General features: G+C 73.6%; 52 protein-coding genes and 1 riboswitch (2 of these 53 running past the window's edge). Of the genes, 17 read left to right on the forward strand and 35 right to left on the reverse strand.

The window, feature by feature from the left end:
* Positions 1-14, forward strand: partial view of an isoleucine--tRNA ligase gene (gene ileS / locus ACIGG8_RS12805; protein ID WP_396547597.1) — the 3' end only. 3,169 nt of this gene lie to the left of the window's left edge; only the last 14 of its 3,183 coding nucleotides appear in the window; its start codon lies off the left edge, out of view; it ends in the stop codon at positions 12-14.
* Between the two features lie 210 nt (positions 15-224).
* On the opposite strand, the gene ACIGG8_RS12810 is transcribed toward ileS, so the two are convergent.
* From ACIGG8_RS12810 to rsmH, 16 genes are all read right to left on the reverse strand, one after another.
* The gene (locus ACIGG8_RS12810; RefSeq protein ID WP_396547598.1) at positions 225-1,592 is read right to left on the reverse strand and encodes a DivIVA domain-containing protein; all 1,368 of its coding nucleotides are present in this window, start codon (positions 1,590-1,592) and stop codon (positions 225-227) included.
* A gap of 59 nt (positions 1,593-1,651) precedes the next feature.
* A complete protein-coding gene (locus tag ACIGG8_RS12815; protein ID WP_030060143.1) occupies positions 1,652-1,933 on the reverse strand; it encodes a YggT family protein in 282 nt (93 codons plus the stop codon).
* Between the two features lie 98 nt (positions 1,934-2,031).
* On the reverse strand, positions 2,032-2,646 hold the full coding sequence (locus ACIGG8_RS12820) for a cell division protein SepF (RefSeq protein ID WP_030060144.1): 615 nt from the start codon (positions 2,644-2,646) through the stop codon (positions 2,032-2,034).
* Positions 2,647-2,952: 306 nt separating this feature from the next.
* Entirely contained in the window at positions 2,953-3,762 is an 810-nt protein-coding gene (locus ACIGG8_RS12825; protein WP_350522491.1) for a YggS family pyridoxal phosphate-dependent enzyme, read from the reverse strand.
* Complete coding sequence (pgeF, locus tag ACIGG8_RS12830; RefSeq protein ID WP_350522492.1) at positions 3,762-4,493, reverse strand: peptidoglycan editing factor PgeF; 732 nt, start codon at positions 4,491-4,493, stop codon at positions 3,762-3,764. Before pgeF ends, ACIGG8_RS12825 begins: the two co-directional genes overlap by 1 nt.
* Positions 4,490-5,728, reverse strand: a complete 1,239-nt coding sequence (gene ftsZ / locus ACIGG8_RS12835; protein WP_396547600.1) for a cell division protein FtsZ — start codon at positions 5,726-5,728, stop codon at positions 4,490-4,492. The genes pgeF and ftsZ overlap by 4 nt, the downstream gene beginning before the upstream one ends.
* A 365-nt stretch (positions 5,729-6,093) precedes the next feature.
* Complete coding sequence (locus ACIGG8_RS12840) at positions 6,094-6,870, reverse strand: cell division protein FtsQ/DivIB (RefSeq protein ID WP_396547602.1); 777 nt, start codon at positions 6,868-6,870, stop codon at positions 6,094-6,096.
* Positions 6,863-7,969 (reverse strand): undecaprenyldiphospho-muramoylpentapeptide beta-N-acetylglucosaminyltransferase, encoded by a 1,107-nt coding sequence (murG, locus tag ACIGG8_RS12845; protein WP_350522495.1) that lies wholly within the window; start codon positions 7,967-7,969, stop codon positions 6,863-6,865. The genes ACIGG8_RS12840 and murG overlap by 8 nt, the downstream gene beginning before the upstream one ends.
* A 6-nt stretch (positions 7,970-7,975) precedes the next feature.
* Positions 7,976-9,316, reverse strand: coding sequence for a putative lipid II flippase FtsW (gene ftsW, locus ACIGG8_RS12850; RefSeq protein ID WP_396547604.1), 1,341 nt, complete (start codon positions 9,314-9,316; stop codon positions 7,976-7,978).
* Positions 9,317-9,394: 78 nt separating this feature from the next.
* A complete protein-coding gene (gene murD, locus ACIGG8_RS12855; RefSeq protein ID WP_396547606.1) occupies positions 9,395-10,834 on the reverse strand; it encodes a UDP-N-acetylmuramoyl-L-alanine--D-glutamate ligase in 1,440 nt (479 codons plus the stop codon).
* On the reverse strand, positions 10,831-11,892 hold the full coding sequence (gene mraY, locus ACIGG8_RS12860; protein WP_396547755.1) for a phospho-N-acetylmuramoyl-pentapeptide-transferase: 1,062 nt from the start codon (positions 11,890-11,892) through the stop codon (positions 10,831-10,833). The genes murD and mraY overlap by 4 nt, the downstream gene beginning before the upstream one ends.
* Positions 11,892-13,295: a UDP-N-acetylmuramoyl-tripeptide--D-alanyl-D-alanine ligase gene (murF, locus tag ACIGG8_RS12865; RefSeq protein WP_396547608.1), complete on the reverse strand. Its 1,404-nt coding sequence runs from the start codon at positions 13,293-13,295 to the stop codon at positions 11,892-11,894. The genes mraY and murF overlap by 1 nt, the downstream gene beginning before the upstream one ends.
* A complete protein-coding gene (locus ACIGG8_RS12870) occupies positions 13,292-14,857 on the reverse strand; it encodes a UDP-N-acetylmuramoyl-L-alanyl-D-glutamate--2,6-diaminopimelate ligase (RefSeq protein WP_396547609.1) in 1,566 nt (521 codons plus the stop codon). Before ACIGG8_RS12870 ends, murF begins: the two co-directional genes overlap by 4 nt.
* 93 nt (positions 14,858-14,950) lie before the next feature.
* Positions 14,951-17,167 carry a penicillin-binding transpeptidase domain-containing protein gene (locus tag ACIGG8_RS12875; protein WP_396547611.1) on the reverse strand — a complete coding sequence of 739 codons (2,217 nt, stop codon included), beginning with the start codon at positions 17,165-17,167 and terminating at the stop codon, positions 14,951-14,953.
* Positions 17,164-17,673, reverse strand: coding sequence for a hypothetical protein (locus ACIGG8_RS12880; RefSeq protein WP_396547612.1), 510 nt, complete (start codon positions 17,671-17,673; stop codon positions 17,164-17,166). Before ACIGG8_RS12880 ends, ACIGG8_RS12875 begins: the two co-directional genes overlap by 4 nt.
* A gap of 159 nt (positions 17,674-17,832) precedes the next feature.
* Positions 17,833-18,807 carry a 16S rRNA (cytosine(1402)-N(4))-methyltransferase RsmH gene (gene rsmH / locus ACIGG8_RS12885; RefSeq protein ID WP_350522500.1) on the reverse strand — a complete coding sequence of 325 codons (975 nt, stop codon included), beginning with the start codon at positions 18,805-18,807 and terminating at the stop codon, positions 17,833-17,835.
* 539 nt (positions 18,808-19,346) lie between these two features.
* Between rsmH and ACIGG8_RS12890 the strand changes: the two genes are divergently transcribed.
* The 4 genes from ACIGG8_RS12890 (at position 19,347) to ACIGG8_RS12905 (ending at position 24,970) form a co-directional block, all read left to right on the forward strand.
* Positions 19,347-19,889: a carbonic anhydrase gene (locus ACIGG8_RS12890; RefSeq protein ID WP_350522501.1), complete on the forward strand. Its 543-nt coding sequence runs from the start codon at positions 19,347-19,349 to the stop codon at positions 19,887-19,889.
* A gap of 359 nt (positions 19,890-20,248) precedes the next feature.
* The gene (locus tag ACIGG8_RS12895) at positions 20,249-21,193 is read left to right on the forward strand and encodes an AAA family ATPase (RefSeq protein ID WP_396547756.1); all 945 of its coding nucleotides are present in this window, start codon (positions 20,249-20,251) and stop codon (positions 21,191-21,193) included.
* Between the two features lies 1 nt (position 21,194).
* Positions 21,195-22,517, forward strand: coding sequence for a DUF58 domain-containing protein (locus tag ACIGG8_RS12900; protein WP_396547614.1), 1,323 nt, complete (start codon positions 21,195-21,197; stop codon positions 22,515-22,517).
* A complete protein-coding gene (locus tag ACIGG8_RS12905) occupies positions 22,514-24,970 on the forward strand; it encodes a transglutaminaseTgpA domain-containing protein (protein ID WP_396547616.1) in 2,457 nt (818 codons plus the stop codon). Before ACIGG8_RS12900 ends, ACIGG8_RS12905 begins: the two co-directional genes overlap by 4 nt.
* Positions 24,971-25,060: 90 nt before the next feature.
* Here the strand turns inward: ACIGG8_RS12905 and ACIGG8_RS12910 are convergent, their stop codons facing one another.
* The 3 genes from ACIGG8_RS12910 to ACIGG8_RS12920 all read right to left on the reverse strand — a co-directional run bounded on the left by ACIGG8_RS12910 (position 25,061) and on the right by ACIGG8_RS12920 (position 27,275).
* Positions 25,061-25,450 carry a DUF3040 domain-containing protein gene (locus tag ACIGG8_RS12910; protein WP_350522504.1) on the reverse strand — a complete coding sequence of 130 codons (390 nt, stop codon included), beginning with the start codon at positions 25,448-25,450 and terminating at the stop codon, positions 25,061-25,063.
* 458 nt (positions 25,451-25,908) lie between these two features.
* Positions 25,909-26,661 carry a methyltransferase domain-containing protein gene (locus tag ACIGG8_RS12915; RefSeq protein WP_350522505.1) on the reverse strand — a complete coding sequence of 251 codons (753 nt, stop codon included), beginning with the start codon at positions 26,659-26,661 and terminating at the stop codon, positions 25,909-25,911.
* A gap of 29 nt (positions 26,662-26,690) precedes the next feature.
* On the reverse strand, positions 26,691-27,275 hold the full coding sequence (locus tag ACIGG8_RS12920; protein ID WP_396547758.1) for an SAV_6107 family HEPN domain-containing protein: 585 nt from the start codon (positions 27,273-27,275) through the stop codon (positions 26,691-26,693).
* Between the two features lie 558 nt (positions 27,276-27,833).
* Between ACIGG8_RS12920 and ACIGG8_RS12925 the strand changes: the two genes are divergently transcribed.
* Positions 27,834-28,463 (forward strand): DUF4126 domain-containing protein, encoded by a 630-nt coding sequence (locus ACIGG8_RS12925; protein ID WP_396547618.1) that lies wholly within the window; start codon positions 27,834-27,836, stop codon positions 28,461-28,463.
* A gap of 33 nt (positions 28,464-28,496) precedes the next feature.
* Entirely contained in the window at positions 28,497-29,990 is a 1,494-nt protein-coding gene (locus ACIGG8_RS12930; RefSeq protein WP_396547619.1) for a phytoene desaturase family protein, read from the forward strand.
* A gap of 24 nt (positions 29,991-30,014) precedes the next feature.
* On the opposite strand, the gene ACIGG8_RS12935 is transcribed toward ACIGG8_RS12930, so the two are convergent.
* Both ACIGG8_RS12935 and metF read right to left on the reverse strand, forming a co-directional pair.
* The gene (locus tag ACIGG8_RS12935; RefSeq protein WP_396547621.1) at positions 30,015-30,890 is read right to left on the reverse strand and encodes a hypothetical protein; all 876 of its coding nucleotides are present in this window, start codon (positions 30,888-30,890) and stop codon (positions 30,015-30,017) included.
* A gap of 237 nt (positions 30,891-31,127) precedes the next feature.
* Positions 31,128-32,042, reverse strand: a complete 915-nt coding sequence (gene metF, locus ACIGG8_RS12940; RefSeq protein WP_350522510.1) for a methylenetetrahydrofolate reductase [NAD(P)H] — start codon at positions 32,040-32,042, stop codon at positions 31,128-31,130.
* A 219-nt stretch (positions 32,043-32,261) separates the two neighbouring features.
* Here metF and ACIGG8_RS12945 point away from each other — a divergent pair, with 219 nt between their 5' ends.
* Positions 32,262-33,377, forward strand: coding sequence for a polyprenyl synthetase family protein (locus ACIGG8_RS12945; RefSeq protein ID WP_350522511.1), 1,116 nt, complete (start codon positions 32,262-32,264; stop codon positions 33,375-33,377).
* Positions 33,378-33,396: 19 nt separating this feature from the next.
* Here ACIGG8_RS12945 and thiE read toward each other — a convergent pair whose 3' ends face one another.
* Genes thiE through ACIGG8_RS12960 form a run of 3 tightly spaced genes read right to left on the reverse strand, consistent with a single transcriptional unit; the run spans position 33,397 to position 35,663 of the window.
* Entirely contained in the window at positions 33,397-34,047 is a 651-nt protein-coding gene (thiE, locus tag ACIGG8_RS12950; protein WP_396547622.1) for a thiamine phosphate synthase, read from the reverse strand.
* Positions 34,047-34,412 (reverse strand): Rv2175c family DNA-binding protein, encoded by a 366-nt coding sequence (locus ACIGG8_RS12955; protein WP_396547623.1) that lies wholly within the window; start codon positions 34,410-34,412, stop codon positions 34,047-34,049. The genes thiE and ACIGG8_RS12955 overlap by 1 nt, the downstream gene beginning before the upstream one ends.
* A 42-nt stretch (positions 34,413-34,454) precedes the next feature.
* Entirely contained in the window at positions 34,455-35,663 is a 1,209-nt protein-coding gene (locus ACIGG8_RS12960) for an NAD(P)/FAD-dependent oxidoreductase (RefSeq protein WP_396547625.1), read from the reverse strand.
* 85 nt (positions 35,664-35,748) lie between these two features.
* A riboswitch (TPP riboswitch) is annotated at positions 35,749-35,861 on the forward strand.
* A 3-nt stretch (positions 35,862-35,864) separates the two neighbouring features.
* Between ACIGG8_RS12960 and thiO the strand changes: the two genes are divergently transcribed.
* The 4 genes from thiO to pknB all read left to right on the forward strand — a co-directional run bounded on the left by thiO (position 35,865) and on the right by pknB (position 40,049).
* Positions 35,865-37,037: a glycine oxidase ThiO gene (gene thiO, locus ACIGG8_RS12965; RefSeq protein ID WP_396547627.1), complete on the forward strand. Its 1,173-nt coding sequence runs from the start codon at positions 35,865-35,867 to the stop codon at positions 37,035-37,037.
* Positions 37,034-37,360: a sulfur carrier protein ThiS gene (thiS, locus tag ACIGG8_RS12970; RefSeq protein WP_396547629.1), complete on the forward strand. Its 327-nt coding sequence runs from the start codon at positions 37,034-37,036 to the stop codon at positions 37,358-37,360. Before thiO ends, thiS begins: the two co-directional genes overlap by 4 nt.
* Position 37,361: 1 nt before the next feature.
* Positions 37,362-38,159 (forward strand): thiazole synthase, encoded by a 798-nt coding sequence (locus tag ACIGG8_RS12975; protein ID WP_396547631.1) that lies wholly within the window; start codon positions 37,362-37,364, stop codon positions 38,157-38,159.
* 111 nt (positions 38,160-38,270) lie between these two features.
* Positions 38,271-40,049, forward strand: a complete 1,779-nt coding sequence (gene pknB / locus ACIGG8_RS12980) for a Stk1 family PASTA domain-containing Ser/Thr kinase (protein WP_350522606.1) — start codon at positions 38,271-38,273, stop codon at positions 40,047-40,049.
* A gap of 59 nt (positions 40,050-40,108) precedes the next feature.
* Here pknB and ACIGG8_RS12985 read toward each other — a convergent pair whose 3' ends face one another.
* Positions 40,109-40,738, reverse strand: coding sequence for a sulfite oxidase-like oxidoreductase (locus tag ACIGG8_RS12985; protein ID WP_350522518.1), 630 nt, complete (start codon positions 40,736-40,738; stop codon positions 40,109-40,111).
* 242 nt (positions 40,739-40,980) lie between these two features.
* Here ACIGG8_RS12985 and bfr point away from each other — a divergent pair, with 242 nt between their 5' ends.
* Positions 40,981-41,460, forward strand: a complete 480-nt coding sequence (bfr, locus tag ACIGG8_RS12990) for a bacterioferritin (protein ID WP_396547634.1) — start codon at positions 40,981-40,983, stop codon at positions 41,458-41,460.
* A gap of 4 nt (positions 41,461-41,464) precedes the next feature.
* On the opposite strand, the gene ACIGG8_RS12995 is transcribed toward bfr, so the two are convergent.
* Together ACIGG8_RS12995 and ACIGG8_RS13000 are read right to left on the reverse strand one after the other, a co-directional pair.
* Positions 41,465-41,785 (reverse strand): bacterioferritin-associated ferredoxin, encoded by a 321-nt coding sequence (locus tag ACIGG8_RS12995; RefSeq protein ID WP_396547635.1) that lies wholly within the window; start codon positions 41,783-41,785, stop codon positions 41,465-41,467.
* A gap of 174 nt (positions 41,786-41,959) precedes the next feature.
* The gene (locus ACIGG8_RS13000) at positions 41,960-43,309 is read right to left on the reverse strand and encodes a class II 3-deoxy-7-phosphoheptulonate synthase (protein ID WP_396547637.1); all 1,350 of its coding nucleotides are present in this window, start codon (positions 43,307-43,309) and stop codon (positions 41,960-41,962) included.
* 299 nt (positions 43,310-43,608) lie between these two features.
* Here ACIGG8_RS13000 and ACIGG8_RS13005 point away from each other — a divergent pair, with 299 nt between their 5' ends.
* Positions 43,609-45,540, forward strand: coding sequence for an anthranilate synthase family protein (locus ACIGG8_RS13005; protein WP_396547639.1), 1,932 nt, complete (start codon positions 43,609-43,611; stop codon positions 45,538-45,540).
* A gap of 48 nt (positions 45,541-45,588) precedes the next feature.
* On the opposite strand, the gene ACIGG8_RS13010 is transcribed toward ACIGG8_RS13005, so the two are convergent.
* From ACIGG8_RS13010 to ACIGG8_RS13020, 3 genes are read right to left on the reverse strand one after another with little or no spacing between them, the layout of a single operon-like run.
* Positions 45,589-46,284: a response regulator gene (locus tag ACIGG8_RS13010; RefSeq protein ID WP_396547641.1), complete on the reverse strand. Its 696-nt coding sequence runs from the start codon at positions 46,282-46,284 to the stop codon at positions 45,589-45,591.
* A complete protein-coding gene (macS, locus tag ACIGG8_RS13015; RefSeq protein WP_350522523.1) occupies positions 46,281-47,501 on the reverse strand; it encodes a MacS family sensor histidine kinase in 1,221 nt (406 codons plus the stop codon). The genes ACIGG8_RS13010 and macS overlap by 4 nt, the downstream gene beginning before the upstream one ends.
* Before the next feature lie 29 nt (positions 47,502-47,530).
* Positions 47,531-48,361 carry a lysophospholipid acyltransferase family protein gene (locus ACIGG8_RS13020; protein WP_396547644.1) on the reverse strand — a complete coding sequence of 277 codons (831 nt, stop codon included), beginning with the start codon at positions 48,359-48,361 and terminating at the stop codon, positions 47,531-47,533.
* Between the two features lie 198 nt (positions 48,362-48,559).
* On the opposite strand from ACIGG8_RS13020, the gene ACIGG8_RS13025 reads away from it, so the two are divergent.
* Positions 48,560-49,354, forward strand: a complete 795-nt coding sequence (locus ACIGG8_RS13025) for an alpha/beta hydrolase (RefSeq protein WP_396547646.1) — start codon at positions 48,560-48,562, stop codon at positions 49,352-49,354.
* Complete coding sequence (locus tag ACIGG8_RS13030) at positions 49,347-50,186, forward strand: hypothetical protein (RefSeq protein ID WP_396547648.1); 840 nt, start codon at positions 49,347-49,349, stop codon at positions 50,184-50,186. The genes ACIGG8_RS13025 and ACIGG8_RS13030 overlap by 8 nt, the downstream gene beginning before the upstream one ends.
* A gap of 78 nt (positions 50,187-50,264) precedes the next feature.
* On the opposite strand, the gene ACIGG8_RS13035 is transcribed toward ACIGG8_RS13030, so the two are convergent.
* From ACIGG8_RS13035 to ACIGG8_RS13055, 5 genes are all read right to left on the reverse strand, one after another.
* Entirely contained in the window at positions 50,265-51,083 is an 819-nt protein-coding gene (locus ACIGG8_RS13035) for an endonuclease/exonuclease/phosphatase family protein (RefSeq protein ID WP_396547650.1), read from the reverse strand.
* Between the two features lie 178 nt (positions 51,084-51,261).
* Positions 51,262-52,209, reverse strand: a complete 948-nt coding sequence (locus ACIGG8_RS13040) for an ROK family glucokinase (protein ID WP_350522528.1) — start codon at positions 52,207-52,209, stop codon at positions 51,262-51,264.
* Positions 52,210-52,401: 192 nt separating this feature from the next.
* Complete coding sequence (locus tag ACIGG8_RS13045) at positions 52,402-52,920, reverse strand: DUF5304 family protein (protein ID WP_396547652.1); 519 nt, start codon at positions 52,918-52,920, stop codon at positions 52,402-52,404.
* Positions 52,921-53,013: 93 nt separating this feature from the next.
* Positions 53,014-54,186 carry an ArsA family ATPase gene (locus ACIGG8_RS13050; RefSeq protein WP_396547653.1) on the reverse strand — a complete coding sequence of 391 codons (1,173 nt, stop codon included), beginning with the start codon at positions 54,184-54,186 and terminating at the stop codon, positions 53,014-53,016.
* Positions 54,187-54,210: 24 nt separating this feature from the next.
* On the reverse strand, positions 54,211-54,672 hold the full coding sequence (locus tag ACIGG8_RS13055; protein ID WP_396547655.1) for an SRPBCC family protein: 462 nt from the start codon (positions 54,670-54,672) through the stop codon (positions 54,211-54,213).
* A gap of 314 nt (positions 54,673-54,986) precedes the next feature.
* Here ACIGG8_RS13055 and ACIGG8_RS13060 point away from each other — a divergent pair, with 314 nt between their 5' ends.
* Positions 54,987-55,961 carry the 5' portion of an AMP-dependent synthetase/ligase gene (locus tag ACIGG8_RS13060; RefSeq protein ID WP_396547657.1) on the forward strand. The gene runs 819 nt beyond the window's last position, so 975 of the gene's 1,794 nt are visible here — the first part of the coding sequence; the start codon lies at positions 54,987-54,989; its stop codon lies beyond the right edge, outside the window.

The raw sequence follows: 55,961 nt of genomic DNA on the forward strand, positions 1-55,961 counted from the left end.
TCCGCAAGGCCTGACCCCCGGCGAAGCCGCCGTCCCCGCCCGGGGGACGGCGGCTTCGCCGTAGCCGCCCCCGCCGCGACGCCCCCGCTCCCCCTCGCCGCCCCGCCGGGGGCGCGGGGGCGACCCCGGTGCGCCCCCTCCCCCTCCCCCGGGCACACGAAAGGCGCCCCCTCCCCGACCCGGAAGTCGGAGAGGGGGCGCCCTCGGAAGGTCCTGCTACAACCTCAGTTGTCGCCGTCCTCGTCGATCAGGAAGCCCCGCATCGGCGCCGGAGCCTGCTGCATCGGCTGCGGCGGCTGCGGCCGGACGGCCGCCATCGGCTGGGTCATCCCGGCCGGCTGCATCTGCGGAGCACCGCTGTTGCCGCCGTTGGACTGCCCGAAGCTGGGCGCCGGGGCGTTGCCACCGAAGGAGGTGTTCCCGCCGAAGGACGGCGAGCTGCCACCGAAGGACGGCTGGTTGCCACCGAAGCTCGGCGCACCGCTGCCCATCGAGCCCGCACCGGCCGGCGTCATCGACGAGGCCGCCGGCGGCAGCGACGCGGTGGCGGGGATCCGCGGCGGAGCGAGCGAGTCGTCGGCCTGCGACTCCAGCTGGCGCAGCTGGGTCTCCAGGTACGACTTCAGGCGCGTGCGGTACTCACGCTCGAAGGCCCGCAGGTCCTCGACCTTGCGCTCCAGCGTGGCTCGCGCGGACTCCAGGGAGCCCATCGCGACGCGGTGCTTCTCCTGCGCGTCCCGCTCCAGGGCGTCGGCCTTGGCACGGGCGTCGCGCTCCAGGCCCTCGGCCCGGCTGCGCGCCTCGCCGACGATCTTGTTGGCCTCGGAACGGGCCTCGGAGATCGCCTGGTCGGCGGTCTGCTGGGCGAGCGCCAGGACGCGGGCGGCGCTGTCGCCACCGGGACCCTGCTGCTGCATCGGGGCGCCCATGGGGCCGCCCATCTGCTGCGGGCCGCCCATGGGGCCACCCATCTGCTGCATCTGCTGCTGACCCATGCCCTGGCCCATACCCTGGCCCATGCCCTGGCCCATCGGGTTGCCCATCTGCTGCGGGCCACCGGGGCCGCCCATGGGCTGCAGCATCTGACCGCCCATCGGCTGGACCAGCTGCTGCTGGCCGCCCATGGTCTGGTTCATCTGCTGCTGCGGGCCGCCGGCCGGCGGGAGCTGCGGCGCGGAGCCGGCGGGCAGGCCGAGGGGCTGGTTGCCCATCTGCTGCTGCGGGCCACCGGGGCCCATCTGCTGCGGACCACCCGGACCCATCTGCTGCGGACCGCCGGGGCCCATCTGCTGCGGGCCGCCCGGGCCCTGCTGGCCGGGGACCGGCGGGCCGGATATGGCGGCCGGCACCGGGGCGCCACCCTGGCGGGGGGCGTCCTGCGGCGGCTCCTTGCGCAGGTTGGCCTGGTTCTGCGCGGCGGCACGAGTCGCGGCGGCCAGCTTGGCGCGCAGGTCCTCGTTCTCCCGGAGGAGGCGGGTCAGCTCCGCCTCGACCTCGTCGAGGAAGGCATCGACCTCGTCCTCGTCATAGCCTTCACGCAGGCGGACGGTCGTGAACTGCTTGTTCCGAACGTCCTCGGGGGTCAATGGCATCTCTTCACCTCAACGTGATCGTCGGCACACCGGCATCCTGTCGCATCGCTCACCTACGACTAGGGGTGCACAAGCGAGATCAGGACATACACAATGATCATCAGTACGAAGAAGGACAGGTCGAGCGCCACGCCCCCGAAACGCAACGGCGGAATGAGCCGCCGAAGAAGCTTGAGCGGCGGATCCGTGACAGTGTACGTGGCCTCCAGGACCAGGACCATGGCCTTGCCGGGCCGCCACGAACGCGCGAACTGGAAGACCCAGTCCATGACCAGCCGCACGAGCAGGAACACCAGGAAGACGGTCAGGGCGTAGTAGAGCACCGCCCACACGATGTCCATCGCGTTTCCCTCTCCCCGGTCCCGAGCCCTGGGGCCCGCCGCTCGTCACCTGTCGCCAACCACTGTTGATCAGATCCACACGTAAAGTCGTGGCCGGGTCAGCTCTGGTTGAAGAACCCACCCTCGGCGATCCGAGCCTTGTCCTCCGCCGTGACATCGACGTTAGCAGGCGACAGCAGGAACACCTTCTGCGTCACGCGCTCGATACTGCCGTGCAGACCGAAGACGAGTCCAGCGGCGAAGTCTACGAGCCGCTTCGCGTCCGTGTCGTCCATCTCGGTCAGATTCATGATCACAGGAGTGCCGCCACGGAACTGTTCCCCGATGGTACGGGCCTCGTTGTAGGTCCGCGGGTGCAGCGTGGTGATGCGGTAGGGCTCTCGTTCGTTCACTACCTTGGGCATGATCACCGGGGCGCTCTTCTCCAGGTTGTGGCGGCGTTCGGGTGTGATGGACGACACGGGGGCCATCCTCGGGGTCTCCTGCCGGATCGGCACCGCCGCCGGCACCGGCTGCGGGGTGATCGAGGAGACCGGTGCGGGCGTGGCGGCGGCCGCGGCGGCCGGCCGGGGAATGTCCTCGGTCCGCTGTCCCGTCCGGATCGGCTCGGGGTCCGCGTCGTAGTCGTCGTCGGGGTCGTACCCCTGGCCGTCGTACGTCTCGTCCTCCACGAGGCCGAGGTAGACCGCCATCTTGCGCATTGCGCCGGCCATGCTCCTGTCTCCTCCGCTCATGGCCACCTCGCTGGCGCTCGGTGGCTGCTCCGCGAAGCCGCGTCCCTTCCGGTGGTCGCTCGCTTCGCTCGCTCCGTGCGGACCGGCTCCGTCCCGGCGGCCCGGGCCGTACGGCCCTGCCTGCGGACTCCGCGGTCCATCCACGACGGCACGTCAGGCCGACGGCCCGTCAGGATTCGTGGAGTGGGACCCGCGGAGCTGCGATCCACGGTTCGCTAGCGCTCCGGAGAGCTGCTAGATTCTGTCCTATTTTGTCCTGCAGTCTGATCTACTTACTCGGTGACGTTACCTGAGGGGTGACCTCACTCCGAGTACCGCCGTTCCGACGCGCACATGTGTCGCTCCGGCGGCAATCGCCTGCTCAAGGTCACCGCTCATCCCTGCGGAGACCATGGTGGCAGCAGGATGGTCCGTCCGTACGGCGGTTGCGATTTCCGCCAGCCGATCGAAGGCGGCGGCCGGGTCCCCGGCCAGCGGACCGGCCAGCGGAGCGACGGTCATCACACCGTCCAGCCGCAGCCCGGGCGTGTCGGCGATCGCGTCGGCCAGCCGCGCGACGTCCTCCGGCGCGACCCCGGCCCGGTGCACCCCCTCGCCGTGCTCCTTGTCCAGCGCCACCTGCACCAGGCAGCCCAGCTCCGGACGCTCCGACTTCAGCACGGCCGCGGAGAGCGACTCCACCAGTCGCAGCCGGTCCACCGAGTGCACGTGGTTCGCGTACCCGACGACCGAGCGGACCTTGTTGGTCTGCAGCTGACCGACGAAGTGCCAGTCAAGAGGAAGGTTTCTGCACTGTTCCGCCTTGGGTGCGGCGTCCTGGTCGCGGTTCTCCGCGACGTCCGTCACACCCAGTCCGGCCAGCAGCGCGCTGTCCTCGGCGGGGTAGGTCTTGGTGACGACGATCAGCGTGACCTCGTCCCGGGCGCGCCCGGCAGCCGCACAGGCGGCCGCGATCCGGCGCTCGACCACCTCAAGGTTGGTCCCGAGCTCCTCGTACCGGGCCCGCCGGCCCCCGGTCAGTGCGGCCAGCCACCTCTCATCGGGGAAGAAGGGGCCGGGCCCGCCCGGGAACGGTCCGTAGATGTCGTTCGTCATCAGTGATCAGAGCCCAACCAGACGTAGCTCGCGAGCCGGCCCGTGCGCTGCTCACGACGATAGGAGTAGTGATCGGCGGATTCGAGGGTGCAGACCGATGACCGCACCACCTCGTTGACCCCCGTCGCGGCCAGCTGGGCCGCGACTCCCTCCGGCACGTCCAGGGCCGGGGTCCCCCAGGAGGTCTCGGCGAAGGCCTGCGGCACCACGGCCGCGACCTCGTCGCGCAGTCCGGCCGGGACCTCGTAGCAGCGGCCGCAGACCGCGGGGCCGGTGGCGGCGGTGATCCGCCCGGGCTCGGCCCCCAGTTCGACCATCGCCCGGACCACCGCGGGCACCACCCCGGCGGCCAGCCCGGGCCGGCCGGCGTGGGCCGCGCCCACGACGCCCGCCACGGGGTCGGCCAGCAGGACCGGCGTGCAGTCGGCGGTCAGCACCGCCAGCGCGAGCGGCCGGTCGGTGACCACCGCGTCCACCGTCGGGGCCTCCCCGAGCGGCTGGCGCTCCGTCACCACTGCGACCTCGGCGCCGTGCACCTGGTTCATCCACACCACGTCGGCCGGTTCGAGCCCCAGCTCGCGGGCGGCGAGCGCCCGGTTCTCCCGGACGGCCTGCGGGTCGTCCCCCACCGCGCCGCCGAGGTTGAGCTCCCCGTACGGCGAAGTGCTCACCCCGCCCCACCGGTCGGTGAAGGCGAAGTGAGCACCCGCGTGTACTGCGTGATCGATCACTTAAGGAAGTCCGGGACGTCGAGCTCCTCCGCCGGGCTCTCCACGTACGGCTGCCGGACCGGCTGGACCTGCGGCGGCACCGGGGCGGACGCGGTCGTGCCGGCCGGAGTCTCGGCCGACCGGCTCGGCGAGGCGGCCGGGGACTCGCCCTCGGAGCGGGACGTCACCGAGCCGATGCTCCCGTACGACGGGCGGCCGGCCGGGCGCTCCGGGGCGGCCGGCGGCGTGGCCGGGCGCTCCGGCGCGGCGGTGGACTTGACCACCGGCTCGCGGACGATCGCCGGCGGCTGCCCGCCGTCGAAGCCGGCCGCGATGACGGTGACCCGGACCTCGTCGCCGAGCGCGTCGTCGATGACCGCACCGAAGATGATGTTGGCCTCGGGGTGGGCGGCCTCGCTGACCAGCTGGGCCGACTCGTTGATCTCGAACAGGCCGAGGTCGGAGCCGCCCGAGATGGAGAGCAGCACGCCGCGGGCGCCGTCGATGGAGGCCTCCAGCAGCGGCGAGGAGATGGCCATCACGGCGGCGGCCTTGGCGCGGTCCTCACCGCGGGCCGAGCCGATGCCCATGAGTGCCGAACCGGCGTCCGACATGACGGACTTGACGTCCGCGAAGTCGAGGTTGATCAGGCCCGGGGTGGTGATCAGGTCGGTGATGCCCTGGACACCGGAGAGCAGGACCTGGTCGGCCGAGCGGAACGCGTCGAGCACGCTGACCTGGCGGTCCGAGATGGACAGCAGCCGGTCGTTGGGGATCACGATGAGGGTGTCGACCTCTTCGCGCAGGGCGGCGATGCCGTCCTCGGCCTGGTTGGCCCGGCGCCGGCCCTCGAAGGTGAACGGACGGGTGACCACGCCGATGGTCAGGGCGCCCAGGGAGCGCGCGATGTTGGCGACGACGGGCGCGCCGCCCGTGCCCGTGCCACCGCCTTCGCCGGCGGTCACGAAGACCATGTCGGCCCCCTTGAGGACCTCCTCGATCTCCTCGCGGTGGTCCTCGGCCGCCTTGCGGCCGACCTCGGGGTTGGCGCCGGCGCCGAGGCCCCGGGTGAGTTCACGGCCCACATCGAGCTTGACGTCGGCGTCGCTCATGAGGAGGGCCTGCGCATCGGTGTTGATCGCGATGAACTCGACGCCCTTGAGACCGACCTCGATCATCCGGTTGATGGCGTTGACACCACCGCCGCCGATACCGACGACCTTGATGACTGCGAGGTAGTTCTGCGGTGCTGCCACGTCGAAGGCCTCTCGCCTCGAATTTCCGGGTCGGCCCGGCCCGGCGAGGGTCCGTTCCGACGGATGTCGATGGGTAGGGAGGCCTGGTTCCTGACTGAATGTCCGAAATGCCGACCGCCGACCCCAACCCTAAACTTGACCTTTAGGGTTAGTACTGTGCCTCCGTCACATCACCAAGGGACACAGTCTGGTGACACAGGACACTAGGTGGCCCCAGGCACGTGTTTCAACGACACACGCCGAGCTTCCCTTTTTCTTTTGAGCCTATGTGATCATCAGCCGGCTTAGGAAACCGGGGTGACCACCAAGGGTCGGGCCGACACTTCGAGGCGTCAACCCCTCCCTCTGGCACAGAACCTACCGGATCATCCCGACACCGCCGGCGCCTCAGGCGCCGTCACGTCGAAGTTCGTACCCTTCTGACTCATCAGTGCCACCAGCACCCGGGCTTTCCGGTCGATTTGTTCCGGGCTCCCCCAGCGCACCGTCGCACCCCCGCTGAGCTGCAGTTCGATGTCGTCGTACGAGTGCACCAGCACCGCGCCGGCCCGCTTGGCCACCTCCGGCGGCAGCCCGGCGGCCACCGCGACCGCGCCCTGGACCAGCTGCGAACGGGAGATCACCCCGTCCACGTCGTTCGCCTGCTGACTGAGTCGCAGCTCCACCACCGGCACGCCGTCCGGCGGAGCCGCCTCGGTGGCGAAGCTCACGCCCGCGGCATCCACCTGGGTGAACCGGCCGTCCTCCCCCTTGACGGCGGCCACCGCCTTGCGCTCGGCGACCTTCACCTGCAGGGTGTGCGGCCAGCCCCGCCACACCTCGGCCTTCGCCACCCGGGGGATCGCCTCCACCCGGCGCCGGACGTCGTCCAGGTCCACCCGGGCCAGCGGGCCGTCGCCGAGCCCGCCGACCGCGTCGCGGACCTGGGCCGCCGTCAGCTTGTCGTCGGTCGCGCCCTGGACGGCGACACTGCGCACGTCCAGCACCGACGAGTAGAACACCAGCCAGGCCAGCCCGCCCAGCACCGCGGCGCCGAGCGCCCCCAGCACCACGATGCCCCGCCGGGAGAGCCGGAGGCGAGGAGCGGACTCCTCGTCCTCCAGCTCCGCTTCGAGCGGGTCGGCGGGCCGGCCGTCAGCCACGGCGGCGGCCGCCGCGGTGGGCCTGGATCGCCTCGTAGACCATGCCGACCAGCAGGTCGTCGGCGTCCCGGCGGCCGAACTCGGCGGCGGCCCGGCTCATGTCCCACAGCCGCTGCGGGTCGGTGAGCACCGGCAGCACGTTCTGCAGCACCCAGTCCGGGGTCAGCTCGGCGTCGTCCACCAGCAGGCCGCCGCCGGCCTTGACCATCGGCTGGGCGTTGAGCCGCTGCTCGCCGTTGCCGATCGGCAGCGGGACGAAGGCGGCAGGCAGGCCGACGGCCGCCAGCTCGGCCACCGTCATGGCGCCAGCCCGGCAGAGCATCATGTCGGCCGCCGCGTAGGCGAGGTCCATCCGGTCCAGGTACGGCACCGGGCGGTACGGCGGCATCCCGGGGACGTCCGCGACCTGCGGCAGCTCGTTCTTCGGGCCGACCGCGTGCAGGATCTGCACGCCGTACTGCTGCAGCCGCGGGGCGATCGCGGTGACCGTCTCGTTGAGCCGGCGGGCGCCCTGGGAGCCGCCGGAGACCAGCAGGGTGGGCAGCCGCTGGTCGAGGCCGAAGTAGTGCCGGGCCTCCGGACGGGCCGCGTTGCGGTCCAGGGTCGCGATGGTCCGGCGCAGCGGGATGCCGATGTACCGGGAGTCGCGCAGCTTGCTGTCGGGCGTGGAGACGGCCACGAAGTCGCTGTAGCGGGCGCCGATCTTGTTGGCCAGGCCCGGGCGGGCGTTCGCCTCGTGCACCACGATCGGCACGCCGGCCCGCTTGGCCGCCAGGTAGGCGGGCATCGCGACGTAGCCGCCGAAGCCGACCACGGCGTCCGCGTTGACCCGCTCGATGATCTCCTGGGCGGCCCGGACGGTGCCGCGCAGCCGGCCGGGGACGGTGATCAGCTCCGGGGTGGGCTTGCGGGGCAGCGGCACGGCCGGGATGAGCTCCAGCTGGTAGCCGCGCTCGGGTACCAGTCGGGTCTCCAGACCGCGCTCGGTGCCCAGGGCGGTGATCCCGATGGACGGGTCGTGCCTGCGGAGGGCGTCCGCGAGGGCCATGGCCGGCTCGATGTGACCGGCGGTCCCCCCGCCGGCGAGTACGACATGCACCGAAATTCACCGCTCCCTGCGTGCCGGCCCTGGGGCCGGGCGCGCTGTGGTTCGTCGTCGTGGCAGCACCCGGGCCAGTCGCTTCCTGATCCGGGAGTTCTTGCTCCGGGCGGCCAGGGCCGCCTTCGCGCCCGAGGTGCTGCGTGCCAGGCACAGCAGCACACCGATCGCGGACATGGCCGACAGCATGGCGGAACCGCCGTAGGAGAACAGCGGGAGCGGGACGCCCGCAATGGGCAGCAGTCCCAGCGCCGACCCCAGGTTGATCATGGCCTGCGCCATGATCCAGGTGGTGGCGGCTCCCGCGGCGTACCTGACGAACGAGTCCTTCGTGCCGATGGCCACACGGATACCCGCGTAGCCTAGTGCCGCGAAGAGACCGATCACCGACAGCGTCCCCACCAGGCCCAGTTCCTCGCCGGTCGCGGCGAAGATGAAGTCGGTGTGCGCCTCGGGCAGCTGGCCCCATTTCTCGACGCCGGCGCCGAGGCCGGTGCCGAAGCCGCCGCCGTTCGCGAACGCGAAGACCCCGTGCAGGGCCTGGAAGCAGGCGCCCTCGGGGTCGAGCTTGGTCACGCCGATGCAGCCCAGCCGCTCCGCCCGGTGCGGGACGGTGACGACGAGGGCGGTGCAGACCACCACCGCCACGCCGACGGTGGCCACGAACAGCCGCAGCGGCGCTCCGACCATCCAGAGCAGCGCGAACACCATGGCGACCAGGATCATCGAGGTGCCCATGTCGCCGCCGAACATGATCAGCGCGAGCAGCAGCAGGGCCCCGGGCACCAGCGGCACCAGCAGGTGCTTCCAGGAGTTCAGGGTGCCGGCCTTCTGCTTGCGGGCGAGCAGGTCGGCGCCCCAGAGCACCAGCGCGAGCTTGGCGAACTCGGACGGCTGGAACTGGAAGAAGCCGAAATCCAGCCAGTTCTGGTTGCCGTTGATCCGCACCCCGATGCCCGGTACGGCGACCAGCGTGAGCGCGCCGATCACCCCGATCATCACCGGGTAGGTGATCACCCGCAGCACCGCCACCGGGACGGAGGCGAAGCAGATCAGCAGGACCAGGCCGAGGATGGCCGCGATCAGCTGCTTGAGGAAGTAGTACTGGGCCGAGTGGTGCTGGTTCAGGGCGAGGATCTGCGAGGCCGAGAAGACCATCATCAGGCCGAGCACGACCAGCAGCAGGGTGCTTCCGATGACCAGCAGGTACGGCGTGAGCGGCCGGTCCAGCCAGTACCCGAGCCGGGCCCGGAAGGCCTGGACACGGGCCAGCGGACCGGCCGACTTGTACTTGGTCGTGGTGGCGGAGATCACTCGCCACGGCTCGGCGGCGTCCTGCTCGCGCACGCCGGATTCCGCCCTGCCCTGCCCCGCCACCACTCCCCGCTCTCCGTCCGCTGCGGCTCCTCCGCCGGTGCCGCAGCCCTACTCCCCGGCGTCCGCCAGCTCCCGGACGGCCGCCGCGAACATGTCGCCGCGCTCGCCGTAGTTGGTGAACATGTCCATCGAGGCGCAGGCCGGGGCCAGCAGCACCGTGTCACCCGATCGGGCGAGCGACGCGGCCGTGCGGACGACCTCGGCCATCGCCACCGCGCCAGTCTGGCCCTCGGCCGCCTCGATCACGGGCACATCCGGAGCGTGTCGTTCCAGCGCCTCGCGGATCAGCGCCCGGTCCTGCCCGATCAGCACCACCGCGCGCAGCCGCTCGGCCGCGCCCTGCACCAGGTCGTCGAAGGTCGCGCCCTTGGCGAGGCCGCCGGCGATCCAGACGATCGGCCGGTAGGCCGCCAGCGAGGCGGCCGCGGCGTGGGTGTTGGTGGCCTTGGAGTCGTCGATGTACGTGACCTCGCGGACCACGCCGACCTCGGCGATCCGGTGGGCGTCCGGGCGGAAGGCCCGCAGGCCCTCCCGGACGGCCTTCGGCTCGACGCCGTACGCCCGGGCCAGCGCCGCCGCGGCGAGCGCGTTGGCGATGTTGTGCGGCGCCGGCGGGTTCACGTCCTCGACGGCCCCGAGCTCGGCGGCGTTCTTGGCCCGGTCCTCGACGAAGGCCCGGTCTACCAGCAGCCCGTCCACCACGCCGAAGTTCGACGGGCCGGGCGCGCCGAGGCCGAAGCCGATCGCCCGGCAGCCCTCCTCGACGTCGGCCTCCATGACCAGCGCCTCGGTGGCCGGGTCGGCCAGGTTGTACACGCAGGCGACGACGTTGCCCTCGTAGATCCGGCCCTTGTCGGCGGCGTACGCCTCCATCGAGCCGTGCCAGTCGAGGTGGTCGGGCGCCAGGTTGAGCACCGCGGCCGAGTACGGGCGCAGCGAGGGCGCCCAGTGCAGCTGGTAGCTGGAGAGTTCGACGGCGAGCACGTCGTACGGCTCCTCGGCGAGCACCGCGTCCAGCACCGAGACCCCGACGTTGCCGACGGCGGCGGTGCGCTTGCCGGCTGCGGTGAGGATCGAGGCGAGCATCTGGACGGTGGTGGTCTTGCCGTTGGTGCCGGTGACGGCCAGCCAGGGGGCGGGCTCGCCGGTGCCCGGCAGCGGCTTGCGCAGCCGCCAGGCGAGCTCGACGTCGCCCCAGACCGGCACCCCGGCCGCCCCGGCGGCGGCGAACAGCGGGCTGTCCGGCGCCCAGCCGGGCGAGGTGACGATCAGCTCGGTGCCCTCGGGCAGGCTCGCGCCGTCGCCGAGGCGCACGGCGACGCCCTGCGCCTCCAGCTCGGCGGCCCGGGCGACCAGGCCCGGCCCGCTGCCGCCGTCCACGACGGTGACGCGGGCGCCGAGGCCCTGCAGGACGCGCGCGGCGCTGATGCCCGATACGCCGAGTCCGGCGACGACGACGGGCAGCTCAGTGAAGTCAGGATTGATCATCCGGTCCGGTATCCCGCGTAGAAGAGGCCGAGGCCGACGGCCACGCAGAGGCCCTGGATGATCCAGAAGCGGACCACGACCAGGACTTCGCTCCAGCCCTTGAGTTCGAAGTGGTGCTGCAGCGGTGCCATCTTGAAGACGCGCTTGCCGGTCATCCGGAAGGAGCCGACCTGGATGATCACCGACAGGGTGATGATCATGAAGAGGCCGCCGAGCAGGATGAGCAGCAGCTCGGTGCGGGAGCAGATCGCCAGACCGGCCAGGGCGCCGCCGAGGGCGAGCGAGCCGGTGTCACCCATGAAGATCTTGGCGGGCGAGGTGTTCCACCACAGGAAGCCGAAGCAGGAGCCCATCAGGGCGGCCGCGACCACCGCGAGGTCCAGCGGGTCGCGGACGTCGTAGCAGGCGTTCGTCGCGGAGAGGAAGTAGGCGCAGCTCTGGCCGTACTCCCAGACCCCGATGAAGGTGTAGGCGCCGAAGGCCATCACGGAGGCGCCGGTGGCGAGGCCGTCCAGACCGTCCGTCAGGTTCACGCCGTTGGAGGTCGCCGCGATCATGAAGTACGCGAAGATGACGAACAGCACCGGGCCGATCGACCACTTGAAGTCGCGCACGAAGGACAGCGACTGCGAGGCCGGGCTGAGCCCCCGGTCGTCGTGGAACTGCAGTGCCAGGACCGCGAAGACCAGGCCGACGATGGACTGGCCGGCCAGCTTCGCCTTGGCCCGCAGACCGAGCGAGCGGCGCTTGACCACCTTGATGTAGTCGTCCAGGAAGCCGACCAGGCCGAGGCCCGTGGTCAGGAAGAGCACCAGCAGCCCCGAGGCGGTCGGGGACTCGCCCGTTATCGCCTTGGTGGCGAAGTACGCGATCAGGGTCGCCAGGATGAAGGCGATGCCGCCCATGGTGGGCGTGCCCTTCTTGCTGTGGTGCGCCTTGGGGCCGTCGTCGCGGATGTACTGGCCGTAGCCCTGACGGGCCAGCAGCTTGATCAGGGCGGGCGTGCCGACCAGCGAGAGGATCAGGCCGATCATCCCGGAGATGAGGATCTGCTTCATCATCGGGCATCACCGTCCGCAAGGAGGGCCTCGGCCACCTTCTCCAGCCCCACCGAACGGGAAGCCTTCACCAGGACCACATCCCCCGGCCGCAGCTGACTGCGCAGCAACTCGACCGCCGCGTCCGCGTCGGACACCAGCACCGACTCCTCACCCCACGAACCTTCGTTCCTCGCGCCGAGTTCCATGCAGGCCGCCTCGCGTCCGCCGACCGCCACCAGCTTGGTGACGTCGAGCCGGACGGCGAGCCGCCCGATGGCGTCGTGCTCGGCCAGGCTCTCCTCGCCGAGCTCCCGCATCTCGCCGAGCACCGCCCAGGTACGGCGGCGCTCCGGACCGCGTCCCCCCATCGAGACCAGCGCCCGCAGCGCGGCCCGCATCGAGTCGGGGTTCGCGTTGTAGGCGTCGTTGACGACGGTGACACCATCGGCCCGGTCGACGACCTCCATGCGCCAGCGGGACAGCGCACCCGCCTCGCCCAGGGCGGCGGCGGTGTCGTCGACGGACATCCCGAGCTCCACCGCCACCGCGGCGGCGGCGAGGGCGTTCGAGACGTGGTGCTCACCGTACAGGCGCAGCTGCACGGGCGCGGAACCGGCTGGGGTGGTGAGCGTGAACGATGGCCGTCCGGTGGCGTCCAGGCGAACGTCCGTCGCCCGCACGTGGGCGTCCGGGGACTCCCCGAAGAGGACCACCTTCGCCTTGGTGCGGGAGGCCATCGCGCGCACCAGCCGGTCGTCCGCGTTGAGGATCGCCGCCCCGTCGGCCGGCAGTGCCTCGACGAGTTCGCCCTTGGCCTCGGCGATCGCCTCCTTGGAGCCGAACTCGCCGACGTGGGCGGTGCCGACGTTCAGCACCACGCCGACCCGGGGCGGGGTGATCGAGGTGAGGTACTCGATGTCGCCCTTGTGCCGGGCGCCCATCTCCATGACCAGGTGACGGGTGCCGGCCTCGACCCGCAGGGCGGTCATCGGGTGGCCGATCTCGTTGTTGAGCGAGCCCGGCGGGTAGACGGTCTCACCGTGGCGCTGGAGCACCTGCGCGATCAGGTCCTTGGTGCTGGTCTTGCCGGCCGAGCCGGTCAGCGCGACCACGGCGGTGCCCTCGGCGCGGGCGACCACGGTACGGGCCAGCCTGCCGAGCGCCTCCACCACGCTGTCGACCAGGACGGCGGGCACGCCGACGGGGCGGGAGGCCAGCACCGCGACGGCGCCGGCGTCGATCGCCGTGGCCGCGTAGTCGTGGCCGTCCGCGTTCTCGCCGACGAAGGCCGCGAACAGGCCGCCGGGGCTCACCCTGCGCGAGTCGACCTCGACCGGGCCGGTGACCAGGGTGTCCGGATCGGCGCCGTCCAGGGTGCCCCCGACTGCGGCGGCCACCTCGGCGAGGGTCAGTGCGATCACTGCTGCTCTACTCCTCGGTCGCCCCGCACGGCGGTGGTCCGCGCGATGGACTCGCGCAGCACCTCCCGGTCGTCGAAGGGGCGGATCTCGTCTCGTACGTACTGGCCGAGCTCGTGGCCCTTGCCGGCCACCAGCACGGTGTCCCCCGCCTGGGCGCGGGTGACGGCCAGCCGGATCGCCTCGGCCCGGTCGGGGACGACCAGGACGTCCCCGCGCTCGGCCTCGGGCACCCCGGCGGCGCCGGTCAGCATAGTGGCGAGGATCGCCAGCGGGTCCTCGCTACGCGGGTTGTCGCTGGTCAGCAGGGCGGTGTCGGCGAGGCGGGCGGCGATGGCGCCCATCGGGCCGCGCTTGTGCGGGTCGCGGTCGCCGCCGCAGCCGACGACGACGTGCAGCCGGCCCTTGGTGACCTCGCGCAGCGAGGCGAGGACGGCCTGCAGGGCGTCCGGCTTGTGCGCGTAGTCCACGACGGCGACGAACGGCTGGCCGGCGTCGACCCGCTCCAGCCGGCCGGGCACGCCGGGGACGGCGGCGACGCCGGCCACGGCCTGCTCCAGCGGCAGCCCGGCGGCGACCAGCAGGGTGATCGCGGCGAGCGCGTTGGAGACGTTGAACGGGCCGGGCAGCGGGACGGCGGCATCGGCCTCGGCGCCGTCCGGGCCGAGCACCCGGAAGGTGGAGCCGACCGGGCCGAGCACGACGTCCACGGCCCGCCAGTCGGCCTGCGGGTCACCGGCCGCGGAGAAGGTCGTCACCGGGATCTTGGCCTCGGCGGCGAGCCGGCGGCCGTACTCGTCGTCCACGTTGACCACACCGCGGCGGGACTTGCCGGGCTGGAAGAGCCGGGCCTTCGCCTGGAAGTAGTCCTCCATGTCCGGGTGGAAGTCGAGGTGCTCGGGCGTGAGGTTGTTGAACAGCGCGACGTCGTACGCGACGCCGTCGGTGCGGCCGAAGACCAGGGCGTGGCTGGAGACCTCCATGGTCACCGCGTCGGCGCCGCGCTCGGCCATCACGCCGAGGATCGCGTGCAGGTCGGTGGCCTCGGGGGTGGTGCGCTCGCTCTTGATCCGCTCGTCGCCGACCCGCATCTCGACGGTGCCGATCACACCGGGGTGGCGCCCGGCGCCGCGCAGACCGCCCTCGACCAGGTACGAGGTGGTGGTCTTGCCGTTGGTGCCGGTCAGCCCGATCATCAGCAGCCGCTCGGAGGGGCTGCCGTAGACGATCGCGGCGAGCTCGCCCATGACGGCCCGCGGCCGCTCCACGACCAGCAGTGGAAGGCCCGTGCCGGCCGCCAGGTCGGCCCCGGCCCGGTCGGTGAGCACGGCCACCGCACCGGACTCGGCGGCCTTGGCGGCGAAGGCCGCGCCGTGGTGGTTGGCGCCAGGGAAGGCCACGTACACATCGCCGGGGCGGACCGCGCGGGAGTCGTGGGTGACGCCGGTGACGGCGCCGCCCTCGACGGGCGCGAGACCGAGCCGGACGGCCAGCTCGGTGAGCGGCAGAGCGGCGGTCCCGGTCGGGCGGGGCGGACTCACGGTGGTTTGATCGGGTTTCGGCACGGCGCGAAGGCTATCCGCCGAAGGGTGCCCAGGGCCAAACCGGCCCTGCGCCGCGCCGTCGTCCAGCCCGGCCCGCTCGTTGCTCATGCTCGCTCACGGCTTCCACTCGACTGGCAGGTTGGGCGCCTGGCTGCCGCTCGGCGGGACCTGCAGGGTCTTCAGGGTGAACTCCATCACCTGTTTGAACACCGGCCCGCACAGCTGCCCGCCGAAGTGGCCGTTGACCGGGCCCTGGAGGGTGCAGGAGACGGTGACCCGGGGGGCGTCGGCCGGGGCGAAGCCGATGAACGAGGCGGTGTAGCCGTCGTAGCCGACGCCGTTGGCGGCCCCCCGGTCGGCGGTGCCGGTCTTGCCGGCGACGCGGTAGCCGGGGATGGCGGCCTTGCCGCCGGTGCCCTGCTCGTCGTCGACGACGGACTCCAGCATCGAGGTGAGGGTCTTGGCGGTCTGCTCGCTGACCACCCGGGTCTGCTCACCCGCCGGCGTCGGGCTGTACTTGCCGTCCGGGCCGGTGATGCCCTGGACGATGCTGGGCGCGACCCGCACCCCGCCGTTGGCGATGGTCGAGTAGACCGAGGTGGCCTGCAGCGCGTTCATCTGCAGCGGCCCCTGGCCGAAGGAGATGTTGTACTTCTCCGAGGCGACCAGGTCCTCCGGCTTCTTGAGCATCCCGGAGGCCTCCCCGGGGAAGTTCAGGCCGGTCGGCTGGGCGACGCCGAACTTGCGCATGTAGGCGTCCAGCACCTTGTTGGCCTGGAGCTGGTCGCCGCCGCCGAGGGTCTCGATCGCCTCGATGGTGCCGATGTTGGAGGACTTGGCCAGCACCCCGGCCAGGGTCAGGTACCAGGGGTCGTGGTTGACGTCGTCCTTGAACTGCTGGCCGGCCCGGACCAGCCGGTTGGGGACGGTGACCTTGGTGTCCCAGGTGGCCTTGCCGGAGTCCAGGACGGCGGCCAGGCTCATCAGCTTGGCGGTGCTGCCCGGTTCGTACGCGTCGACCAGGGCCGGGTTGCCCAGCTGGGCCGGCTTGGACAGGCTCAGGTCGTTCGGGTTGAAGCCGGGCGCGGTGGCCATCGCGAGGACCTGGCCGGTCTTCACGTCCTGGACCACCACGTAGCCCTTCTCCGCACCGGAGTTGGCCACCTGGTCGGTGATCGCCCGCTGGGCGGCCCACTGGATGTCCCGGTTGACGGTCAGCTTCACGTCGCTGCCGGGCACGGCCGGGTCCATCGAGCCCCCGGCGGTGGGCACCAGCCGTCCGCCCGCCTGGGCGTAGCTGCTGTGGCCGTCCTTGCCGGCCAGCTGCTGCTGGTACTGCAGCTCCAGGCCCCCGGCGCCCGCGCCCTCGCCGTTGACGAAACCGACCAGGTTGGCGGCCAGCCCGTCGGCGGGGTAGACGCGCTTCTGGGTCTCCCGGTTGAACACCCCGGCCAGCGGGTTGGCGCACTCGTTGTCCACCCGGGTGCGCCCGCCCTGGTCGGCGGGCTTGCCGAGCTGCTTCTTCTGGAGCTGGCAGGCCCGTGAGCCGGCCTGCTTCTCCAGGCTCGACTTGAGGTCGCTGATCTGGTTCTTGGCGGCCGGGGTCTGCTGGGCGGCGAGCCGCTTGTAGCGGGTCTTCGGGGTGTGCAGGTCGGCGGCGATCCGATCCTTGGGCACGCCGAGGATCGGCGACAGCAGGGCGGCCGCCTGCTCCGGCGCGTCCGGGATGCCGGTCGCGGCCGGGGTGAACATCGCCGGGTCGGCGGTGATGTCGTACGCGTCGACGGTGGCGGCCAGGGCCACCCCGTCGGCCGACGTTATCGAGCCGCGCTCGGCGGTGATCGGGATGTTCAGGTAGCGGTTGGTGTTGGCGTCGGCGGCCAGCGCGTCCGCGTCGACCAGCTGGAGCTGGACCAGGCGGCCCGCGAAGACGGAGAAAACCAGCGACATCACCACGGTGATCACCCGGAGCCGGCGCTTCGGCTCGGCCAGCTTCAGGGCCTTGGCGCGCTGTGGCAGCCGGCTCTTGGGGCGCGGCCGCACCGCTGCCTGACTGCGGGCCGGCGGACGGCCCTCGGGGCTTCGCGGCTGCGGTGTGCGCGGGGTCGTCCGACCGGCCGCGGCCTTGCCGGGCTGGGCCTTCGCCGACTGGCCGCGCACCGGCTGCCCCTTCGCGGACTGGCCCCTGGCGGGCTGACCCTTCGCGGGCTGACCCTTGGCGGACGGGGTGCGGCCGGCGGCGGACTGGCCGCGCGGCGCGGCGCCCCGGGGCACCGGGCGGCGGCCGTTGCCGGAGCCGGAGCCTCCGGAGGGCTGACGGGGCGTCGTCATCGACCGGCACCCCCGCTCGGCTGCGCGGTCGGGGCCGGGTTGAGCTGGATCACCGAGTCACCGGCCGAGGCCGCCGTCGTCGGAGTGGCGGGGACGGGCGGAGCGGTCGGCGCGGCCGCCGGAACCGGCGGCTGGGCGGCCGGTGACTGCCCGGCGCTCGGCTGGGCGCCGCCCGGTACGGGCTTCGTCGGCCAGGGCTCGGCCGTCGAGCGCCTGACCGGCGGGCTGTCCTGCGCCGGGCCGGGCGTACCGACCACCTTGCCGCCGTTCGGGACGTCCAGGAAGGCCATCCCCCCGGCCGGGACCATGCCCAGCTCGGCGGCGCGCCTGGCCAGCGCGTCCGGGGCCGAGCTCTGGTCGATCTGGTGCTGCAGGCTCTGCTGCTCGTCGGTCGCCACGGTGGTCTGCTTCTGCAGTCGGGACAGCTCGAAGGAGCCCTCGTTGAGCGCGGTGTTCAGCGCCAGCAGCCCGAGCAGGCCCGCCGCCAGCAGCACCACGACGAGCACCGCGAACGGCGTGCGCCCCCGGACCGGGCGTTTCCCCGGCCGGACCGTGATGCGTGCCCTGCCCTGTCCGGGGAGTCCTCCCCGCCCCGCCCGGACCTCACCGGCCACCGGCCCCACTTGCCTTCCCTCCGCCCTTCGGACCCCGCCGGGGCCGGTTCGTCAGCCCCGCTTGCGTCGGTCCCTGATCCTCTCCGCCACCCGCAGCCGCACGGGCGCGGCGCGCCGGTTCTCCTCGATCTCCTCCTCGGTGGCCTGCTCGGCACCGCGGGTGATCAGTTTGAGCCAGGGCTGGTGCTCCTCCGGGATGAACGGCAGCCCCGGCGGGGCGGTGTTCGTCGCCCCGGCGGCGAGGTACTGCTTCACCAGGCGGTCCTCCAGGGACTGGTAGGACATCACCACGATCCGACCGCCGATCGCGAGGGCGTCCAGCGCCCCGGGGATCGCCCGGTCCAGGACCTCCAGCTCGCCGTTGACCTCGATCCGCAGCGCCTGGAACGTCCGCTTCGCCGGGTTCCCACCGGTGCGGCGGGTCGCCGCCGGAATGGCGTTGCGCACCAACTCGACCAGACGCGCGCTGTTGGTGAACGGTTCCTTCTCCCGCTCCCGCAGGATCACCGAGGCGATCTTCCCGGCGAACCGCTCCTCCCCGTAGACCTTGAGGATCCGGGCCAGGTCGCCGTGGCTGTAGGTGTTCAGCACCTCCGCCGCGCTGATCCCCCGGGTCTGGTCCATCCGCATGTCCAGCGGAGCGTCCTGGGCGTACGCGAAACCGCGGTCCGCCTCGTCCAGCTGCATCGAGGAGACGCCGAGGTCGAACAGGACGCCGTCCACGCGGTCGATGCCGAGCCGCTCCAGCACCTCGGGGATCTCGTCGTAGACGGCGTGCACCAGGGTCGCCCGGTCGCCGAACGGGGCCAGCCGCTCGCCGGAGAGCTTCAGCGCCTGCGGGTCACGGTCCACCGCGACGAGCCGGACCTCCGGGAACTGGGTGAGCAGCGCCTCGCTGTGCCCGCCGAGGCCGAGGGTGGCGTCCACCACCACGGCGCCGGGACGGGAGATCGCCGGCGCCAGTGCGTCCATGCACCGCTGCAGCATCACCGGAACGTGCTTGGGGCCCGGTTCGTTGGTGGTCATGCGCGGTGGCGCCCTTCCTCGGTGCGGAGCAGCCCGACGTCCGGGAGCTGCGACCATTCTCGCCCACCGTGTCCCGGCACGACGAAGCGGCCCGTGGTCCCCGCCCGCTCAAGGGGAAGGTCGTGACCGCCCGGCGCCGGGGAAGGTGCGCCAGGTGGGCACGGAGCGGGTGGAGGCCACGGACCGCGTCGACCGGGCCGCACCGGCCGGGAAAGCCCGGTTGACGGGCCCCGACGGGTGTGCTCCACTGCGCCGCAAACTCTATCGCCCGGGCCCTGCCAGTCAATGGTCCACTCCGGCGCACCACCCGGGCGGCGGTACGGATCACTGCAGGTCGCGGCCGTTGGGGTGGCCCCCGGGCCGCCCGACCCGGGGGCCCTCGACGACCGCCGCGCGCCCCCCGCCCCGCGACCGCGTACGACCCATCCGGGACCAGCTCGGACAAACCCTCCGGTTGTGGCTATGCACTCGATCACAGCCGCCTGTTCTGTAGCTCTCCACCCCACCGCGGACACCGGATCGGCACTAACGTCGCCGACATGACAGTGACCCCCGACCGGCCCGCGCCGAACGCCGCTGCCGCCCCTGCCCACCCCACGATCATCGACCGCTTCGTCTCGTCCAACCGCGAGTACGCGGTGACCTTCCAGGACGGCGGCATGGACGCCCGCCCGGTGCAGAAGATCGCCGTGGTGGCCTGCATGGACGCCCGCCTCGACCTGTTCGCGGCGCTCGGCCTCGAACTGGGCGACGCGCACGTCATCCGCAACGCCGGCGGGGTCGTCACCGACGACACCATCCGGTCCCTGACCATCAGCCAGCGCGCCCTCGGCACCCGCTCGATCGCGCTCATCCACCACACCGGCTGCGGTCTGCTCGGGCTCACCGAGGACTTCCGCCGCGAGCTGGAGCTGGAGGTCGGCCAGCGCCCGCAGTGGGCCGTGGAGTCCTTCGTGGACCTCGACGGCGACGTCCGCCAGTCCATGCAGCGCGTCCGCACCTCGCCCTTCCTGCCGCACACCGACGACGTGCGCGGCTTCGTCTTCGACGTCCACACCGGCCTGCTGCGCGAGATCGACTAGGGCAGCCCGCGAGGGCCCGGGGGCGGTCGAGCCGTGCCCGGGCATTCGGGGTCGGCCGAATGGTGACTTCTGGCCACCGCGCGGGGGAGAATGCGCCTGCCGGTCGGACCCCGAACCACCTGGGGCGGCCGGGCCGCAGGCCGCCTCCCCGACGCCGGATCCGCCATCGGAACCGACCCCGGGACGGCCGCGTCAAGCATGGGGTGGGGTCCGGCCTCGGGACGGGGCGGGCACAGGGTGCCAGGGAGCGTAAACGGGTGACGAGCTACAACGATCAGGCCGGTCTCGGCGGTCCTGCGGGGGGCGAGCAGAGGACGGACGGGCACCAGCGGGTCGGGCTCCCCGAACTCGCCGCGGTCGTGGACCGGGTCCGCGCCAACGTCGAGAGCGTGATCGAGGGCAAGCCGGAGGCCGTCCGGATCGCCCTGACCGTCCTGCTCGCCGAGGGCCACCTGCTGCTGGAGGACGTGCCCGGCGTCGGCAAGACCATGCTGGCCAAGGCGCTCGCCCGCTCGGTCGACTGCAACGTGCGCCGCATCCAGTTCACGCCCGACCTGCTGCCCTCGGACGTCACCGGCACCAACATCTACGACCAGCAGCGGCACGACTTCGAGTTCCGCCCGGGCGCGATCTTCGCCCAGATCGTGGTCGGCGACGAGATCAACCGCGCCTCGCCCAAGACCCAGTCCGCGCTGCTGGAGTCCATGGAGGAGCGCCAGGTCACCATCGACGGCACCAGCTACGAGCTGCCCTCGCCGTTCATGGTCGTGGCGACCCAGAACCCGGTCGAGATGGAGGGCACCTACCCCCTCCCGGAGGCCCAGCGCGACCGCTTCATGGCCCGGATCTCGATCGGCTACCCCAGCCCCGAGGCCGAGCTCGCGATGCTGGACGTGCACGCCGGCGCCAGCCCGCTGGAGGACCTCCAGCCGGTCGCGCACGCCTCCGACATCCTCAAGCTGATCGACCTGGTCCGCACCGTGCACGTCGCCGACCCGGTCCGCCGCTACGCCGTCGACCTGGTCGGCGCCACCCGAAACAGCCACGAGCTGCGCCTGGGCGCCTCGCCGCGCGCCACCCTGCACCTGGTCCGGGCCGCCCGCGCCGCCGCCGCGCTGGACGGCCGCGACTACGTCACCCCGGACGACATCCAGCGCCTCGCCGTCCCGGTCCTCGCGCACCGCCTGATGCCGACCGCCGAGACCCAGCTCAGCCGCCGCACCTCCGAGCAGATCGTGGCCGACCTGGTCGCCCGGCTGCCGCTGCCGCGCCCGCAGGGCGGCCCGGCCGTCCGGAGGGGCTGAGGTGGCCCAGTCCGACGCCGCGTCAGGGCTGCGGGCCGGGTTCCGCGGCCTCACCACGCGCGGCCGGTCCTTCCTCGCCGCCGGGATCACCGCGGTGGTCTGCGCCTACCTGCTCGACCAGGACGCCCTGCTGCGGGTGGGCGTGCTGCTCGCCGCGCTCCCGCTGGTCGCCGTGGTGGTGGTCGCCAACACCCGCTACCGGGTGGCCAGCGGCCGCCGGCTCAGCCCGCGCCGGGCGATCGCGGGCCAGGAGGCCCGGGTCCACCTGCGGCTCGACAACGTCTCCCGGGTGCCCACCGGCCTGCTGCTCCTGGAGGACAAGGTCCCGTACGTGCTCGGGCCGCGCCCGCGCTTCGTGCTGGACCGGGTCGAGCCGCGCGGCTACCGCGAGGTCTCCTACCGGGTCCGCTCCGACCTGCGCGGCCGCTACCCGCTCGGGCCCCTGCAGCTGCGGCTGGCCGACCCGTTCGGGATGTGCGAGGTGACCCGGGCCTTCACCGCCTCCGACGTGCTCACCGTCGTCCCCCTGGTCCAGGCCCTGCCGTACGTCCGGCTCAGCGGCGAGTGGCTCGGCCAGGGCGAGAGCCACAGCCGCACGCTGGCCCTGGCCGGCGACGACGACGTGATCCTGCGCGAGTACCGGCCCGGCGACGACCTGCGCCGGGTGCACTGGCGCTCCACCGCCAAGTACGGCGAACTGATGGTGCGCCGCGAGGAGCAGCCGCAGAAGGCCCGGGCCACCGTCCTGCTGGACACCCGGGAGATCGGCCACCGGGGCAGCGGCCCCGCCTCCTCCTTCGAGTGGGCGGTCAGCTGCGTCGCCTCCGTCGCCACGCACCTGCTGGAGCGCGGCTACCAGACCCAGCTGCTCACCGACACCGGCCTCGCGGTGCCCGGGCCCGGCGCGGGCGGCCACAACAACGCCGCCGACACCTCCGGGCTGATCCTGGACGCCCTCGCGGTCGCCGACCTGTCCGACGGCGGCACGCTCTCCCGCGCCGAGGAGCCGCTGCGCACCGGCGGCGAGGGCCTGCTGGTCGCCGTCCTCGGCGAGCTGGACGACACGCAGACCGCCCGGCTGGCCCGGCTGCGCAGCCGCACCGGCGGGGCGATCGCCTTCCTGCTGGACACCGGCACCTGGGCCGGCCTGCGGATGCTCGCCCCGGACACGGGCGGCGACGAGTTCCGCGCCCGGGTCCGGAAGCTGCGCGAGGCCGGCTGGACGGTCATCCCGGTGCGCGCCGGGGACTCCGTACCGGACCTGTGGCGGGCCGCCGAAGGCGCCAAGACGACCGCCCCCAACCGAGAAGAGGCCGGCGCGTGACCACCCGGGCCAAACTGACCGTCTACGCGGCGCTGGCCACCGTGCTCGCCTCGCTCTGCATGCTCCCGCTGCTGACCTCGCGCAGCTGGCTGACCCACGCCGTCCTGGTGATCGTCGTCCTCGCCGCGGTCGGCGCCGGCCTGCGGCGCTCCCCGCTGTACCGCTGGACGGTGCCGGTCGGGCAGCTGCTGGTGCTGCTCCTGCTGATGGTCATCGGTTTCTCCGGCACCGCGCTGCCCGGTCCGTCCGCGCTGCGGGTCCTGGACCAGGTCTTCGCCTCCGGTCTGGACGACATACAGCAGTACGCGATCCCGGCACCGCCCACGCCCGGCCTGCGGCTGATCCTGGTCTCCGCGGTCGGCCTGATCGCCGTCTTGGCGGACACCGTCGCGGTGACCTACCGCCGCTCGGCGCTGGCCGGGCTGCCGCTGCTGGCGCTCTACTCGATCGGCAACATCCTGGCCGGGGACCACAGCAGCTGGTTCTGGTTCGCGCTCGCCGCGGCCGGCTACCTGGTGCTGCTCTTCGCCGAGGGCCAGGACCGGGTCTCGCGCTGGGGCCGGGTCTTCCGCGGCACCCCCCGCGGCACCGTGAGCTCCGGCCGGGTCAGCCCGGGCGGCCAGCAGGTCGGCATCCTGGCGCTGGCCGTGGCGATGCTGCTCCCCGTCGTCCTGCCGCACTGGGACCTCGGGCTGCTGCACTCCGGCTCCGGCGGAAGCTCCGGCAAGGGCGCCGGCGGGGGCGTGGCGAGCACCCTCGACCCACTGGTCAGCCTGGAGGCCGCGATCACCCGGCCCACCGACGCCGAGCTGCTCACCTACACCATGGACAGCGACGTGGCCGACCAGACCTACCTCCGGACGGGCTCGCTGGACCAGTTCGACGGCACCAGCTGGCGGCTGAGCAGCACCACGGTCAACGACCTCCCGGTGTCGATGCCGAACCCCGAGGGCCTGCGCAACGCCAACGTCCCCCGGATCGAGGGCGACTTCCAGGTCAGCGACCGGCTGCAGAACAGCTGGCTGCCGATGCCCTACCCGGCCGCCTCCGTCCAGGTGCCCAACCGCGGGGAGTGGAAGCTCGACCCGCTGACCCGCACCGTCGTGCCGGTCGACGACAAGGCGATGCGCGGCCTGCGCTACCACGTCAGCGCCCTGGACCTGCGGCCCACCGCGAACGAGCTGCGCCAGGCCGCCGCCGCACCGCAGGACATCCGGGACCGCTACACCGCCGTCCCGGCCGACCTGCCGAGCGTGGTCGCCGAGCAGGCCAGGACGGTCACCGGCGGCGCACAGAACGACTACGACCGGGCGGTGGCCCTGGTGAACTGGTTCACCGGGCCGGACTTCACGTACGACACCACGGTCGCGGCCGGCACCGGCAGCAACGCCATCACGGTCTTCCTGCGCGACCGCCGGGGCTTCTGCGTGCACTTCGCCTCCACCATGGCGGCGATGGCCCGCGTGCTGAAGATCCCGGCCCGGGTCGCCGTGGGCTTCACCCCCGGCGACACCAAGGGCGGCAACGTCTACTCGGTGAACGGCCGGATGTACCACGCCTGGCCCGAGCTGTACTTCGCGGGCTACGGCTGGCTGCGCTTCGAGCCGACCCCGAGCCGGGGCGTTCCGACCCACTACACCGAGGCGTCCAGCGCGCCGACCACCGCGCCGACCCAGCACGCGACCGCGGCCCCGCAGAGCGCGTCGGCCGCTCCGGCGCCGTCCAGCAGCTCGGACTGCACCGCCAAGCAGCGTCAGCTGGGCGACTGCGGGCCCAAGGGCAAGACCGCCGCCAAGCCCACCGAGGAGTCCTGGCTGCTGTCCGGGCAGGTGCTCGGCACCTTCGCCGCGGTGCTGGCGGTGATCGCGCTGCTGCTCTCGCCGATGCTCTGGCGCACGGCCGTACGCCGTCGTCGGCTCGGCGGCGGCGGGCGGCGCCGGCCCGGCGGGAGCGGTCCCGCGGAGCTGACCGACGCCCAGGTGCTGGCCGCCTGGGACGAGCTGGTCGACTCCGCCTGGGACATCGGAATTCCCCCGGACGAGTCACGCACCCCGCGGTCGGCCGCCCGGCGGATCACCGAGAAGGCGGACCTGGACGCGGACGCCGCGGCCGCCACCGGGCGGCTGGCGCTGGCCACCGAGCGGGTGCTGTACGCCCCGCCCGGACAGGTCACCGAGGCGCCGCTGGCCGCCGACGTGCACACCGCCCGGCGCGGGCTGCGGGCGGGCGTCGGCCGGGCCGGGCGCGCCCGGGCGCTGCTGCTGCCTCCGTCCTCGGCGCAGCTGTGGTGGCGGATCTCCGACGCGCTGCGGGCGGCCCGGACGGCCGTCGGCACCACGGTGGCCGGGGCGGTCGAGGCGGTCTCCGCCCCGGTCCGGCGGGTCCTCACCCGGCGGCCCGGGCAGGACACCCCAGGGCCGGACGCTCCCGGGTCGGACACCCGGGAGTCCTGAGCCCCGGGCACGGCAGACGCCGGGGGCGGGCAGTCGGTCGACTGCCCGCCCCCGGCGTCTTCGGTCCTGATGCGCCGTACGGCCCGGTGGCTAGAAGCCGCCGGTCTGCTCGTCCCTGCGGCGCTGCCAGCGCTGCTCGACCCGGTCCATCATTCCGGCCTTGCGGCGCGGGGCGGCGGCCTGGCGGGGCCCGGAGCCCTGGGCCGCGGGCCCGCGGCGCCAGCCGGTCACGGCGAACACCGCGCACCCGAGCATCACCAGGAAGCCCACGACGCTGACCCAGATCTGGTCCGGAACGACCATGCCGCCCATCAAGAGCCCGATCCCCACCACGAATCCGGCAATGGCCAGGTAGACCCGCCGACGGGTGTAGGTGCGCAGCCCGGTTCCCTCAAGCGCCGACGCGAATTTGGGATCTTCGGCATACAGCGCTCGCTCCATCTGGTCGAGCAGTCGCTGCTCGTGCTCCGAGAGCGGCACGGAGTCCTCCTACTCGTCGGTCGCGGGTGCGACCGGTCCGCCCACCCCGGTCGGGGAGGCAAGTCCAATCAGCCTTGGGGCAACACGGTCGGACGCCTGTGCGGGGGGCCCGGCCCGTGTCGTCCATATGCCCCACGCATCCGGCTGTCATGCTTTCCGGCTTTACCCAGATCATACGGTCCGTGAGCCTGTTACGGAGTGGTCTGCGCCGCGTGGGACGGGCCACTTCGACCGGGCCCGGCCGCACCGGTGTCAACGCGCCACGCCCCGGACAAGTGCCCGATCCGTTGGAATCGGTCCGGACCTGGGCAGCTTCGCCGCAGGAGAGCGGAAACCGGCCGGTCGGCCGGGCCGGGGAACCGGCGGGCGACGGGCACGCGAACCGCCGCTGTACGGTGTGCGAACCGTGCGGCGGCGAAGGTCCCGCGGAGGTCTCGCGGAGGCCCGGCGGGGGCGGCTCAGGCCAGGGTGGCCAGCAGGTGCAGCTGGGTCGCCACGGCGTGGAAGGCGGGCTGCTCGGCGGCGGCCTCCTCCAGCTTCAGCAGCGCCTCCAGCGCGCCCGGCTCGGTGTCCACCAGCACCCCGGGGACGAGGTCGGCGAAGACCCGGACGCCGTGCACCGACTCCACCCGCAGACCGGCGGCCTCGGCCAGGCCGGACAGCTCCTCGCCGGTGAAGCGGCGCGGCATCGGGTCGTTCTCGCCCCAGCGGCCGTCGGTGGCGGAGAGCACCGTGCGGGCCTCGTTGAAGTGGCCGGCCAGCGCGCGGGCCAGCACGGCGCCGTTGCGGTTGGCGGCCAGCAGGCTGACCAGACCGCCCTTGCGGAGGGTGCCCGCCAGGCTGCCGAGCGCCTCGGCCGGGTCGTCCACGACCTCCAGCACGCCGTGGCAGAGCACCGCGTCCACGGTGCCGGGGGCGACCAGCTCGGGCAGCGTCTGGGTGTCGCCCTGGACGGCGCGCACCAGGTCCGTCACGCCGGCCTCGGCCGCCCGGCGCTCCAGCGCGAACAGCGCGTCCGGGCTCGGGTCGACGACGGTGACCCGGTGGCCGAGCTTGGCCACCGGCACGGCGAAGTTGCCGGTGCCGCCGCCGGTGTCGACCACGTCGAGCACCGGCTGCTCCAGCTCGGCCGCCCGCTTCTCCAGGGCTGCCCGCACCACCTCCCACACCACGGCGGTACGCAGGGCACTGCGGGGACGCGTCGGGTACAAGGTGCGGCTCCTTGGCACGTGCAGTTCGATCAGGTTGCCTCCACCTTACGGGTGGCCGGTCCGGCGGTGCCCGGCGGCTCGTCGCCGTCCAGCGGCAGCCGGGGCGCGGGCGGGACCGCCCGCAGGCCCAGCAGCCGCTCGACCAGGCGCAGGAACAGGGCGGAGTTGCGGATCAGGTCGTCGGCGTCGCGGGCCGACGCGGCACCCCGGATCCCGGCCTCGGCGGCGGCCCGGCGGCGGGCTCCGGCGCCGTAGTAGAGCGCCCACTCGGCGAGCTCCGGAGCCACCTCGGGCAGCACCTCCCAGGCGCTGCGGATGGCCTTGCGCCGGCGCGGGTTCTTCTCCGGGCGCCCGCGCACCGCCAGGACGGCCGCCACCGTGCGCAGCGCGGCCAGGTGCGCGGTGGCGTAGCGCTCCAGCGGGTCCTCCAGCGCGCGGGCGCGGGCGAGGGTGCGGTGGGCGTCGGCGAGCAGGTCGAGGGCGGCCGGCGGCGCGGCGATCCGGCGGACCACGGGGTGGACGTCCCGGCCGGCGGGGCGTCCGCCCGGCTGGTCCGGGGTGTACGGGTGGGCGGCGGAGTGGAGGCGGGCGGTGACGGGCTCAGGACGGCTGATGGTCATGGTCTCCCCCGTTCCGAGGCAGTGCGCGGACCGGGTGGTCCGTGCCCCTCCATCGTGAACGGCACCACTGACAATCCGTCCGTTCCGGGACGGAGACCGGGAAACGCGATCGGCGGCGGGCGCGGGCCCTCCCCCGGTCCGCGCCGCCGCCGTGTGCCGTCGCTCCGCCGTCCCCCCACGGGCGGCGGTGGCGAACTTCCCCCGTGGCCGGTCTCCCCCCGGCCCGCTCCGCCGCCCCGTGTCGGCGGTGCGGGGACCGTGACCAGCCCCGTTTCGCGGATCTCCGCCGCCGTCCCCCGGCACTCACGGCCGGAGGGACGGACGGATCCGCCACCCGGGCGGGGCGGCGCCCGACGCGCCGCTCCTCCCGGGTGCCACCACTCTCCCGTCTCCGCAGGTCGGAGGCCATCCGCTGACGTACTCAACCGCGGACCTGAGTATCCGTACTCAGACCCCGCGCGGAACCGGCCCCGGGCCGTACGGCGTCCCGGCTCCCGGTACGGTACGGCGGGGCCGGGCGGAACGGCCCGGGTTCACGAGAAGGGGGAGGCCATGACGATCCTGCCGCTGATCTTCACCAGCGGACTGGCCAGCGGCATCAACGCCTACGCGGTGGTGCTGCTGCTCGGCCTGCTGGGCCGGTTCGCCGACGCACAGTCGGTGCCGCACGCGCTGGAGCGCACGGACGTGCTGGTCGTGGCCGCCGTGCTGTTCGCGCTGGAGGCGGTGGCCGACAAGATCCCGTACGTGGACAGCGTCTGGGACCTCGTGCACACCGTGATCCGGCCGATCGCCGGCGCCACCGTGGGCGTCCTGATCGCGAGCAACGACCCCGGCTCGCTGAGCGAGGTCGTGGCCGGTGCGATGGGCGGGACGACGGCGCTGGTCAGCCACCTGGTGAAGGCCTCGCTGCGGATGGCCGTCAACACCTCCCCCGAGCCGGCCAGCAACATCGTGGTCAGCATGGCGGAGGACCTCTCGGTGGCCGGCCTGGTCACCCTGGCGATCTTCCACCCGTGGCTGGCCGCCTCGATCGCCGCCGTGGTCCTGGTGGCCGGGCTGCTGCTGGTCCGCCTGGTGATCGGCAAGATCCGCGCCTTCCGGGCCCGCCGCCGCGAGCGCCGGGCCGCCAAGGCCGCGCAGGGCGTGCAGGGCGCGTACGCCCGGCAGCCGGGGGTCTGAGCCGGGCCTCCCGGGCCCCTAGGATCGGGTGCCATGGCACGGATCGTCATCATCGGCGCAGGAATGAGCGGGCTCGCGGCGGCCTCCCGGCTGGCGACCCTCGGCCACCGGGTGACGGTCTGCGAGGCGAGCGGTACGTACGGGGGCATGGTCGGCCGCCACGAGCGCGACGGCTTCGCCTTCGACACCGGGCCGGGGCTGCTCGCCCTCCCCGCGGTCTACCGCGACCTCGCGCTGAAGACCGGCAAGGAGCCGCTGGAGCAGTTGGTCGAGCTGGCCCCGGTCGATCCGGAGAGCCGGCACCTGTTCCCCGACGGCACCGCCGTCACCCTGCCCAACGCCTCCCGCGGCGGGGTCAGCCAGGCCCTGGACGCGGCTTTCGGGGCCGGCTCCGGCGCCCGCTGGAGCGCGGTGATGAACGACGGCCGGACGGTCTGGGAGGCCACCCGCCGCCCGCTGCTCGAAGAGCCGCTCCCCGCCGACACCGGCTTCCTGGGCACCGACCCGTACCCCGTCCCGCCGCGCACCGGCCTGGCCCGGCTGCGCCGCGCCGCCCCGTGGACCCTCCACGACGTGGCGGCGCGGCAACTGGACGGGCACCCCGGCCTGACCGCCCTGCTGTTCGAGTCCGCGGTCCGCTACGGCTTCGTCCCGGGCCTGGCCCCGGCCGGGGCCACCGTGCTGCCGTACATGGAGCAGTCCTTCGGCGTCTGGTACGTCCGGGGCGGCCTGCGCGCCCTCGCGGAGGCGGTGTACCGGCGCTGCGAGCTGCGCAGGGTCGACTTCCGCTTCGACACGCCCGTCACCCGGGTCGTCGTCGAGGACGGCCGCGCCCGCGGCGTCGAGACGCCGGACGGCCGGATCGAGGCCGACCTGGTGCTCTCGGCGATGGACGCCGACGCGCTGTTCGGCCGCGGCCTGGCCGAGTGGCCCGGGAAGCCGGCCGGGGCGTGGCGGCCGTCCGGGGCGCCCGGCCGGTTCTGCGTGCTGCTCGCCCTGCGCGGCGCCCGGCCGGAGGGCACCGCCCACCGCACCGTGGTGCACGCGCCCGACCTCGCCGCCGAGGAGCGGGCCCTGACCGGCGCCGGCCCGCTGTGCGAGCGCCCCACGGTGCAGGTGCTGCGCCCGGACGACCCCGCGCTGCGCCCCGACGACGCGCACGAGAGCGTGGTGCTGACCGCGACCGTCCCGGCGCAGGGCGTCGTCGACTGGACCGCCCCCGGTGTCGCCGAGCGCTACGCCGACCGGCTGCTCGCCCACGTCGACGCGGCCGTGCCGGGCCTGCGCGAGCGGGTGCTGTGGCGGGTCGTGCGCACCCCGGAGGACACCCGCCGGGAGACCGGCGCCCCGGGCGGCTCGGTCGCCCTGCCGGTGCTGGCCGGAGCGGACGGGGGCTGGCTGAGGACCGCCAACGAGTCCCCGGTCCCCGGCCTCTACCTGATCGGCGGCACCGCCCACCCCGGCGGCGGGCTGGCCCGCGTCGGCATGTCGGCCTGCATCGCCGCCAACCTGGTGGGGCCGGCCTAGGCCCGGCAGCCCACCCCGGGTTCGTCAGCCCTGGTGCCAGGTGTTCTGCTGCTGGTAGCCGTAGTTCTGGTCGTACGCCTGCTGCTGCGGGATGCCCTGGGCCTGCGGGTCGGGCTGGGGCTGCCACTGCTGCTGGTGCTGGTGGGCGTTCGGGTCCCAGGTCTGCTGTTGCTGCTGGTAGCCCGCGTACGGGTCCTGCTGCTGGCCCGGCTGCTGGCCCTGCTGCTGGTAGGCGCCGTACGGGTCCTGCTGCAGGTCCTGCTGCGGGTAGCCGCCGTAGGACTGGTCGTAGGCGAAGGCGGGCTGCTGCTGGGTCTGCCACTGCTGCTGGTCGTAGCCGCCCTGGTAGGCCGTGGCGGCATACGGGTCCTGGGCCTGCTGCTGCGGCTGCTGCTGCTCGTAGTAGGCGGGGGCGTAGATGCCGTCCTGGGCGAGTTCCTGCATCTCGAACGCGGCGGTCTGCTCGACCTGCGGCTCGTCCTCGGGCGTCGGCGTCGGCTCGAAGGCCGGGGGCTCCTCGACGGCGCTGACCTCGCCGATCCGCTCCTCGGCGACCACGGCCGCCGCCACCGCGGCCCCGCCGCCGGTGAGGGCGCCGAGCAGCGGCACCTTGGCGAGCGGGCCCGGCAGGCTGCCGTCGGCCTTCCGCAGGGACCAGCCGTCGCGGTAGCCGCGCTTGACCGACAGCGTGACGAAGGTCTGGCCGACCGCGAACAGCGCCGCACCGGCCCCGATCACCACGACCGACCCGGCGCCCATCCCGCCGGCCACGCCCAGGAAGCCGACCAGGGCCAGGACCCGCCAGTGCACCGGCGCCCGGTTCTGCAGCAGCACCTCGGCGACCAGCCAGAGCGCCACCACCGCCAACGCGGCGTACAGCAGCAGGTATCCGATGCCCATCCGCCCGCTACCTCCAGTCGCGTGCCCGCACGTGTCCGCCGCGGGTGTGCGGCGACTGTACCGGTTCAACGGCCGGGGTACCGCATCGCGTTCCCGGCGCACCCGGTACCGACCGCACACGACCGAGCCCGCCACCGTCGGGACGGTGACGGGCCCGTGAACGCCCGGCGTCAGCACGCCGGTCGCAAGGACCACCCGGACGACCGGACCCGCCCTGCTCGGGCCGGCCGCGGGACCTCAGCGCTGGTGCAGCCCGAGGTTCTGGTAGATCTCCAGCGTCGCCGTCGAGTGGTTCAGCGTGATGAAGTGCAGACCGGGCGCGCCCTCGGCGAGGAGCCGTTCGGCCATCGCGGTGGCGTGCTCCATGCCGACGGCCCGCAGCGCCGCCGGGTCGTCGATGGCCGCCCGCAGGCGGGCCTCCAGGTCGGCCGGGAAGGCCGAGCCGCTGAGCTGCGGGAAGCGCTCCAGCTGCTTGGCGTTGGTGACCGGCATGATCTCCGGGATGATCGGCGTCTCGCAGCCCGCGGCGATCACCCGGTCGCGCAGCCGCAGGTAGTCGTCCACCTCGAAGAACATCTGGGTGATCGCGTAGTCGGCCCCGGAGCGGATCTTCGCCACGAAGTGCCGGATGTCGTCGTCCCAGTTCGTCGAGCGCGGGTGCATGTTCGGCGAGGCCGCGACGCCGACGCAGAAGTCGCCGATGCCCTTGATCAGCTCCACCAGCTCGTACGCGTAGGTGACGCCGTCGGGGTGACTGACCCACTCGCCCATCGGGTCGCCGGGCGGGTCGCCCCGGACCGCGAGGACGTTGCGCACGCCCTGGTCCGCGTACTGGCCGATGATGTTGCGCAGCTCCGCGATCGAGTGGTCGACGGCGGTCAGGTGCGCGACCGGCGTGAGCGTGGTCTCGGTGGCGATCCGGCCGACCATGTTGACCGTGCGCTCGCGCGAGGAGCCGCCCGCGCCGTACGTCATGCAGACGAAGTTCGGGTCGAGCGGTTCGAGTCGACGGATGGCGTCCCAGAGCTTCTGCTCGCCGACCTCGGTGCGCGGCGGCATGAACTCGAAGGAGAAGGAGCGCTTGCCGGCCGCCAGGAGCTCGCGGACGGTCAGTGCGCGATCCGCTCTCGTGGAAGCGATTCCGAGTGCCATGCTGGCAGGCTATCCGGCCTTCGAGGAGACCGGACAACTCGGTTCCACGGATTGAGACAACTGATGGACGGCATTCCGATTGGCCCCCGCCGTCCCTTCCGGGCCCGTCGCACCGCGTCCGCCGACCCCGTCGCACCACCCCCGCGGGCCCGCTCGCACGCCCGTTCCCGGCCGCCCCGCTACGCTTGCTGCACCCCAGAGAACCAGCGGAGCCCCATCGTGACCTCGTCCAGCACCCGGCCGGCCAACCCCATTGACGTGGAGGACGTCCGCACACGCGTCAACGCCGCGCTCGCCGCGTTCATGGACGGCCAGTCCGCGCTGCTCGGCAAGATCTCGCCCCAGCTGGTGCCCGCCTCCGACGCGCTGCGCGACTTCCTGCTGGACGGCGGCAAGCGGCTGCGCCCGGCCTTCTGCTACTGGGGCTGGCGCGCCGCCGGCGGCCCGGCCACGCCCCCCGGGGGCGACGGGATCGCCAACGCGGCCGCCGCCCTGGAACTGCTCCAGGCGAGTGCCCTGGTGCACGACGACCTGATGGACCGCAGCGACACCCGCCGCGGCCTGCCCTCGATCCACCGCCGCTTCGAGGCGCTGCACCGCGACAGCGGCTGGCGCGGCGACCGCGAGCAGTACGGCGCCTCGGCCGCGGTGCTGCTCGGCGACCTGCTGCTGATCTGGTGCGACGAACTGTTCCTGCGCTCGGGCCTGGAGCCGGCCGCCGTCCTGGCCGCCAAGCCGGTGTTCGACCTGATGCGCACCGAGGTCATGCTCGGCCAGTACCTGGACGTGCTGGAGCCGGTGGCCGGCGACTCGACGGACGACGGCGCGCTGGACCGCGCCCGGACGGTGCTGCACTACAAGTCCGCGAAGTACACCATCGAGCGCCCGCTGCAGGTCGGCGCGCTGCTGGCCGGGGCCGGACCGGAGCTGGTGGACGCCCTCGGGGCGTTCGGGCTGCCGCTGGGCGAGGCCTTCCAGCTGCGGGACGACCTGCTCGGCGTGTTCGGGGACCCCGCGGTCACCGGCAAGCCGGCCGGGGACGACCTGCGCGAGGGCAAGCGGACGCTGCTGGTCGCGCACGCGATGCGCGGCCTGCCCGCCGCGGACGCCCGGCACCTGGACGAGCGGCTCGGCGCGCCGGACCTGGCGCCCGAGGAGGTCGCCGGGCTGCGCGAGCTGGTCGCCCGCAGCGGCGCGCCCGAGCTGGTGGAGGGCCGGATCGAGGAGCTGATGCGGCAGTCGCTGGCCGCCCTGGCGGCGGCCCCGCTGGTGGACGAGCGGGCCCGCGGGGTCCTGCTGGCGCTGGCCGAGGCCGCCACCGTCCGCAAGTACTGAGGACGGCGGCGGCCCGGGATCAGCTGGACCGCACGCGGCGGGACAGCTCGGCGGCGGCCGCCCGCGGATCCTCCGCGGCGGTGATGGCCCGGACCACGACGATCCGGCGGGCACCGGCGGCCAGCACCTCGTCCAGGTTGCCGAGGTCGATCCCGCCGATGGCGAACCACGGACGGTCGGTGGCCTGCTTCGCCGCGTACGAGACCAGGCCGAGGCCCGGTGCCGGGCGGCCCGGCTTGGTCGGGGTCGGCCAGACCGGGCCGGTGCAGAAGTAGTCCACTCCGGGCTCGGCGATCGCCGCGTCCACCTCGGACTCGGCGTGGCAGGACCGGCCGATCAGGACGTCCTCGCCGAGGATCGCCCGGGCGGCCGGCACCGGCAGGTCGTCCTGGCCGAGGTGCAGCACGTCCGGCCGGGCCGCGTGCGCGACGTCGGCGCGGTCGTTGACGGCCAGCAGCTTGCCGTGCCGGCGGCAGGCGTCGGCGAAGACCTCCAGGGCCGCCAGCTCCTGCTTGGCCTCCAGCCCCTTGTCGCGCAGCTGGACGACGTCCACCCCGCCCGCCAGCGCCGCGTCGAGGAACTCGGCGAGGTCGCCCTGCTCCCGGCGGGCGTCGGTGCACAGGTAGAGGCGCGCGTCCGCCAGGCGGGCGCGCAGCGTGTCCGCGGCCATCAGATCAGCATCGCCTGGGCACGGCGCTTGACCTCGGTGCCGCGGTTCTCCCGCAGCGCCTGGATCGGGCTGCCGGGCAGCGACGGGTCCTCGGTGAAGAGCCACTCCAGGATCTCCACATCGTTGTACCCGCAGTCGCGCAGCACGGTCAGGGTGCCGGACAGGTGCTTGACCAGCCCCTGGCCGTCGATGAACGCCGCAGGGACCTGCAGCGACTTGTTCGGGCCCCGCCGGATGGCAATCAGCCCGCCGCTGCGGACCAGGTCGCGCACCTCGGTGACCCGCACCCCCCACTGCTCCGAGATGTCGGGGAGGTACATCCACTCGGGGACCAGGGCTTCAATCTTGCTTTCGATCTCACTCACGCCACCAGACTGCCACCTCCGCGGCCTGCCGCGCACCAGCCGCTACCCCGCGACGGCCGACTTCAGCGGCACCGCCGGGTCCGCGGCGCGGGCCGGGTCCAGCGCCGTACCGCGCTCGATCAGCTTCCGCCCCTGGGTGAGGTCGCGCGGCCGGTCCACGGTCAGCAGCGCGCTCGGCACGCCGCCCCGCAGCCACAGCACCGCCCAGGAGTCGTCCTGCGGACCGCCGCGCCACAGCACCTCGTCGCCCTCGGCGTGCCGGCCCGCGTACTGGACCATCCGCCCGAACTGCTCCGACCAGAAGTACGGCACCGGGTCGTACGGCGGCGCGTCCGCGCCGAGGACGGCGGCGGCCACCGCCTCGCCGGACTGCAGCGCGTGGTCCCAGTGCTGGACGGCGAGCCGGGCCCCGGCCCGGGCCGAGGGGTAGCTGACGCAGTCGCCGGCCGCGAAGACCCCGGGCAGGCCGGTACGCAGCCGCGCGTCCACCACGACGGCGCCGGAGCCGTCCAGCTCGACGCCGGAGCCGGCCAGCCACTCGGTCGCGGGCCGGGCTCCGATGCCGACCACCACCTCGTCGGCGGGCAGGTGCGAGCCGTCCGCCAGCAACACCGCGCCGGGCTCGACGGCGGCCACGCCGACCCCGCAGCGCAGGTCGACGCCGGCCTCGGTGTACCAGGCGGCCATCGCCGAGCCGATCACGGTCGGCAGCGCGCCGGGCAGCGGCGCCGCGCCCGCCTCGACCACGGTCACCTCGCAGCCCGCCGCGCGGGCCGCGGTGGACACCTCGGCGCCGATCCAGCCCGCGCCGACCAGCACCAGCCGCAGACCGGGGCGCAGCAGCGCGCGCAGCGCCAGCGCGTCGTCCAGGGTGTGCAGCAGGTGCGCCCGCTCGGCACCGGGCAGGGCCCGCGGGACGGCGCCGGTGGCGATCACCAGCGAGCCGTACGGGAGGTCGCCGCCGTCCGTGTGCAGCACTCCGGGGGTGAGGCCGGCGGCCCGGACTCCGGTGCGGACCTCGATGCCGAGGTGCGCGTAGTCGATGTCCAGGGCGGTGCTGTCGCTCTTGCCGAGCAGCACGTCCTTGGAGAGCGGCGGCCGGTCGTACGGCGCGTGCGGCTCCTCGCCGACCAGCGTGATCCGCCCGCGCCACCCGCCCTGCCGCAGCTTCAGGGCGCACTGCGCCCCGGCCAGCCCGGCTCCGACGACGACCACCTGATCCGTTCCGCTCAGCTCTGCCACGCCCGTCACTGTACTCAGCACCACGCGGCGGCCCGGGGGCCGTCCCACCCTTCGTACGGCCCTTCGGCCGCCCCCGGCCCCGGCGTTATGGTGGGGACACCATCACGGGAGCCCGGCGAACCGGGCTGAGAGGCGGGCTGGCACGGCCTGCGACCGTCCGAACCTGATCCGGGTCATACCGGCGAAGGGAGAAGAGCAGCTTTGACACGCATGCCATCGGACGTCCGCGCCGACGTCCTGGTGATCGGCGGGGGCATCATCGGCCTCGCCGTCGCCTGGCGGGCGGCGCAGCGCGGGCTGCGGACCGTCGTGGTCGACCCCTCCCCCGGCGGCGGGGCGGGCCTGGTCGCGGCCGGGATGCTCGCCCCGGTCACCGAGCTCCAGTACGGCGAGGAGCCGTTGCTGCGGCTCGGCATGGCCTCCAACGAGCGGTACGCGGCCTTCGCCGCCGAGCTCACCGAGGCGAGCGGCGGCCAGGACACCGGCTACCGGCGCTGCGGCACGATCGCCGTGGCGCTGGACTCCGACGACCGCGAGGAGCTGCGCGAACTACACGCCTTCCACCAGCGGCTCGGCCTGGACTCGACGTGGCTGACCGGCCGGGAGGCCCGCAGGCTGGAGCCGATGCTCGCCCCCGGTGTGCGCGGCGGCCTGCACGTCGCGGACGACCACCAGGTGGACGGCCGGCGGATGCTCGCCGCCCTGCTGCCGGCCGGGGAGCGGGCGGGTGTCGTCGTCCGGCCCGCCGGGGCGGTGGAGCTGCTGGTCGAGGGCGGCCGCGCGGTCGGCGCCCGGCTGAGCACCGACGAGACCGTGACCGCCGACCAGGTCGTCCTCGCCGCCGGCCCGCACAGCCACCGGCTGGCCGGTCTGCCCGAGGGCGTGCTGCCCGCGATCCGCCCGGTGAAGGGGCAGGTGCTGCGCCTGCGCGTCCCCGACGCCTTCCGGCCGTTCCTCTCCCGCAACGTCCGCGCCGTGGTGCGCGGCCGGCACGTCTACCTGGTGCCGCGGGAGAACGGCGAGCTGGTGATCGGGGCGACCACCGAGGAGCAGGGCTACGACACCACCGTCACCGCCGGAGGGGTGTACGAACTCCTGCGCGACGCGCACGAGTTGGTCCCGGGGATCACCGAACTCCCGCTGGCGGAGACCTCGGCCGGGCTGCGTCCCGGCTCGCCCGACAACGCACCGCTGCTCGGCCCGACCACCCTTCCCGGGCTGATCGCCGCCACCGGCCACTACCGCAACGGCGTGCTGCTCACCCCGGTGACCGCCGACCTGCTCTCCGAGTACCTGGCCACCGGCGAACTCCCTGAGCTTGCAAGGCCGTTCACCCCCACCCGGTTCTCCCCCGACCGCTCCACCACGAAGGCCCAGGCATGACCGAGACCGCACCGACCGGATCCGCACCGGCCGAGACCGCACCCGCCGCGACCGCGACCGCGACCGCACCCACCGAGCCCGCGCCGCGCGGATCCGCGCGGGCCGGGACGGCGCCGACCGGGATCGTCCTGACCGTCAACGGCACGCCCCGCGAGCTGCCCGCCACGACCACCCTCGCCGAGCTGGTGGCCACCGTGAGCCGGGCCAACACCGGCGTCGCCGCCGCCCTCAACGAGGCCGTGGTGCCCCGCAGTTCGTGGTCCGAGACGCCGCTGAGCGCGGGCGACCGGATCGAGATCCTCACCGCCGTGCAGGGAGGCTGAGATGGCCGACGACCTGCTCACCATCGCCGGGACGGCCTTCTCCTCCCGGCTGATCATGGGCACCGGCGGCGCGCCGAGCCTGGAGGTCCTGGAGCGCGCGCTGCTCGCCTCCGGCACCGAGCTGACCACCGTCGCGATGCGCCGGGTCGACGCCTCCACCCAGGGCTCCGTCCTGGACGTGCTGACCCGCAACGGCATCCGCGTGCTGCCCAACACGGCCGGCTGCTTCACCGCCGGCGAGGCCGTGCTGACGGCCCGGCTGGCCCGCGAGGCGCTCGGCACCGACTGGGTGAAGCTGGAGGTGATCGCCGACGAGCGGACCCTCCTGCCGGACCCGATCGAGCTGCTGGACGCCGCCGAGACCCTCGTCGACGACGGCTTCACGGTGCTGCCGTACACCAACGACGACCCGGTGCTGGCCCGCAAGTTGGAGGACGTGGGCTGCGCCGCCATCATGCCGCTGGGCTCGCCGATCGGCTCCGGCCTCGGCATCCGCAACCCGCACAACTTCCAGCTGATCGTGGAGAGCGCGGGTGTCCCGGTGATCCTGGACGCGGGCGCCGGCACCGCCTCCGACGTCGCGCTGGCCATGGAACTGGGCTGCGCCGCGGTGATGCTGGCCTCCGCGGTGACCCGGGCTCAGGAGCCGGTGCTGATGGCCGAGGCGATGCGGCACGCCGCCGAGGCGGGCCGGCTCGCCCACCGCGCCGGCCGCATCCCGCGCCGCTTCCACGCCGAGGCCTCCTCCGCGATGGCCGGCCGCGCCGACCTGGACACCCGGGAACGACCGGCGTTCTGAACGCCCGGCGCCCCGGGCGGGCGGCGTGTCACAAGCCGGGCACAGCCGGGCCCTGAGGCGGTGTCCCCAGGGTCCGGCCGCCCGGCCCGGCACTAGACTCGCCGGGTGGACATGGCACTGCACGACCCCCTGATCGGCACCCTGCTCGACAACCGGTACCGGGTCGAGCAGCGCATCGCCACCGGCGGGATGTCCACCGTCTACAAGGGCACCGACACCCGGCTGGACCGGGTGGTCGCCCTCAAGGTGATGCACCCGGCGCTCGCCGGCGACGAGGGCTTCACCGCCCGTTTCATCCGCGAGGCCAAGGCGGTCGCCAAGCTCACCCACCCCAACGTGGTCAACGTCTTCGACCAGGGCGCGGACGGCGGAAACGTTTTCCTCGCCATGGAGTACGTCCCCGGCCGCACCCTGCGCGACCTGCTGCGCGACCGCGGCGCGCTCTCCGTCCGGGCCGCCCTGGACGTCCTGGAGCCGGTGCTCGCCGCCCTGGGCGCCGCCCACCGGGCCGGACTGGTCCACCGCGACGTCAAGCCGGAGAACGTGCTGATCACCGAGGGCGGCCTGGTCAAGGTCGCCGACTTCGGCCTGGTCCGGGTGCTCGGCACCGCCGACGGCGCGCCCACCTCGGCCGACACCGCCACCGGCGGCACGGTCCTGGGCACCGTCTCCTACCTGGCCCCCGAGCAGATCCTCCCGGACGCCCCCACCGACCAGCGGGTCGACGTCTACGCGGCCGGCATCCTGCTGTACGAGATGCTGACCGGCCGCCGCCCGCACACCGGCGACAACCCCGTCCAGGTCATGTACAAGCACCTGCACGAGGACGTCCCCGCCCCGTCCCTGGTCGCCCCCGCGGTCGGCCCCGAGCTGGACGCCATAGTGGCCGCCGCCTGCGCCCGGGCCGCCGACGGCCGCCCGTACGACGCGGTCGAGCTGCTCGCCGCGCTCCAGCGGGCCCGCCGCACCCTCACCCCGGCCGAGCTGGACGCCGAGCCGCCGGCCTCCACCCGGCCCAGTCCGCGCTACCCGACCAGCGAGCCGACCTCGGTGATCGAGCCGCTGCCGCAGCCCGCCGACGCCCCGCCGACGGAACGCACCAGCGTGCTGGACGTGCCGCCGGAGCTGATGGACCAGCTGCTCACCGAGCCGCGCCCGTACGACGAGCCCGCCCCGGTGCGCGAGCGCCGGCCCGGCGTGCTGCGCCGGATCCCCCGCAAGGCGGTGATCTGGGCCGCCGCGCTGACCGCGCTGGTGCTGGCGGTCGGCGGCGCCACCTACGGGCTGTCCGAGGGCTTGTACGGCGCGGTGCCCGGGGTACTCGGAAAGGACCGGGCCGAGGCGCAGCGGATCCTGGACAAGGAGGGCCTGCACGGCAGGTTCGTCGAGGCGTTCAGCGAGTCCGTCCCGTCCGGGCAGGTGATCTCCACGGACCCCGGGGTGGGGGCGCGCGCCCGCCGCAGCGACAGCATCACCGTCACCGTCTCCAAGGGCCCCAAGCGGATCGCGGTGCCGGACGTCGTCGGCAGGAGCGCCGCCGACGCCGCGGCGGCCCTGGCCGGCGCCCAGCTGTCCAGGGGCAGTGTGACCGAGACGTACGACGACACCGTGCCGGAGGGCTCGGTGATCAGCAGCTCGCCGGCGGCTGGCCAGCAGCTGCAGGAGAACGCCGCCGTCTCGCTGGTGGTCAGCAAGGGCATGGTGCCGGTCCCGAACGTCACCGGGCTGACCAAGGACGAGGCGCAGAAGGCGCTGCAGGCGGCGGGCTTCACGATGCAGACCACCGGCTGGGACGTGTTCGGCGCGGTCAAGGTCAACGGCCAGTCCCCGGCGGCCGGCGAGCGGCGCCCGCAGCACAGCCCGGTGACGGTCAGGTTCTCGCTCTTCTAGCCGCTCCCGGCGGTCCGCCGCGGCCTCCGGGCGGCTCGCCGCGGCCCCGCCGGACGGGCTCAGCGCAGCGGGCCCTCGCCCGGCTCCTCCTGGTAGGAGTACCGCTGCTCGCGCCAGGGGTCGGCGAGGTTGTGGTAGCCGCGCTCCTCCCAGAAGCCGCGCCGGTCGGCCCGCATGTACTCCACCGCGCGGACCCACTTGGGGCCCTTCCAGGCGTACAGCTGCGGGACGACCAGCCGGACCGGGAAGCCGTGCTCGGCGGTCAGCGCCTCGCCGTTGCGGTGGGTGGCGAGCAGGGTGCGCGGGTCGGCGAAGTCGGCCAGCCGGAGGTTGGCGCTGTAGCCGTACTCCGCCCAGACCATCACGTGGGTGACGCCGGGGGCCGGGGGCACCAGGTCGAGCACCGCGGCCGCCGACACGCCCGTCCACTCGTTGCCGAGCACCGAGAACTTGGTCACGCAGTGCAGGTCCGCGACGACGGTGGTGCGCGGCAGGGCGTTGAAGGCCTCGAAGTCCCAGCTGTGCTTCTCCGCCGACGCGGTGGCGCCGAACACCTGGAGGTCCCAGGTCAGCGGCTTGAAGCGGGGTACCGGGCCGTAGTGCAGGGCGGGCCAGCCGCGTTGCACGCGCTGGCCCGGGGGGAGCCTCGGGTCAGACGGCTGCAGCGGTTCGTGTTTGGACTGACCCATGGATCCATGGTGACAGACGGCGGACGAGCCCCGGCGCGCGCCCCTTTGTGAGGATTCACGCCCCGCCCGTACGGGCCAACGGTCGGCCGCCGGCCTGCCCAATCCGCCGAAATCGGATATTCCGACACATGTCCTAGTGAGTGTGAACTTACTGGAATTTCCTCCCGCCACGGTGCCAGGATTCCCAGCGCAGGCCCCCCCAGGACGGGACCCACCCCAGGACGAGCGCAGGAGGCACCGCCATGCAGGGCGATCCCGAGGTCATCGAGTTCCTCAACGAACAGCTCACCGCCGAGCTGACCGCGATCAACCAGTACTTCCTGCACGCCAAGATGCAGGAGAACTTCGGCTGGACGAAGCTCGCCAAGTACACCCGGCACGAGTCCTTCGACGAGATGAAGCACGCCGAGACGCTCACCGACCGGATCCTGTTCCTGGACGGGCTGCCCAACTACCAGCGGCTGTTCCACGTCCGGATCGGCCAGACGGTCCAGGAGATGTTCGAGGCCGACCGCCAGGTCGAGGTCGAGGCGATCGACCGGCTCAAGCGCGGGATCGTGGTGATGCGGGCCAAGAACGACGTCACCTCGGCGAACATCTTCGAGGACATCCTGGCGGACGAGGAGCACCACATCGACTACCTCGACACCCAGCTGGAACTGCTGGCGAAGCTGGGCGAGCCGCTCTACCTCGCCCAGCTGATCGAGCAGCCGGAGTCCTGAGGCCTCAGGCCGCGCGCAGCGGGAGCACCGGGGCGATCGGGCCGGAGGCGGGCGCCGGCGCGGCGGGCGCCGGCGCGGCGGGCGCGGGCTGCGGCTGCGCGGGCTGCGGCTGCGGGTCGGCGAGGCCGAGCTTCGCGGCCAGCCGGGCGGTCGGGCAGGGCCGGGCGCCGTGCTCGCCGAGCAGCGCCTGGATCCGGCGCACGCAGGACCCGCAGTCGGTGCCGGCCTTGCAGCCCTTCGCTATCTGGCGGGGGGAGCTGGCACCCCCGTCGATCGCCTTCTTCACCTGGTCCTCGGTGACCGCATGGCACATGCACACGTACATCGCGGTCTCTCCCGGGGTGAAGCGTCGAGTGGATCTTGACTAAGGCTTGCCTTAGCTCACTAAGCCTCACCTTACCCGGCGATCCGGGTACGAAAAAGCCCCTCCGGGCTCGGGAACCCCGAAACCGGAGGGGCTTTCGTCACATCCGGCCCGGGGGCCGGCCGTGCGCGGGGATCACTGCCCCCGGTACATCTCCGCCACCAGGAACGCCAGGTCCAGCGACTGGCTGCGGTTGAGCCGCGGGTCGCAGGCCGTCTCGTAGCGCTGGTGCAGGTCGTCCACCATGACCTCGTCGCCGCCGCCGACGCACTCGGTGACGTCGTCGCCGGTCAGCTCCACGTGGATGCCGCCCGGGTGGGTGCCGAGCGCGCGGTGCACCTCGAAGAAGCCCTTGACCTCGTCCAGGACGTCGTCGAAGCGGCGGGTCTTGTGGCCGCTGGAGGCCTCGAAGGTGTTGCCGTGCATCGGGTCGCAGATCCACACCGGCTTGGCGCCGGAGGCGGTGACCTTCTCGACCAGGGTGGGCAGGTGCTCGCGGATCTTGCCCGCGCCCATCCGGGTGATGAAGGTCAGGCGGCCGGGCTCGCGCTCCGGGTCCAGCTTCTCGATCAGGGCGAGCGCCTCGTCCACCGAGGTGGTCGGGCCGAGCTTCACGCCGATCGGGTTGCGGATCTTCGAGGCGAACTCGATGTGCGCGTGGTCCAGCTGCCGGGTGCGCTCGCCGACCCACACCATGTGGCCGGAGACGTCGTACAGCTCGCCGGTGCGCGAGTCCACGCGGGTCAGCGCGGTCTCGTAGTCGAGGACGAGCGCCTCGTGCGAGGAGAAGAACTCGACGGTCTTGAACTCCTCCGGCGCGACACCACAGGCGTTCATGAACGCCAGGGCGTTGTCGATCTCCCGGGCCAGCTGCTCGTAGCGCTGGCCGGCCGGCGAGTTGCGGACGAAGTCCTGGTTCCAGGCGTGCACCTGGCGCAGGTCGGCGTAACCACCGGTGGTGAACGCGCGCACCAGGTTGAGCGTCGCGGCGGACGCGTTGTACATCCGCTTCAGGCGCTCCGGGTCCGGGATGCGGGACTCGGGGGTGAACTCGAAGCCGTTCACCGAGTCGCCCCGGTAGACCGGCAGGGTCACACCGTCGCGGGTCTCGGTCGACTTGGAACGCGGCTTGGAGTACTGGCCCGCGATCCGGCCGACCTTCACCACCGGCACCGAGGCCGCGTACGTCAGCACGGCGGCCATCTGCAGCAGGGTCTTCAGCTTGTTGCGGATGTGCTCCGCCGAGACACCGTCGAAGGCCTCGGCGCAGTCACCGCCCTGGAGGAGGAAGGCCTCCCCGCGCGCCACGGCTCCGAGCCGGGCGCGCAGCTGGTCGCACTCGCCGGCGAAGACGAGCGGCGGATAGGCGGCGAGCTCGGCAAGGGTCTTGCGCAGAGCCTCTTGGTCCGGCCATTCAGGCTGCTGCGCCGCGGGCAGGGACTGCCAGGAGTGGGCAGCCCTCGAAGTGTCAGTCGTAGCGGTCACACGGCCAAGGCTACGGGGTGACACGAGCGATTCGTGACCATTGCCCGAGGGGTGAGACACATCTCGGACAAAGGCGTGAGCCCGCTCACCCGTCCTGCCGAATCCGCTACGCTCGACCCATGCACGCGCCGCACAACCACTCCTGGTGGTGGGCCTCCCCCAAGGGTGGCCCACCGATCGCGCGTTCCTAGACGAACACGACGGCCGCCCCTCGGGGCGGCCGTCGGCGTCTGAGCAGACGGCCCTCCGGGAGCGGAACCAGCACCGCCCTCGCCATCCACCCGGAAGGAAGCCGTACCGTGACCACCGCCACCGACCTGCTCACCCGTCTCACCGCCCCCGGCGCCCCCGCCTTCGCCGTGCTGCACCGCCGCACCCCCCGCCTCGCCCCGGACACCGTCGAGGTGCTGCTGGGCACCGTCGGCAGCTACGAGCACCTCGCCGACCTCCCGGTGCCCGACGGCGTCCCGGCCGGCGGCTCCCCGGTGCACGACCTGCTCGCGCTCGTCCCGTACCGGCAGATCCGCGAGCGCGGTTTCGAGGCACACGACGACGGCACCCCCTTGCAGGCCCTCGCGGTCACCGAGCAGCACGTTCTCCCGTTGGCCGAATTCACCTCCGCCCTACCGCAGTTGCCGGTGACACTTGCCGGTGGCGCGTTCGACGTGGACGACGATTCGTACGCCTCGATCGTCCGCCGGGTGATCGAGGAGGAGATCGGCAACGGCGAGGGCGCCAACTTCGTGATCCGGCGCGACTTCCACGCCGTCCTGGAGGACTTCGGGCCGGAGCTCGCGCTCACGCTGTTCCGGCGGCTGCTGGAGCAGGAGCGCGGCGCCTACTGGACCTTCCTGGTGCACACCGGTGACCGCGTCCTGGTCGGCGCCTCCCCCGAGGTGCACGTCCGGCAGAGCGGCGGCACCGTCGTGATGAATCCGATCTCCGGCACCTACCGCTATCCGGCGGGCGGCTCCGACATCGACTCGCTGCTCCAGTTCCTGCACGACCCGAAGGAGTTGGAGGAGCTCACCATGGTCGTGGACGAGGAGCTCAAGATGATGTGCACGGTCGGCGACCTCGGCGGCCAGGTGCTCGGGCCCCGGCTCAAGGAGATGGCCCACCTCGCCCACACCGAGTACGAGCTGCGCGGGCGCACCTCGCTGGACGTCCGCGAGGTGCTCCGCGAGACGATGTTCGCCGCCACCGTCACCGGCAGCCCGGTCGAGAACGCCACCCGGGTCATCCGGCGCTACGAGCCCTCCGGGCGCGGCTACTACTCCGGTGCGCTCGCCCTGATCGGACGTTCCGCCAGCGGCGGGCAGCTGCTGGACTCGCCGATCTGCATCCGCACCGCCGACATCGACCCGGCCACCGGCCGGCTGGTCGTCCGGGTCGGCGCCACCCTGGTGCGCCACTCCGTCCCGGAGTCCGAGGTCGCCGAGACCCACGCCAAGGCCGCCGGGGTGCTCACCGCGATCGGTGCCCGGCCGGCACCCGCCCGGCTGCCCCACCCCACCGGCCCCCGGCTCGCCGACGACCACCGGGTACAGACCGCGCTGGGCGCCCGCCGGGCCGGCCTCGCGCCGTTCTGGCTGCGGATGCAGACCCCGGCCCAGGTCACCGAGACCGAGCAGACCCTGGTCGTGGACGGCGAGGACACCTTCACCTCGATGCTCTCCCACCTGCTCGGCTCGCTCGGCCACCGGGTGACGGTCGTCCGCTACGACACGCCGGAGCTGCGCGCACTGGTCGCGGCGCACCGCGGCCCGCTGGTGCTCGGCCCCGGCCCCGGCGACCCGGCCCTCGCCGACGACCCCAAGATGGCGGTGCTGCGGCCGATCGTCGCGGACGCGCTGGCCGCCGCCCGCACCGGCACCCGGCCGGCGCCGCTGCTCGCGGTCTGCCTCAGCCACCAGCTGCTCTCCGCCGAGCTCGGACTGGCGCTCGGCCGCAAGGCCGTCCCGTACCAGGGGGCGCAGGAGAGCATCGACCTGTTCGGCACCAAGCGGACGGTCGGGTTCTACAACACCTTCACCGCGCGCTGCACGGAGGCCGACGCGGCCGGGCTCGCCGCCGAGGGCATCGAGGTCTCCCGGGACGCCGCCACCGGCGACGTCCACGCCCTGCGCGGGCCCGGCTTCGCCGGCCTCCAGTTCCACCCCGAGTCGGTGCTCACCCGCGAGGGCGTGGACATCGTGGCGGGCCTGCTGCGCGAGGCCGCGGTCGCGTAGCGCGGAGGAGTCGACCGGTCCCGGGCGGGCGCACCCGCCCGGGGCCGGTCAGATCTCGTCGTCCAGTCCCTGCTCGATCGCGTACCGGACCAGCTCCACCCGGTTGTGCAACTGCAGCTTCCCCAGCGTGTTCTGCACGTGGTTCTGCACGGTGCGGTGCGACAGCACCAGCCGGTCGGCGATCTGGCGGTACGACAGGCCCTTGGCCACCAGCCGCAGCACCTCGGTCTCCCGGGTGGTCAGCCGCGGGGCGGCCGGCGACGACGCCGGGGCCGGCTCGGCCGCCAGCCGGCGGAACTCGCCGAGCACCAGGCCGGCCAGGCCCGGGGTGAACACCGCGTCGCCGACCGCCGTGCGACGCACCGCCTCCAGCAGCTCGTCACGCCCGGCGGACTTCACCAGGTACCCGGTCGCGCCGGACTTCACCGCCTCCAGCACGTCCTGGTGCTCCCCGCTGGCCGACAGCACCAGCACCCGCACCGCCGGGTCCTGCGCGACCACCTGGCGGCACACCTCGGCGCCGGGCAGCCCGGGCAGGTTGAGGTCCAGCACGACGACCTGCGGCGAGCAGGCGCGGGCGCGGCGGACGGCCTCCTCGCCGTCGCCGGCCGTGGCCACCACGTCCAGCCCGGACTCGGCGAGGTCGCGCGAGACGGCGTCCCGCCACATCGGGTGGTCGTCCACCACCATCACCCGCACCGGCCGGTCGGTGGTCGGCTGATCCGTCATCAGCTGGTCGGTCATGGAGTGGCCTTCCTCGGGACGCGCAGTTCGACCTCGACGCCCTCCCCGGGCGCCGAGTACAGCTCGGCCGAGCCGCCGAGGTCCAGCAGCCGGCCGCGGATGGACTGGGAGACCCCGAGCCGCCCGGCCCGCTCCGCCTCGCCGAGCCGGCCGGGGGCGAACCCGGGGCCGTCGTCGCGGATGCTGACCGTGACCGCCTCCGGCTCGTCCTCGACCAGGATCCAGGCCCGGGCCTCCTCGCCGGCGTGCCGGCGGACGTTGTCGACGGCCGCACCGACCGCCGCGGCGAGCTCGCCCGCCGCCGGGGCGGGCAGCAGCACCGGGGTGCCGGGGGCGGAGAGCGTGATCCGCTCGTCGGCGTACGGGCGCAGCAGCGCGGTGAGGTCGCGCGGCTCGGCGGCGTCGGGCTGCTGCGGCCCGCGCTGGGCCGGGATCGGGCCGCCGGTCATCAGCGTCCGCAGCGCGCGTTCCTGCTCGCCGGCCAGGCGGCCCAGCTCCGCGAAGTCCGCGCCGCCGCCGGTGCCGCCGTCCGTCCCCCCGCCCAGCTCGGCGCCGCGCCGCTGGACCAGCGCCAGCACCTGCAGCACGCCGTCGTGGATGTCCCGGGAGAGCCGCTCGCGCTCCCGGGTGGCCGCCTCGACCTGGAGCGCGCGGGTGAGCGTGGCCTCGCTGGCCCGGGCCAGCTCGATCACGTAGCCGATCGCGCACCCGGCGACCATCAGCAGCACGATGTTGTGGATGTTGTCGCCGGTCGGCCCGCCGTGGCCCAGGATGTTGGCGACCCCGATCACCGAGCCCGCCGCCGCGGCCGGGCGCCAGCCGCCCTTCGCGGCGCAGCCGAGCACCGTACCGGCGGCCCAGATGGTGGGCAGGGTGGGCGCGCCGTGGCTGATCCGGGCCGGGGCGTCGGTCAGGCCGCTCATCACGATGCCGGTCACGGCGAGGACGAGGTCGACGCCCAGGACGTACCAGGTGCAGCGCTGCGGGTTGGCGAAGGCCCGGGTGGTGGCGAGGGTCCAGAGGGTGAGCGCGCCGAGGAAGATCCAGCCGGCGACGGGGTGCAGGAAGTGCAGGTACGAGTTGAAGTACCGCAGCAGCGCGTAGCACAGGGCCAGCACCCGGAAGTAGGAGATGGCCCGCCACAGCGGGAGTTCGACGGACATGCCGCCGGCCGCCACCGTGCCGCCCACCTCGCCGGCTCTGCCGCCGTCCGTCATCCGCCCCTCCCCCGGGCCCGGCCGGGCCGTCAGGCCGAGCCGGTGTCCTTGTCCGCCTCGGCGGCCTTCTCGGCCTTCTCCGCCTCCGCGGCCTTCTCCGCCTTCTCGGCCTCGGCGGCCTCCGCCTTCTCCGCCTTGGCGGCGGCGCGGCGCTCGGCGTCGGCCTTCTTCTTGTCGTCGGCGATCTGCCGCTTGGCGGCGGTCGCGTAGACGTCCACGTACTCCTGGCCGGAGAGCCGCATGATCTCGTACATCACCTCGTCCGTCACCGAACGGAGGATGAAGCGGTCGTTCTCCATGCCGTGGTAGCGGGAGAAGTCCAGCGGGCGGCCGATCCGGATGCCGGGGCGGATGCCGAAGTTCGGGACCACCTGGCCGGGCGGCTGCACCTTCTCGGTGTCGATCATGGCGACCGGGATCACCGGGGCGCCGGTGGCCAGCGCAACGCGGGCCAGACCGCCGACCTTGCCGCGGTACAGCTTGCCGTCGGGCGAGCGGGTGCCCTCGGGGTAGACGCCGAACAGCTCGCCGCGGTCCAGCACCGCGATGGCGCTGCGGATAGCGGCCTCGCCGGCGCCGCGCACGCCCGAGCGGTCCACCGGCAGCTGGCCGACGCCCTTGAAGAAGGCGGCGGTCAGCCGGCCCTTGAGGCCCGGGGTGTTGAAGTACTCGGCCTTCGCGATGAAGGTGACCCGGCGCTTGATCAGCGCGGGGAAGAAGAACGAGTCCGAGAAGGACAGGTGGTTGCTCGCAATGATCGCCGCACCCTCGGTGGGGATGTTCTCCTCACCCTCGATCCACGGCCGGAAGAAGATCCGAAGCAGTGGCGCGACGATCATCTTCATCAGTCGGTAGAACAACCCGGGCCTCCTGTTATGCGGACCGGTCGATCCTAATGCCCCGCGACCCCCCGCTGTGCCCGGCCCCGCCGAAGTGGCCGGCGCCCGGCCTCCGGCGGGGGTGTACGACCCGGCGCGGGGCGTGGGACGATGCGGATTCCAGCAGCTTCCCGTCCAGCGTCCCTCCCCCAGCGCCACCCGCCCGCGAAGGAGTCCGCCATGTCGTTGCTGCCCGGTGCCGAACCGTACCGCCACCACGGCGGACCGGTGGGGGTCCTGCTCTGTCACGGCTTCACCGGGTCGCCGCAGTCGCTGCGACCGTGGGCCGAGGAGCTGGCCGCGGCCGGGTTCACCGTCTCGCTGCCGCTGCTGCCCGGCCACGGCACCCGCTGGCAGGACATGCAGCTCACCCGCTGGGAGGACTGGTACGCCGGGGTCGAGCGCGAGCTGCTGACGCTGGCCGACGAGTGCGAGCGGGTCTTCGTCTTCGGGCTGTCGATGGGCGGGGCGCTGTCGCTGCGGCTCGCCGCGCTGCACGGTCCGACGGTGTCCGGCCTGGTGCTGGTCAACCCGTCGGTGCGCTCGGACACCCCCGCCAGTGTGCTGCTTCCGGTGCTGCGCCACCTGGTGCCGAGCCTGCCCGGGATCGCCGACGACATCGCCAAGGACGGCGTGACCGAGTTCGGCTACGACCGGACCCCGCTGCACGCCGCCTGGTCGCTGAGCCGGCTGTGGCAGGAGGTCCAGCGCCGGCTGCCTGAGGTGACCCAGCCGGTGCTGCTCTTCCACAGCCCGCAGGACCACGTGGTCTCTCCGGCCAACTCGGAACTGGTGCTGGCCCGGATATCCTCGACCGACGTGACGGAGCGGCTGTGCGAGCGCAGCTTCCACGTCGCGACGCTGGACCACGACGCGGCGGAAATATTCGCGGCCAGCCAGGACTTCATCCGACGGCTGGCCCCCGCGCACGCGGCGGGCGCAACCCGGGTCGAATCGGATGATCACCATGGCTGAAGGGCCGGAAGTGCACGAGAGCAGCACGGCGGGCGGCGGGGACGAGGCTCCCCGCGAGGACGGCGCGACGAAGGACGGCGGCACGAGGGACAGCGGCACGAGGGACGGCGCCACCGGCGACGGCGGCACCGACGACGGCGCCCTGGGCAGTGCGCCGGCGGAGCGCACCGGCGCGGACGGGGCCGTGACGCCCGCTTCCACGTCCGCGGCCGCTTCCGCGTCGGCGTCCGCGTCCGCGTCCGCAGCCGGGAAGGACGCCGACGCGGACGCCGCGGGGGCGGAGGCCCCCGCCGAGCCCCGGCCGCGCCGTGCGCCCGAGCGCAGCCAGGCCGAGCAGGACGAGATCTTCGCCGCCCTGATCGCCCAGTTCGACGACCCGGTCGACCTCAACAACCCCAACTGGCCCGAGGTCGAGAACCTCCGCGCGCAGAACGAGCTCAAGGGCGGCTACAAGGACGGCAGCGCCGGCCGGGAGGACCTGTCCGACCTCGCCCCGCAGCCCCGCCCCCGCTCCGGCCGACCGGTGATGCCGGCCTCCGGCGCCGGCCCGCGCGACTTCGAGCTGGACGAGGAGACCGACGAGGACCACTACGTCCCGCCGGAGCCCCCGCCGCTGCCCGCCGCCGACGTGACCGCCAAGTTCGCCTGGCTCGCCGTGCTCGGCGGCCCCGCCCTGCTGCTGGTCGACGCGGTGGTCTGGCGCGAGATCTCCGGCTGGCCCGCCTGGGTCGGGATCACCTCCTTCCTCGGCGGCTTCGTCACCCTGGTGGCCCGGATGCGGGACCGCGACGAGGACGAGCCGGAGGATCCGGACCACGGCGCGGTCGTCTAGCGTCCGTCGTCCGCCACCTCCCGGCCGGAGGATCAAGGGCGGGTTCGGCCCGCAGGCCGAGGGGCCGACGACGGACCCTCAGCCCTCGGGGAGTTCGAGCACCGCGAGCACCGGCAGGTGGTCGGTCGCGGCCCGCAGGTCGGCCTCGGTGACACCGGGCAGTCCGTGCGGCACCCCGCAGCCCAGAACGGTGATCCCCGGCGTGGCGAAGACGCCGTCGATCCGCTGGTAGGGGCGCTCGGGCACCGAGGTGTACTCCCCGCCCCAGGGCGCGGTCGGGTACCCGTCCTGCAGCCGGGAGGCCAGCAGCTGCCAGCCCGGCCCGTCCGGGTGCTCGTTGAAGTCCCCTGCCACGACGCCGTGTTCGGTGATACCGAGCTGGTCGAGCAGCAGCTCGAACTGCCCGTACCGCTCCTCGGCGTCGAGGCTCAGGTGGCAGCTGGTCAGGGTGAACGGCGCCGCGCCGGGCAGCCGCAGCAGCGCGGTGGCGAAGCCCCGGGCGTGCAGGCCGCGGGTCTTGGGCAGCAGCCGGTCGTGCACGCCCAGCACCTCCGCCGCACCGGGTCGGCCGAGCAGCAGCGGCCCGGCGGCGGTGCGGCCGCCGCCGGCCAGGACGACCGTCCCGGTGCTGCGGGCCAGCCCGGCCGCCTGGCCCTCGGGGCGCCAGTAGCGCGGTGACTCCTGGATGCAGACCAGGTCCGGCGCGCAGGCCCGGATCACCCGGGCCAGCGCCCGCCGGTCGTCCCGCAGCGAGCGGACGTTGTAGCTGAGCAGGCGCAGCCGCCGCGGGCCGCCCGGCGGCAACGGTTCGGCCGTCGCGGCGCTCGCCTCGGTCGTGGTCGCGGCGGTCGCGGTCGCGGCGGTCGTCGTCGCCTCGGTCGTGGTCGCGGCGGTCATGGCCCTCCCTGTACGTCGTCACCGGGTGCGTCGTCACCGGCTCCGACCGTACGCGGCGGGGGCCGGACGTGCGACGGCGGCGGCGCGTCCGGGATCGGTCGGGGCCCGGTCGCACCGCCGCCGGCGGGCTGGGAGGGGGCGGGGTGCGCCCCGGGGAGGGTGAAAAGGGAGGAAGCGGCTACGCGGGAATGCGGGCGAGGTCCGCCGCGCCGACGATGCCGGCGGCGGAACCCATCGAGGCCAGCACGACCTCGGCACGCGGGCGGTGCACGCCGCCGGTCAGGTAGTGCTCGAAGGCCTTGGCGACCGGGTCGAGCAGCAGGCGGCCGGAGTCGGAGACGCCACCGCCGAGCACGAAGACGCCCGGGTCGAACAGCGCGGCGAGGTCGGCCATGCCGCGGCCCAGCCAGTCGGCCAGCTCGGCGTAGCACTCCAGGGCGAGCGGGTCGCCGTCCTCGGCGGCCTCGGTGATGTGGATGCCGCGGATGGTCTCGGCGACGCCGTCGTTGAGCTCCAGCATCCGTCGGCCGCGCACCGGGTCGGCCGCCGCCTTCTCCCGGCCGTAGCGGCGCAGCGCCCGGCCGGAACCGTACTGCTCCCAGCAGCCCTTGCCGCCGCAGCCGCACTGCAGGCCGTCCGGGACCATGTTGAGGTGGCCGATCTCGCCGGCCACGCCGAAGCGGCCGCGGTGCAGCCGGCCGTCCAGGACGATGCCACCGCCGATGCCGGTGCCGACGGTGATCAGCACCATGTCCTGGTGGTCGACGGCCGCACCGAAGCGGAACTCGGCCCAGGCGGCGCAGTTGGCGTCGTTCTCGACCACCGTGTCGAGACCGGTGAGCTCCTCGACGCGGCCGCGCAGCGGCTCGTTCTCCCAGTCGATGTTGGGCGCGAAGATCACCGTGGAGCGGTTGCTGTCGACGAAGCCGGGGGCGCCGACGCCGACCGCGGCGACGCCGGGGTGCTGCTCCTTGAGCTCGCGCACGGCCTGCGCGATGGCATCGACCGCCCACTGCGGGTCGGCCGGGGTGGGCACCCTGGTCCGGGCCAGGATCGCGCCCGCCTCGTCGACCACGCCTGCCGCGATCTTGGTCCCGCCGACATCGACGCCGATGGTCAGAGCCATGTGTCCCTCAGCTATTCACTCGTTCCCGCTGGACGGAACGGTACCGCCCAAGTCTGCTCCCGTACACAGCCTCGCATACATTATTCGAAGACAATTCTGGGGCAACCGGGCCGCGATGCTTCAAAAGTCGTACCTAGGCTCCGTCCTCGTGACGTACGAGAGCAACGCGATCACCCTCCGGAAGTTACGGTTTCACTGCTTGGCGGACGGCGCGTCAGTCCCGTCGGACCCGTCCGGCCCGCCGGGCCCGTCGAGGTCGATCTTCTCGGCGGCCGCGCCACGGCCGGCGGTCCAGCGGTTCTCGTGCCCGACCACGGCCGCACGGTAGGCGGCCAGCAGCTCGGCGCCCGCGGCGGCGATCCCGGAGCCGGCGGCGGCGAGGTGGCCGTAGACCTCCGGCTGCTGGGTGCGCAGGCGGTCGGCGAGGCCGGAGAGGGTGATCAGGGTGGTGGCGCTGGTCTCCTGGGCCTTCTCCCCGAGCGCGGTGGCGAACCTGCGCACCTCGTCCACCAACGGGCCGAGCTCCGGCCCGAACGGGTGAGCCTGACCGTCGGCCTGCGGCCCGGACCGCCCTTCGCCCGCCCCCGCGCCTCCGCCCGCGTGCTCGGCGTGCTCGGCGCCTCCGCCCGCGTGCTCGGCGTGCTCGGCGTGCTCACGGGCCGACCCGGCGCGGTCGCCGACGGGCTCGGTGCGGTCGTCGGTGCTGGTCATCGCGGGCGCCTCCTCAGCCGTGGCCGCACCCCGCGGCCCTCCGGCCCGACGCTACCCGACCGGCCGTACGCCCCGGAAAGGCCGCACGGCCCGTCAGCCCTGCGGCCAGAGCGCGGGGTCGGGCGCGAACCGCACCGAGAGCACGCCGTCCAGCAGCCCGGCCCCGGCCACCGTGCAGCGGCGCAGCGCGGAGGGCAGGGCGAGCACCCGGCGGTGCGCGCCGAGGCCGACCACCAGGTCGTCGCCCCGGCGGACCAGGTCCAGCTCGGCCCGGTCGGCGCCGGGCAGGTCGAGGTGCCAGACCAGCAGGCCGTCCGCGGCGAGCCGGTCCTCGACGGTCCAGGGCCCCGGGTCGAGCCGCTCGGGCCCGGGACCGTCCCCGTACAGGCGGTCGGCGACGCCCTCCAGGGTCGCGTCGGCCAGGTCGGTGACCAGGACGGGGGCGTCGGTCCCGCCGGCGAGCCCGGCCAGCTCCTCCTGCCGGCGGCGGGCCAGCGCGGCGAGCCAGGGGTCGGGTGAGGAGACGGCGGCCTCGGGCAGGGCGCCGTGCACGACCACGGCGTCCGGCCGGTGCCCGTGCAGCGCGAGCCCGGCCCGGATCCGGCGCAGTTCCTCGTACGGGTGGCCGTCGGCCGGGACGACCAGGCGGACGCTGGTACCGGGGTCGGTGATCGCGGCGCGGGACTCGGCGAGCGCCGCGGCAGCCTTGCCGCGCCCCTCGTACAGCCACTCGGCCGGCATCGGGACCCCGGCCAGTCCGGCCAGCAGCGGTCGCAGCGCCCGGGCGGCCTGCCGCTGCTCGGGGACGAGCCGGTCCAGGTAGCGCGCCAGCTGCTCGGGCAGGGCGAGGGTGGCGATCAGCTCGGCGGGCGGCGGGGCGAGCACCACCAGGACGTCCTGGTCGGCGGCAGGCAGGGCGCGCAGCAGGGCGAGCCGGGCGATGCCGGGGAGGGCGGTGAGTTCCTCGGGGTCGAGCTGTTCGGCGCCGAGCAGGTCGAGGGCGGGCTTGAGCCGGCCGGTGAGCTCGCCGACCGCGTAGCGGAAGGCGGCCTGCTCGTCGATCCGGGAGACGGCCAGGCCCGGCGCGTATTCGAGCGGTTCGGGCTCCAGTCGGGTGCCGAGGACGGAGTCCAGCGTGCGGTGCGGGTCGTCGGCCGCCAGCAGCCAGGTGCGGTGGCCGCGCCGGGCGGCGTGCAGGGCGGTGGCGGCGGCCACCGCGGGCGCGCCCGCGTCGCCGCTGACCAGGATGGTGCGTGTCGCCGTCATGCCGTCGGCCCCCGTTCCGCGGTGTCAGCCCTCGGAGCGCGTCGTGCCGGAGGTGTCCCCGACGCGCTTCTTCAGTCCGGCCAGGGCACGGTCGATGATGACCTTCTCGGCCTTGCGCTTGATCATGCCCAGCATCGGGATCTTGACGTCCACGGCGAGCTGGTAGGTCACCTCGGTGCGGTTCCCGGCCAGCGGGGCGAGGGTGTAGGAGCCGTCCAGCGAGCGGAGCATCTGGCTGCGGACGAGGGTCCAGCTGACCTCGCGGTCGCCCTCCCAGGTGTAGGCGAGGACGTGCTCGTCGCGGATCGCGCCGGCGTCGAGCAGCAGCCGGACCTGGCTGGCGCGGCCGCCCTCGCCGGTCTCCAGGACCTCGATCTCCTTGACCTCGCCGGTCCAGGCCGGGTAGGCGGCGAAGTCGGCGATCACGGCCATGACCGTGGCCGGGGTCGCGTCGATGGTGATGCTCGACCTGGTGTGCTCCGCCATGGAATGGCCCTCCGCGTCGTCCCTCTGCCTGCCGGTCCGTCCGGGACGCGCTCGGCCCGGTCCGCCCGGAGCAGGCTATCGCGACCGGGGATCCCCTCGGCCGCGCGGGCGGTGCCCTGCGGGCGGCGGCGGGGCATGCTACCGGCCGGTCACCGCAGGGCTACCGTAGGGTGCCATTCGAACGACCCGGTCACGGCCTGGTCGGACCCGGCCGGGTGTGACACTTCGAACACCGGGCCCGACCCCCCTGGTCGAAGCTGCCTACCGGGCAGTAACGTCCTGCCGTCCCGCAGCGTCGCGAACGAGGAGCAGTCTTGCTCGACTTCAGCCTTCCGGCCCTCTACCAGGTACCGAGCGGCGGTAACCTCTCCGACCTCGTGCACCAGAACGCCGAGCGGCACCCGGACGTCGCGGTCCTCAGCCGCAAGGTGGACGGCCAGTGGCAGGAGTTGACCGCCGCGCAGTTCCTGGTCGAGGTGCACGCCGCCGCGAAGGGCCTGATCGTCGCCGGCATCCGCCCGGGCGACCGCGTGGGCATCATGTCCCGGACCCGGTACGAGTGGACGCTGCTGGACTTCGCGATCTGGTCGGCCGGTGCCATCACCGTGCCGGTGTACGAGACCTCCTCCGCCGAGCAGGTGGAGTGGATCCTCGGCGACTCCGGCGCGGTCGCCGTGCTCACCGAGACCGACCATCACCACGCGGTGGTCGAAGAGGTCCGCGACCGCCTCCCGGAGCTGAAGCACACCTGGCAGATCGAGCGGGGCGCGATCGCCGCGCTGGCCGAGGCCGGTCGCGAGGTCTCCGACGGGACCGTCGCCGAGTACCGCTCGACCGCCACCTCCGACTCGATCGCGACCATCGTCTACACCTCGGGCACCACCGGCCGCCCGAAGGGCTGTCAGCTGACGCACGGCAACTTCATGGCCGAGTGCGGCAACGTCGTCGAGCGCCTGGCCCCGCTGTTCACCACCGGCGAGAGCTCCGTCCTGCTCTTCCTGCCGCTGGCCCACGTGCTCGGCCGGATCGCCGAGATCTGCCCGGCGATGGCCCCGATGAAGCTCGGACACGTCTCCGACATCAAGGACGTCACCGCCGAGCTGGCCGCCTTCAAGCCGACCCTGATCCTGGGCGTGCCCAGAGTCTTCGAGAAGGTCTACAACACCGCCCGCGCCAAGGCCCAGGCCGACGGCAAGGGCAAGATCTTCGACAAGGCCGCCGAGACCGCGATCGCCTACAGCCGGGCGCTGGACGCCGGCGGCGCGGGCCTGGTCCTGCGGCTCAAGCAC

The sequence above is a fragment of the Kitasatospora sp. NPDC085464 genome, from assembly GCF_044541955.1.
Taxonomy (GTDB): domain Bacteria; phylum Actinomycetota; class Actinomycetes; order Streptomycetales; family Streptomycetaceae; genus Kitasatospora.

What these genes read in the sequence shown, in the direction of transcription:
- ACIGG8_RS12810 (WP_396547598.1), bottom strand. Translation starts at nt 1,592, where the DNA reads ATGCCATTGACCCCCGAGGACGTTCGGAACAAGCAGTTCACGACCGTC.
- ACIGG8_RS12815 (WP_030060143.1), bottom strand. Translation starts at nt 1,933, where the DNA reads ATGGACATCGTGTGGGCGGTGCTCTACTACGCCCTGACCGTCTTCCTG.
- ACIGG8_RS12820 (WP_030060144.1), bottom strand. Translation starts at nt 2,646, where the DNA reads ATGGCCGGCGCAATGCGCAAGATGGCGGTCTACCTCGGCCTCGTGGAG.
- ACIGG8_RS12825 (WP_350522491.1), bottom strand. Translation starts at nt 3,762, where the DNA reads ATGACGAACGACATCTACGGACCGTTCCCGGGCGGGCCCGGCCCCTTC.
- murD (WP_396547606.1), bottom strand. Translation starts at nt 10,834, where the DNA reads ATGATCAATCCTGACTTCACTGAGCTGCCCGTCGTCGTCGCCGGACTC.
- mraY (WP_396547755.1), bottom strand. Translation starts at nt 11,892, where the DNA reads ATGAAGCAGATCCTCATCTCCGGGATGATCGGCCTGATCCTCTCGCTG.
- ACIGG8_RS12875 (WP_396547611.1), bottom strand. Translation starts at nt 17,167, where the DNA reads ATGACGACGCCCCGTCAGCCCTCCGGAGGCTCCGGCTCCGGCAACGGC.
- rsmH (WP_350522500.1), bottom strand. Translation starts at nt 18,807, where the DNA reads ATGACCACCAACGAACCGGGCCCCAAGCACGTTCCGGTGATGCTGCAG.
- ACIGG8_RS12890 (WP_350522501.1), top strand. Translation starts at nt 19,347, where the DNA reads ATGACAGTGACCCCCGACCGGCCCGCGCCGAACGCCGCTGCCGCCCCT.
- ACIGG8_RS12925 (WP_396547618.1), top strand. Translation starts at nt 27,834, where the DNA reads ATGACGATCCTGCCGCTGATCTTCACCAGCGGACTGGCCAGCGGCATC.
- ACIGG8_RS12930 (WP_396547619.1), top strand. Translation starts at nt 28,497, where the DNA reads ATGGCACGGATCGTCATCATCGGCGCAGGAATGAGCGGGCTCGCGGCG.
- ACIGG8_RS12935 (WP_396547621.1), bottom strand. Translation starts at nt 30,890, where the DNA reads ATGGGCATCGGATACCTGCTGCTGTACGCCGCGTTGGCGGTGGTGGCG.
- metF (WP_350522510.1), bottom strand. Translation starts at nt 32,042, where the DNA reads ATGGCACTCGGAATCGCTTCCACGAGAGCGGATCGCGCACTGACCGTC.
- thiE (WP_396547622.1), bottom strand. Translation starts at nt 34,047, where the DNA reads ATGGCCGCGGACACGCTGCGCGCCCGCCTGGCGGACGCGCGCCTCTAC.
- thiO (WP_396547627.1), top strand. Translation starts at nt 35,865, where the DNA reads ATGCCATCGGACGTCCGCGCCGACGTCCTGGTGATCGGCGGGGGCATC.
- thiS (WP_396547629.1), top strand. Translation starts at nt 37,034, where the DNA reads ATGACCGAGACCGCACCGACCGGATCCGCACCGGCCGAGACCGCACCC.
- ACIGG8_RS12975 (WP_396547631.1), top strand. Translation starts at nt 37,362, where the DNA reads ATGGCCGACGACCTGCTCACCATCGCCGGGACGGCCTTCTCCTCCCGG.
- pknB (WP_350522606.1), top strand. Translation starts at nt 38,271, where the DNA reads ATGGCACTGCACGACCCCCTGATCGGCACCCTGCTCGACAACCGGTAC.
- ACIGG8_RS12985 (WP_350522518.1), bottom strand. Translation starts at nt 40,738, where the DNA reads ATGGGTCAGTCCAAACACGAACCGCTGCAGCCGTCTGACCCGAGGCTC.
- bfr (WP_396547634.1), top strand. Translation starts at nt 40,981, where the DNA reads ATGCAGGGCGATCCCGAGGTCATCGAGTTCCTCAACGAACAGCTCACC.
- ACIGG8_RS12995 (WP_396547635.1), bottom strand. Translation starts at nt 41,785, where the DNA reads ATGTACGTGTGCATGTGCCATGCGGTCACCGAGGACCAGGTGAAGAAG.
- ACIGG8_RS13010 (WP_396547641.1), bottom strand. Translation starts at nt 46,284, where the DNA reads ATGACCGACCAGCTGATGACGGATCAGCCGACCACCGACCGGCCGGTG.
- macS (WP_350522523.1), bottom strand. Translation starts at nt 47,501, where the DNA reads ATGACGGACGGCGGCAGAGCCGGCGAGGTGGGCGGCACGGTGGCGGCC.
- ACIGG8_RS13025 (WP_396547646.1), top strand. Translation starts at nt 48,560, where the DNA reads ATGTCGTTGCTGCCCGGTGCCGAACCGTACCGCCACCACGGCGGACCG.
- ACIGG8_RS13030 (WP_396547648.1), top strand. Translation starts at nt 49,347, where the DNA reads ATGGCTGAAGGGCCGGAAGTGCACGAGAGCAGCACGGCGGGCGGCGGG.
- ACIGG8_RS13035 (WP_396547650.1), bottom strand. Translation starts at nt 51,083, where the DNA reads ATGACCGCCGCGACCACGACCGAGGCGACGACGACCGCCGCGACCGCG.
- ACIGG8_RS13040 (WP_350522528.1), bottom strand. Translation starts at nt 52,209, where the DNA reads ATGGCTCTGACCATCGGCGTCGATGTCGGCGGGACCAAGATCGCGGCA.
- ACIGG8_RS13045 (WP_396547652.1), bottom strand. Translation starts at nt 52,920, where the DNA reads ATGACCAGCACCGACGACCGCACCGAGCCCGTCGGCGACCGCGCCGGG.
- ACIGG8_RS13050 (WP_396547653.1), bottom strand. Translation starts at nt 54,186, where the DNA reads ATGACGGCGACACGCACCATCCTGGTCAGCGGCGACGCGGGCGCGCCC.
- ACIGG8_RS13055 (WP_396547655.1), bottom strand. Translation starts at nt 54,672, where the DNA reads ATGGCGGAGCACACCAGGTCGAGCATCACCATCGACGCGACCCCGGCC.